At 65.8% G+C, this 57,671-nt stretch carries 53 protein-coding genes, 1 tRNA gene and 1 pseudogene (1 of these 55 running past the window's edge); 19 read left to right on the top strand and 36 right to left on the bottom strand.

The features are described from left to right. Positions 1-29: 29 nt before the first annotated feature. The 14 genes from argH to infC form a co-directional block, all read right to left on the bottom strand. A complete protein-coding gene (gene argH / locus EF294_RS08705) occupies positions 30-1,472 on the bottom strand; it encodes an argininosuccinate lyase (RefSeq protein ID WP_123928257.1) in 1,443 nt (480 codons plus the stop codon). Further along, positions 1,465-2,667, bottom strand: coding sequence for an argininosuccinate synthase (locus EF294_RS08700; RefSeq protein ID WP_123928254.1), 1,203 nt, complete (start codon positions 2,665-2,667; stop codon positions 1,465-1,467). Before EF294_RS08700 ends, argH begins: the two co-directional genes overlap by 8 nt. A 134-nt stretch (positions 2,668-2,801) precedes the next feature. Further along, entirely contained in the window at positions 2,802-3,314 is a 513-nt protein-coding gene (locus EF294_RS08695; RefSeq protein WP_123928251.1) for an arginine repressor, read from the bottom strand. Further along, positions 3,311-4,234: an ornithine carbamoyltransferase gene (gene argF / locus EF294_RS08690; protein ID WP_123928248.1), complete on the bottom strand. Its 924-nt coding sequence runs from the start codon at positions 4,232-4,234 to the stop codon at positions 3,311-3,313. Before argF ends, EF294_RS08695 begins: the two co-directional genes overlap by 4 nt. Continuing rightward, positions 4,231-5,466 carry an acetylornithine transaminase gene (locus EF294_RS08685; RefSeq protein ID WP_123928245.1) on the bottom strand — a complete coding sequence of 412 codons (1,236 nt, stop codon included), beginning with the start codon at positions 5,464-5,466 and terminating at the stop codon, positions 4,231-4,233. The genes argF and EF294_RS08685 overlap by 4 nt, the downstream gene beginning before the upstream one ends. Next, positions 5,463-6,464, bottom strand: coding sequence for an acetylglutamate kinase (argB, locus tag EF294_RS08680; protein WP_123928242.1), 1,002 nt, complete (start codon positions 6,462-6,464; stop codon positions 5,463-5,465). Before argB ends, EF294_RS08685 begins: the two co-directional genes overlap by 4 nt. After that, on the bottom strand, positions 6,461-7,720 hold the full coding sequence (argJ, locus tag EF294_RS08675; protein WP_123928239.1) for a bifunctional glutamate N-acetyltransferase/amino-acid acetyltransferase ArgJ: 1,260 nt from the start codon (positions 7,718-7,720) through the stop codon (positions 6,461-6,463). Before argJ ends, argB begins: the two co-directional genes overlap by 4 nt. After that, on the bottom strand, positions 7,717-8,754 hold the full coding sequence (gene argC / locus EF294_RS08670) for an N-acetyl-gamma-glutamyl-phosphate reductase (RefSeq protein ID WP_123928236.1): 1,038 nt from the start codon (positions 8,752-8,754) through the stop codon (positions 7,717-7,719). Before argC ends, argJ begins: the two co-directional genes overlap by 4 nt. Positions 8,755-8,841: 87 nt before the next feature. After that, positions 8,842-11,313: a phenylalanine--tRNA ligase subunit beta gene (gene pheT / locus EF294_RS08665; protein ID WP_123928233.1), complete on the bottom strand. Its 2,472-nt coding sequence runs from the start codon at positions 11,311-11,313 to the stop codon at positions 8,842-8,844. A 44-nt stretch (positions 11,314-11,357) separates the two neighbouring features. Continuing rightward, positions 11,358-12,434 carry a phenylalanine--tRNA ligase subunit alpha gene (gene pheS, locus EF294_RS08660; RefSeq protein ID WP_123928230.1) on the bottom strand — a complete coding sequence of 359 codons (1,077 nt, stop codon included), beginning with the start codon at positions 12,432-12,434 and terminating at the stop codon, positions 11,358-11,360. A gap of 203 nt (positions 12,435-12,637) precedes the next feature. Continuing rightward, positions 12,638-13,453, bottom strand: coding sequence for a TrmH family RNA methyltransferase (locus tag EF294_RS08655; RefSeq protein WP_123928228.1), 816 nt, complete (start codon positions 13,451-13,453; stop codon positions 12,638-12,640). Positions 13,454-13,497: 44 nt separating this feature from the next. Then, positions 13,498-13,878 carry a 50S ribosomal protein L20 gene (gene rplT / locus EF294_RS08650; protein WP_006371198.1) on the bottom strand — a complete coding sequence of 127 codons (381 nt, stop codon included), beginning with the start codon at positions 13,876-13,878 and terminating at the stop codon, positions 13,498-13,500. Between the two features lie 33 nt (positions 13,879-13,911). Further along, positions 13,912-14,106: a 50S ribosomal protein L35 gene (gene rpmI / locus EF294_RS08645; protein WP_006371199.1), complete on the bottom strand. Its 195-nt coding sequence runs from the start codon at positions 14,104-14,106 to the stop codon at positions 13,912-13,914. Positions 14,107-14,216: 110 nt separating this feature from the next. Then, positions 14,217-14,864 carry a translation initiation factor IF-3 gene (gene infC, locus EF294_RS08640; protein WP_123928225.1) on the bottom strand — a complete coding sequence of 216 codons (648 nt, stop codon included), beginning with the start codon at positions 14,862-14,864 and terminating at the stop codon, positions 14,217-14,219. A gap of 243 nt (positions 14,865-15,107) precedes the next feature. Between infC and EF294_RS08635 the strand changes: the two genes are divergently transcribed. After that, positions 15,108-15,545 (top strand): DUF1844 domain-containing protein, encoded by a 438-nt coding sequence (locus EF294_RS08635; protein WP_123928222.1) that lies wholly within the window; start codon positions 15,108-15,110, stop codon positions 15,543-15,545. 55 nt (positions 15,546-15,600) lie between these two features. On the opposite strand, the gene EF294_RS08630 is transcribed toward EF294_RS08635, so the two are convergent. Beyond that, the gene (locus EF294_RS08630) at positions 15,601-15,840 is read right to left on the bottom strand and encodes an Lrp/AsnC family transcriptional regulator (RefSeq protein ID WP_246007759.1); all 240 of its coding nucleotides are present in this window, start codon (positions 15,838-15,840) and stop codon (positions 15,601-15,603) included. A 68-nt stretch (positions 15,841-15,908) separates the two neighbouring features. On the opposite strand from EF294_RS08630, the gene EF294_RS08625 reads away from it, so the two are divergent. After that, positions 15,909-16,532: a LysE family transporter gene (locus EF294_RS08625; RefSeq protein ID WP_123928219.1), complete on the top strand. Its 624-nt coding sequence runs from the start codon at positions 15,909-15,911 to the stop codon at positions 16,530-16,532. Here the strand turns inward: EF294_RS08625 and EF294_RS08620 are convergent. Further along, on the bottom strand, positions 16,465-17,265 hold the full coding sequence (locus EF294_RS08620) for a carbon-nitrogen hydrolase family protein (RefSeq protein ID WP_123928215.1): 801 nt from the start codon (positions 17,263-17,265) through the stop codon (positions 16,465-16,467). The two genes, EF294_RS08625 and EF294_RS08620, sit on opposite strands and share 68 nt — an antisense overlap. Before the next feature lie 115 nt (positions 17,266-17,380). Between EF294_RS08620 and EF294_RS08615 the strand changes: the two genes are divergently transcribed. Next, entirely contained in the window at positions 17,381-17,710 is a 330-nt protein-coding gene (locus EF294_RS08615; protein ID WP_123928213.1) for a PspA/IM30 family protein, read from the top strand. Between the two features lie 37 nt (positions 17,711-17,747). Then, entirely contained in the window at positions 17,748-18,104 is a 357-nt protein-coding gene (locus EF294_RS08610; protein WP_246007758.1) for a nuclear transport factor 2 family protein, read from the top strand. A 138-nt stretch (positions 18,105-18,242) separates the two neighbouring features. On the opposite strand, the gene uvrA is transcribed toward EF294_RS08610, so the two are convergent. Next, complete coding sequence (uvrA, locus tag EF294_RS08605; RefSeq protein ID WP_123928210.1) at positions 18,243-21,122, bottom strand: excinuclease ABC subunit UvrA; 2,880 nt, start codon at positions 21,120-21,122, stop codon at positions 18,243-18,245. 173 nt (positions 21,123-21,295) lie between these two features. Between uvrA and EF294_RS08600 the strand changes: the two genes are divergently transcribed. From EF294_RS08600 to EF294_RS08585, 4 genes are all read left to right on the top strand, one after another. Then, positions 21,296-21,982, top strand: coding sequence for an MBL fold metallo-hydrolase (locus tag EF294_RS08600; protein ID WP_123928207.1), 687 nt, complete (start codon positions 21,296-21,298; stop codon positions 21,980-21,982). Positions 21,983-22,128: 146 nt separating this feature from the next. After that, a complete protein-coding gene (locus EF294_RS08595; protein WP_123928204.1) occupies positions 22,129-22,917 on the top strand; it encodes a DoxX family protein in 789 nt (262 codons plus the stop codon). 131 nt (positions 22,918-23,048) lie between these two features. Continuing rightward, complete coding sequence (locus EF294_RS08590; RefSeq protein WP_123928201.1) at positions 23,049-23,456, top strand: hypothetical protein; 408 nt, start codon at positions 23,049-23,051, stop codon at positions 23,454-23,456. Further along, the gene (locus tag EF294_RS08585; RefSeq protein WP_123928198.1) at positions 23,453-25,804 is read left to right on the top strand and encodes a HelD family protein; all 2,352 of its coding nucleotides are present in this window, start codon (positions 23,453-23,455) and stop codon (positions 25,802-25,804) included. The genes EF294_RS08590 and EF294_RS08585 overlap by 4 nt, the downstream gene beginning before the upstream one ends. A gap of 89 nt (positions 25,805-25,893) precedes the next feature. Here the strand turns inward: EF294_RS08585 and EF294_RS08580 are convergent, their stop codons facing one another. Together EF294_RS08580 and uvrB are read right to left on the bottom strand one after the other, a co-directional pair. After that, positions 25,894-26,337, bottom strand: a complete 444-nt coding sequence (locus EF294_RS08580; RefSeq protein WP_123928195.1) for a universal stress protein — start codon at positions 26,335-26,337, stop codon at positions 25,894-25,896. Positions 26,338-26,473: 136 nt separating this feature from the next. Beyond that, positions 26,474-28,636 carry an excinuclease ABC subunit UvrB gene (uvrB, locus tag EF294_RS08575; RefSeq protein ID WP_123928192.1) on the bottom strand — a complete coding sequence of 721 codons (2,163 nt, stop codon included), beginning with the start codon at positions 28,634-28,636 and terminating at the stop codon, positions 26,474-26,476. 76 nt (positions 28,637-28,712) lie between these two features. Between uvrB and EF294_RS08570 the strand changes: the two genes are divergently transcribed. Next, positions 28,713-29,264 carry a ribonuclease FAU-1 family protein gene (locus EF294_RS08570; RefSeq protein ID WP_123928189.1) on the top strand — a complete coding sequence of 184 codons (552 nt, stop codon included), beginning with the start codon at positions 28,713-28,715 and terminating at the stop codon, positions 29,262-29,264. A gap of 7 nt (positions 29,265-29,271) precedes the next feature. Here EF294_RS08570 and EF294_RS22000 read toward each other — a convergent pair whose 3' ends face one another. The 3 genes from EF294_RS22000 to rpsA form a co-directional block, all read right to left on the bottom strand. Continuing rightward, positions 29,272-29,508 carry a hypothetical protein gene (locus tag EF294_RS22000; protein WP_246007757.1) on the bottom strand — a complete coding sequence of 79 codons (237 nt, stop codon included), beginning with the start codon at positions 29,506-29,508 and terminating at the stop codon, positions 29,272-29,274. Positions 29,509-29,860: 352 nt separating this feature from the next. After that, positions 29,861-30,766 (bottom strand): dephospho-CoA kinase, encoded by a 906-nt coding sequence (coaE, locus tag EF294_RS08560; protein WP_185090995.1) that lies wholly within the window; start codon positions 30,764-30,766, stop codon positions 29,861-29,863. Between the two features lie 400 nt (positions 30,767-31,166). Continuing rightward, positions 31,167-32,642, bottom strand: a complete 1,476-nt coding sequence (gene rpsA, locus EF294_RS08550; RefSeq protein WP_123928186.1) for a 30S ribosomal protein S1 — start codon at positions 32,640-32,642, stop codon at positions 31,167-31,169. A 271-nt stretch (positions 32,643-32,913) separates the two neighbouring features. On the opposite strand from rpsA, the gene EF294_RS08545 reads away from it, so the two are divergent. Together EF294_RS08545 and EF294_RS08540 are read left to right on the top strand one after the other, a co-directional pair. Then, entirely contained in the window at positions 32,914-33,468 is a 555-nt protein-coding gene (locus EF294_RS08545; protein ID WP_123928183.1) for a 2'-5' RNA ligase family protein, read from the top strand. Positions 33,469-33,515: 47 nt separating this feature from the next. Next, the gene (locus EF294_RS08540; RefSeq protein WP_123928180.1) at positions 33,516-34,364 is read left to right on the top strand and encodes a class I SAM-dependent methyltransferase; all 849 of its coding nucleotides are present in this window, start codon (positions 33,516-33,518) and stop codon (positions 34,362-34,364) included. A 214-nt stretch (positions 34,365-34,578) separates the two neighbouring features. Here EF294_RS08540 and EF294_RS08535 read toward each other — a convergent pair whose 3' ends face one another. The 4 genes and pseudogenes from EF294_RS08535 to EF294_RS22845 all read right to left on the bottom strand — a co-directional run bounded on the left by EF294_RS08535 (position 34,579) and on the right by EF294_RS22845 (position 38,474). Continuing rightward, the gene (locus EF294_RS08535) at positions 34,579-35,361 is read right to left on the bottom strand and encodes an amino acid ABC transporter ATP-binding protein (protein WP_281275991.1); all 783 of its coding nucleotides are present in this window, start codon (positions 35,359-35,361) and stop codon (positions 34,579-34,581) included. Further along, positions 35,348-36,316: an amino acid ABC transporter permease gene (locus EF294_RS08530; protein WP_185090994.1), complete on the bottom strand. Its 969-nt coding sequence runs from the start codon at positions 36,314-36,316 to the stop codon at positions 35,348-35,350. Before EF294_RS08530 ends, EF294_RS08535 begins: the two co-directional genes overlap by 14 nt. Before the next feature lie 2 nt (positions 36,317-36,318). Continuing rightward, positions 36,319-37,251, bottom strand: a complete 933-nt coding sequence (locus tag EF294_RS08525; RefSeq protein ID WP_185090993.1) for an ABC transporter substrate-binding protein — start codon at positions 37,249-37,251, stop codon at positions 36,319-36,321. Positions 37,252-37,376: 125 nt separating this feature from the next. After that, positions 37,377-38,474 (bottom strand): annotated as a pseudogene (locus EF294_RS22845) (isocitrate/isopropylmalate dehydrogenase family protein). 155 nt (positions 38,475-38,629) lie between these two features. Between EF294_RS22845 and EF294_RS08515 the strand changes: the two are divergent. Genes EF294_RS08515 through EF294_RS08505 form a run of 3 tightly spaced genes read left to right on the top strand, consistent with a single transcriptional unit; the run spans position 38,630 to position 42,420 of the window. After that, positions 38,630-40,147 carry an APC family permease gene (locus tag EF294_RS08515; protein WP_123928170.1) on the top strand — a complete coding sequence of 506 codons (1,518 nt, stop codon included), beginning with the start codon at positions 38,630-38,632 and terminating at the stop codon, positions 40,145-40,147. 21 nt (positions 40,148-40,168) lie between these two features. Then, complete coding sequence (locus EF294_RS08510) at positions 40,169-41,764, top strand: amidohydrolase (RefSeq protein ID WP_123928166.1); 1,596 nt, start codon at positions 40,169-40,171, stop codon at positions 41,762-41,764. Between the two features lie 35 nt (positions 41,765-41,799). Continuing rightward, positions 41,800-42,420, top strand: coding sequence for a TetR/AcrR family transcriptional regulator C-terminal domain-containing protein (locus tag EF294_RS08505; protein ID WP_123928163.1), 621 nt, complete (start codon positions 41,800-41,802; stop codon positions 42,418-42,420). Between the two features lie 10 nt (positions 42,421-42,430). On the opposite strand, the gene EF294_RS08500 is transcribed toward EF294_RS08505, so the two are convergent. From EF294_RS08500 to EF294_RS08460, 8 genes are all read right to left on the bottom strand, one after another. Beyond that, positions 42,431-42,925 (bottom strand): SPOR domain-containing protein, encoded by a 495-nt coding sequence (locus tag EF294_RS08500; protein WP_246007756.1) that lies wholly within the window; start codon positions 42,923-42,925, stop codon positions 42,431-42,433. Between the two features lie 65 nt (positions 42,926-42,990). Next, positions 42,991-45,732, bottom strand: a complete 2,742-nt coding sequence (gene polA, locus EF294_RS08495) for a DNA polymerase I (RefSeq protein ID WP_123928330.1) — start codon at positions 45,730-45,732, stop codon at positions 42,991-42,993. Positions 45,733-46,022: 290 nt separating this feature from the next. Then, positions 46,023-46,766 (bottom strand): ABC transporter ATP-binding protein, encoded by a 744-nt coding sequence (locus EF294_RS08485; protein WP_123928158.1) that lies wholly within the window; start codon positions 46,764-46,766, stop codon positions 46,023-46,025. A gap of 49 nt (positions 46,767-46,815) precedes the next feature. Continuing rightward, positions 46,816-47,793, bottom strand: coding sequence for an ABC transporter ATP-binding protein (locus EF294_RS08480; RefSeq protein ID WP_123928155.1), 978 nt, complete (start codon positions 47,791-47,793; stop codon positions 46,816-46,818). Further along, positions 47,790-48,995, bottom strand: coding sequence for a branched-chain amino acid ABC transporter permease (locus EF294_RS08475; RefSeq protein WP_123928152.1), 1,206 nt, complete (start codon positions 48,993-48,995; stop codon positions 47,790-47,792). The genes EF294_RS08480 and EF294_RS08475 overlap by 4 nt, the downstream gene beginning before the upstream one ends. Continuing rightward, the gene (locus tag EF294_RS08470; RefSeq protein WP_123928150.1) at positions 48,992-50,038 is read right to left on the bottom strand and encodes a branched-chain amino acid ABC transporter permease; all 1,047 of its coding nucleotides are present in this window, start codon (positions 50,036-50,038) and stop codon (positions 48,992-48,994) included. The genes EF294_RS08475 and EF294_RS08470 overlap by 4 nt, the downstream gene beginning before the upstream one ends. An 88-nt stretch (positions 50,039-50,126) precedes the next feature. Further along, complete coding sequence (locus EF294_RS08465) at positions 50,127-51,353, bottom strand: branched-chain amino acid ABC transporter substrate-binding protein (RefSeq protein WP_123928147.1); 1,227 nt, start codon at positions 51,351-51,353, stop codon at positions 50,127-50,129. 163 nt (positions 51,354-51,516) lie between these two features. Beyond that, a complete protein-coding gene (locus EF294_RS08460; protein ID WP_123928144.1) occupies positions 51,517-52,143 on the bottom strand; it encodes an ANTAR domain-containing response regulator in 627 nt (208 codons plus the stop codon). Between the two features lie 144 nt (positions 52,144-52,287). Here EF294_RS08460 and EF294_RS08455 point away from each other — a divergent pair. Further along, positions 52,288-52,364, top strand: a tRNA-Leu gene (locus EF294_RS08455). A gap of 418 nt (positions 52,365-52,782) precedes the next feature. On the opposite strand, the gene EF294_RS08450 is transcribed toward EF294_RS08455, so the two are convergent. Next, on the bottom strand, positions 52,783-53,421 hold the full coding sequence (locus EF294_RS08450; RefSeq protein WP_123928141.1) for a TetR/AcrR family transcriptional regulator: 639 nt from the start codon (positions 53,419-53,421) through the stop codon (positions 52,783-52,785). 216 nt (positions 53,422-53,637) lie between these two features. Between EF294_RS08450 and EF294_RS08445 the strand changes: the two genes are divergently transcribed. Both EF294_RS08445 and EF294_RS08440 read left to right on the top strand, forming a co-directional pair. Continuing rightward, positions 53,638-54,669, top strand: a complete 1,032-nt coding sequence (locus EF294_RS08445; protein ID WP_123928137.1) for an agmatine deiminase family protein — start codon at positions 53,638-53,640, stop codon at positions 54,667-54,669. Beyond that, the gene (locus tag EF294_RS08440) at positions 54,669-56,705 is read left to right on the top strand and encodes an amidase (RefSeq protein ID WP_185090992.1); all 2,037 of its coding nucleotides are present in this window, start codon (positions 54,669-54,671) and stop codon (positions 56,703-56,705) included. The genes EF294_RS08445 and EF294_RS08440 overlap by 1 nt, the downstream gene beginning before the upstream one ends. Here the strand turns inward: EF294_RS08440 and EF294_RS21995 are convergent. Then, positions 56,675-56,998 carry a hypothetical protein gene (locus tag EF294_RS21995; RefSeq protein ID WP_246007755.1) on the bottom strand — a complete coding sequence of 108 codons (324 nt, stop codon included), beginning with the start codon at positions 56,996-56,998 and terminating at the stop codon, positions 56,675-56,677. The genes EF294_RS08440 and EF294_RS21995 overlap by 31 nt on opposite strands. Before the next feature lie 57 nt (positions 56,999-57,055). Between EF294_RS21995 and EF294_RS21990 the strand changes: the two genes are divergently transcribed. Beyond that, a complete protein-coding gene (locus EF294_RS21990; protein WP_246007754.1) occupies positions 57,056-57,304 on the top strand; it encodes a hypothetical protein in 249 nt (82 codons plus the stop codon). 341 nt (positions 57,305-57,645) lie between these two features. Beyond that, on the top strand, positions 57,646-57,671 hold the start of the coding sequence (locus tag EF294_RS08430) for a DUF2461 domain-containing protein (RefSeq protein WP_123928132.1). 607 nt of this gene lie beyond the right edge of the window; 26 of the gene's 633 nt are visible here — the first part of the coding sequence; it begins with the start codon at positions 57,646-57,648; its stop codon lies off the right edge, out of view.

Raw genomic sequence — 57,671 nt, 5'->3', positions numbered from 1 at the left:
CCCGACGCGCCGACAACGGCGTCCGCACACTATCGGACCGGCACCCTGTCCAGCCAGAAAGTGCGCAATCGGGTGGTGTCCTCGGCCAACGCATCGAGCTGACGCCGCACCTGCCGCGGTGCGGTACCGCCGTGAGCATCTCGCGACTCGATCGAACCGCGGACGGTGAGAACCTCACGAACCTGCGGGGTGAGAGCCGGATCGATCGCCGCGAAGGCCGCGTCGTCGAGTTTGTCGAGCCCGACCCCCCGCTTCTCCGCCTCCCGAACACAGGCACCGGCGAGTTCGTGCGCAACCCGGAATGGAACACCTTGACGCACAAGCCATTCGGCAATATCGGTGGCGAGGGTGAATCCGGCGGGCGCAAGCTCGGCCATCCGCTCCTCGTGGAACTCCAAGGTACCCACGAGCCCGGCGATCGCCGGAAGCAACAACTCGAGCTGGGCGACCGCGTCGAACAGTGGCTCCTTGTCCTCCTGGAGATCTCGGTTATATGCCAGCGGTTGGGCCTTGAGGGTGGCCATGAGTCCGGTCAGGTCACCGATGATTCGCCCAGCCTTGCCGCGTGCGAGTTCGGCGACATCGGGGTTCTTCTTCTGCGGCATGATCGAACTACCGGTCGACCACGCATCCGACAACGTCACATAGCCAAATTCCGGTGTGCTCCAAATGATGATCTCTTCGGACAGGCGCGAGAGGTCGACGGCGATCATCGCGAAGACGAACGCGGCCTCGGCGGCGAAATCCCTCGCCGACGTCGCGTCGATCGAATTCTCGGCCGGCGCGTCAAAACCCAGTTCGGTGGCGATCGCGCCCGGATCGAGTCCGAGCGACGAACCGGCGAGGGCGCCGGAACCGTACGGCGACACTGCGGTCCGCCGATCGGCATCACGAAGGCGATCGATGTCACGGATCAGCGGCTGGGCGTGGGCGAGCAGATGGTGCGCCAGCAGGACCGGCTGCGCCGCCTGCAGGTGGGTCTTGCCGGGCATCACCGCTTCAGGATGCGCGGCAGCCTGCGTGGTGAGCGCGTCGACCACATCGAGAACCCCCAATGCAACCCGACTGATGGCCTCACGCAACCACATCCGAAACAGGGTGGCCACCTGGTCGTTGCGCGACCGGCCCGCTCGCAGCCGTCCGCCCAACTCCGCGCCCACCCGCTCGATCAATCCCCGCTCGAGGGCGCCGTGGACGTCCTCGTCCGACGGCGCCGGGCCGAAGGTGCCGTCGGAGACATCGGCGGCCAGACGATCCAGTCCGTCGAGCATCGCGGTGAGGTCGTCGTCGCCGAGCAGTCCGGCCGCGTTGAGGACTCGCGCATGCGCCTTGGATGCGCGAATGTCGAAGGGCGCCAACACCCAGTCGAACTGCGTGGACTTGCTCAGCGCCGCCATTGCCGCGGCCGGGCCGTCGACGAATCGGCCACCCCAGAGCGAACCCTCGTTGGTGCCTCCGGTCTTCTCACTCACCGATCAGATCCCGGCGCGCCGCGATCTTCGACGACAGACCGTGCAACTCGACGAATCCGCGTGCCGCGGACTGATCGAAGCTGTCGCCCTCGTCGTAGGTCGCGAGGTTGAAGTCGTACAGCGACTCAGGGCTGCGCCGACCGTTGACCGAGATGTGTCCGCCGTGCAAAGTCAGGCGAATGTCACCGCAGACGTGCTCCTGCGTCGACTCGACGAAGGAGTCCAGCGAACGCTTGAGCGGCGAAAACCACAGACCGTCGTAGACCAATTCGGCCCACTTCTGGTCGGTGCGACGCTTGAATCGTCCCAGTTCACGCTCCAGGGTGACGTGCTCGAGCTCCTCGTGCGCGGTGATGAGCACCATCGCACCCGGGGCCTCATAGATCTCGCGGCTCTTGATGCCCACGAGCCGGTCCTCGACGACGTCGAGACGTCCAACGCCCTGTGCCCCGGCACGGCGGTTGAGTTCCTCGACGGCTTCGAGCACGGTCACCGGCCTACCGTCGATGGCGATCGGGCGGCCCTTGTCGAAGGTGATGATGACCTCATCGGGCGAGGACCAGTTGAGCGTCGGGTCCTCGGTATAGGAGTACACGTCCTTGGTGGGCGCGTTCCAGAGATCCTCGAGGAACCCGGTCTCCACCGCACGGCCCCACACGTTCTGGTCGATCGAGAACGGGGACTTCTTGGTGACGTTGATCGGGATCGCATTCTCCTCCGCGAAGGCGATCGCCTTCTCCCGGGTCCAGGCGTAGTCGCGGACCGGGGCGATGACCTCAAGATCGGGTGCGAGCGAAGCGAATCCGACCTCGAAACGCACCTGATCGTTGCCCTTGCCGGTGCAGCCATGAGCGACGACGGTGCCGCCGTGGTCACGCGCCGCGGTCACCAGGTGCTTGGCGATCAGCGGCCGCGACAGCGCCGAGACCAGCGGATAGCGGTCCATGTACAAGGCATTGGAGGTGATCGCCGGCAGACAGTAGTCGTCGGCGAACTCGTTGCGTGCGTCGACGAGCACCGCCTCGACGGCACCGCAGTCGAGTGCTCGCTGACGCACGACCTCCATGTCCTCGCCGCCCTGACCGAGGTCGAGCGCGACCGCGACGACCTCCTTGCCGGTCTCCCGGCCGATCCAGCTGATGGCGACCGAGGTGTCCAGTCCGCCCGAGTATGCAAGTACGACGCGTTCGGCCATGTCTTCAGTGAACTCCTGTTTCGAATGTGCACATCCATTCTGGGATGCGCGGTTGGCTGACAGTGATCGGGGTCCGCCGAAGCGGACTCGCGGTGATCAGGGCTGGTTGTCGGGTCCCCTGCGACGTGCAGTTGTCACACGAGACCCTCGATTCGTCGGGCCATTTCCGCGCCGTCGACCGGATCACGGGCGCAGACGAAGATGGTGTCGTCGCCGGCGATGGTGCCGACCACGTCGGGCAGGCTCGCCCGATCGATCGCGCTCGCGAGATAGTGAGCCGCTCCCGGCGGTGTCCGCAACACCGCGAGGTTGCCGCTGGCGTCGGTGGAGACGAGCAGTTCCGACAGCAACCGGGAGAGCCGATCGGTCCCGCCGAACACCCCGCGTACCGGCGACCCGTCCTCGGGCACCACATAGACGCCGACGCCGCCGTCGGCGGCACGCAGTTTCACCGCGCCGAGTTCGTCGAGATCGCGGGAGATGGTGGCCTGGGTGGCGTCGATGCCGCGGGCGGAGAGCAGATGCTGCAACTCCGACTGGCTGCGTACCTGGTTCTTGGCGAGGATGTCGACGATCAGTGCGTGGCGGCCGGCCCTGGTGGAGGCCAGCCGCGTCTCGGGATGTTCGGGTCTGCTCGACGCCGTCATCGGTGCTCCAGCAACCAGATCAGCAGCGCCTTCTGTGCGTGGAGCCGGTTCTCGGCCTCATCGAACACCACACTCGCCGGACCGTCGATCACCTCGTCGGTGATCTCGTCGCCGCGATGAGCGGGCAGGCAGTGCAGCACAACGGCATCCGATGCCGCCTGGGCCAGCAGGTCGGCGTTGATCTGGTACGGCCGGAACGGGGCCTTGCGGTCTCTTCCGTCGTCCTCCTGCCCCATCGAGACCCAGGTGTCGGTGACCAGCACGTCGGCGCCGGCGACCGCGTGCACCGGATCCTCGATCACCTGGACCGACCCGCCGGTCAGCTGCGCACGTTTCTCGGTGTCAGCGATCACCGTGGGGTCCGGCGAAAAGCCCTCCGGCGCACTGATCGTCACATGCATCCCGGCGGTCACGCCGCCGAGCGCGAGCGAATGCGCCATGTTGTTCGCACCATCGCCGAGATAGGTCATCCGCAGTCCCGCGGCGGCTCCCTTGTGTTCGATGATCGTCTGCAGGTCGGCGAGGACCTGGCACGGATGGAAGCTGTCGGACAACGCGTTGATCACGGGAATTGTTGCGGTCGAGGCCATCTCGTCGAGACGATCCTGACCGAAGGTCCGCCAGACGATCGCGTCGACGAAGCGCGACAGCACCCGGCCGGTGTCGGCGAGCGATTCGTCACGACCGAGTTGGGTGGTCCGACCGTCGACGACGACGGCGTGTCCGCCGAGTTGGGCGATGCCCATCTCGAACGAGAACCTGGTGCGCGTCGAGTTCTTGTCGAAGATCACACCGACCCCGCGCGGGCCCTCCAACGGCCGACGTGCGTACGGGTCGCGCTTGACCTCCGCGGCGAGCGCGAGGACCTCGGCCTGCTCGTCGGGTGTCAGGTCGTCGTCCCGGAGGAAGTGGCGGGTCATGCCTTCTCCTTCGCATCGTGAGCTGCGGCATCGTGCGCTGCGGCATCGTGAGCTGCGGCATCGTGAGCTGCGGCATCGAGGAAACCCGGTAAGGCCGAGACGAACTCGCGACCCTGCTCCTCAGTGAGAATCAGCGGCGGCGCGAGGCGCACGACGTCGACCGCCGGTGCATTGATGAGAAAGCCGCCGCCACGCGCGGCGCTCTCAACCCGCGCGGCGATCGGCGCGGTGAGTGCGATCCCGAGTAGCAGACCGGACCCACGGACGTGGTCGATCAACGGATGCCCGAGATCCTCGACGCCGGTGGCGATCGCCTTACCGACCGCGGCGACATGGTCGAGCAACCCCTCGTCGTCGATCACCCGCAGCACCGCGAGTGCCGCCGCGGCGCTGACTGGATTCCCCCCGAAGGTGGTGCCGTGCTGACCGGGCGTGAACAGGTCGGCGGCGTCGCCGGTGGCGAGACACGCACCGATCGGCAGACCACCCCCGAGCCCCTTGGCCAGGGTCATCACATCCGGGACGACGCCCACCGCTTGGTGGGCGAAAAACGTTCCGGTGCGTGCGATTCCCGTCTGCACCTCGTCGAGGATCAGCAACGCGCCATGCTCGGACGTGATCCGCCGGGCATGCGCGAGGTAGTCCGCCGGCGGCACCACCACACCGGACTCGCCCAGGATCGGTTCGAGAATGACCGCAGCCGTTCGTTCCGACACCGCCGACTCGAGCGCCGCCACATCGCCATAGGGCACGAAGTCGACACCGCCAGGCATGGGCTCGAAGGGCGCGCGCTTGGCGGGCTGTCCGGTCATGGCCAGCGCACCCATCGTTCGACCGTGAAATGCTTTGTCGGCAGCGATGATCTGCGGTCGACCGGTACGCCGGGCGAGTTTGAACGCCGCCTCGTTGGCCTCGGTTCCGGAATTGCAGAAGAACACCCGACCGGGCTGCCCGAACTTGTCGAGCAGCCGTTCGGCCAGTTCGACGACGCGCTCGTTGATGTAGAGGTTCGATACGTGCCCGAGGGTTCCGAGCTGGTTCGCGACCGCGTCGATGATCGCGGGATGGGCGTGTCCGAGCGCGTTCACGGCGATTCCGCCGAGGAGGTCGAGGTAGCGGTTGCCGTCGGCATCCCACACGTGCGCGCCGGCGCCACGCTCGAGGGTGAGGGCGGGGGTGCCGTAGTTGTTCATCAGCGCGGTCGTCCACCGCTGCTGCCAGGGAGTGGTCATGAGGTCGTGGCCTTCGGATCAGGAGTGTCGGGGTGAGCTCGGGATGCCGGTTCGGTGACCGAACCGGCGCCGGTTCGGTACGGCACGACGGTGGTGCCCGCCGAACTCGATGTCAGCAGCTCGGCGAGCACCGCGTGCGGCACACGGCCGTCGATCACGTGCGCCGCGTCGACTCCGCCGGTCACCGCCCGCAGGCACGCCTCCATCTTGGGCACCATGCCGGAATCGAGGCGCGGCAACAGCGTCGCGACCTGCTCGACGTCGATCCGCGACACCAACGACCCCCGATCGGGCCAGTCGGTGTACAGCCCCTCGACGTCGGTCAGCATCACCAGCCGCGACGCACCGAGCGCTTCGGCGAGCGCGCCGGCGGCGGTATCGGCATTGATGTTGTGCACGACGCCGTCACGGTCCGGGGCGATCGTCGAGACCACCGGGATACGTCCGGCCGCAACGAGATCGAGCACCGCAGAGGTGTTCACCGACGTGATGTCACCCACCAGTCCGATGTCGGTGGCCACGCCGTCGACCATCACGGTCCGGCGTGTTGCGGTAAACAGGTGCGCATCCTCACCGGTCAGGCCGACGGCGTACGGACCGTGGGAGTTGATGAGTCCCACCAGTTCTCGCCCGACCTGACCGAACAACACCATCCGGGCGACGTCCATTACCTCGGGGGTGGTGACGCGGAACCCGCCGCGAAACTCCCCCGACAACCCCAGCCGCTGCAGCATCGCCGAGATCTGCGGACCGCCGCCGTGCACGACGATCGGGTGCATTCCGCAGGCACGCAGGAAGACCATGTCCGCGGCGAACGCACGCTTGAGCTCGTCGTCGACCATGGCGTTGCCGCCGTACTTGACCACCACGGTCGCACCGGCGAGTGCCTGCATCGCCGGTAGCGCCTCGGCGAGTACCTGCGCCTTGTCGAGGCCGACGTCCCTGCGATCGGTGCCCCGGGCATTCTCGGCCCCGGGATTCACTGCGTCGGGGCTCATGACGAGTAGGCCGAGTTCTCTTCGACGTAGGCATGCGACAGGTCGGTGGTGCGGATGGAACCGGACGACTCTCCGAGTCCCAGCTCGATGCGCACCGCGATGTCGGTGCCGGACAGGTCCACCTCACGAGCGCCGGGTGCGCCGGCACCGTCGATGCAGACGGCGTTGCCGTTGAACGACACCGAGATCCGGTCGGGATCGATGGTCACCGGCGCGATCCCCACTGCGGCGAGCACGCGACCCCAGTTGGGATCGGAGCCGAACAGGGCGGTCTTCACCAGCGAGTCACGCGCCACGGTCCGTGCGATGGTGATCGCGTCGTCCTCGGTACGCGCACCGGCGACGGTGATGGTGACGCGTTTGGTGACGCCCTCGGCGTCGGCCATCAGCTGTGCGGCCAGGTCGTCGCACACCGCCAGCACGGCGGCGTCGAGGTCTGCTTGATCGACCGGGATCTGGCTGGCCCCGGAACTGAGTAACAGCACGGTGTCGTTGGTCGAGGTGGCACCGTCAACGTCGAGTCGATCGAAGGTCAGCGCCGTGGCCCGCCGCAGGGCGGTGTCGAGTTGCTCGGCGGACGCGCGAGCGTCGGTGGTCAGCACGCACAGCATGGTGGCCAGTGACGGGGCGAGCATTCCCGCGCCCTTGCCCATGCCGCCGACGTTCCATCCCTGGGGGTGGTGCAGCGCAACCTGTTTGGGCACGGTGTCGGTGGTCATGATGGCGTAGGCCGCGTCGGTTCCCCCGGACAGGCCTCCCCCCATCTCGTGGACGATCTCGGTGACGCCGGCGAACACCTTGTCCATCGGCAGGCGGTCGCCGATCAACCCGGTGGAGCAGACGGCGACCTCGACCGCACCGGTCTCGGTGCCCCAGTTGCTCAGTGCCTCCGCAACAGCCTCCGCGGTGGCGTGGGTATCCTGGAATCCGCCCGGCCCGGTGCACGCATTGGCACCTCCGGAGTTGAGTATCACCGCACGCAGTCGGCCCGTGGTGAGTACCTGCTGCGACCACAGCACCGGCGCTGCCTTGACCTGGTTGCGGGTGAACACACCGGCTGCGGCGTAGTCGGGGCCCTCGTTGAAGACCAGTGCAAGATCCTCCTTGCCGGATGCCTTGATACCGGCCGCGATACCGGCAGCCCGGAAACCGAGCGGGGCGCTGACGCCCTGCTCCCGCACCAACCGCGGTGCGTCCAGCGGCGCACCGCCGGCGATGCGATCGTCGGCGTCGATCCGATCATCCGATGTGGTCACGGTGCCACCCCCACGGTACTCAAACCCTCGGTCTCGTCCCAGCCCAGCGCGAGATTCATCGACTGCACCGCAGCACCACCGGTGCCCTTGGTGAGGTTGTCGATCGCGCCGACCGCGACGAGAGTACCTGCGCGCTCGTCGACGGTCACCGCCAGCTGCACCGCATTGGATCCGATCACCGAACCGGTCGTCGGCAGGGCACCGGCCGGCAGCAGGTGCACGAAAGGTTCCTCCGCATAAGCCTTTTCATACACCGCGCGCACATCGTCAGAAGTCGCCGAGGTACGGGCGGTGCAGGTGGCCAGGATGCCCCGCGACATCGGGACCAGAACAGGGGTGAAGGACACGGTCACCGGCATGTCGGCGGCAGCCGAGAGTGCCTGCGCGATCTCCGGTGTGTGCCGGTGCACACCGCCGACGCCGTAGGCCCGTGCCGACCCGATCACCTCGGCGGCCAGCAGGTCGACCTTGGGCGTGCGCCCCGCACCGGAGGTCCCGCTGACGGCGACCACGGTGACCGCCGGCTCGATCAGCCCCGCGGCGACCGCCGGCAGCAGCGACAGGATCGAGACCGTCGGGTAGCAGCCCGGAACCGCGATACGACTGGCACCGGAGAGGACTTCGCGGTTACCCGGCAGCTCGGGCATGCCGTACGGCCAGGTGCCCGCGTGTTGTCCCCCGTAATACGCAGTCCAGTCGGCACTGTCGCGCAACCGGAAGTCGGCACCGCAGTCGATGATGAGCGTCGTGGGCGGAAGGGCATCCGCGATGGCTGCCGACGTCCCGTGCGGCAGGCCGAGGAAGACCACGTCGTGGCCTGCGAGGATCTCCGGCGTCGACTCCTGCAGCACGCGGTCGCCCAGCGGGAGCAGATGGGGATGAAGGGTGCCGAGCGTGCTGCCGGCGTTGCCACCCGCGGTCAGCGCGCCGATCTCCAGCTCACCCGAACGCAGTCGGGGGTGACCGCACAGAAGTCGCAGGATCTCACCGCCCGCGTAGCCGCTCGCACCGGCGACCGCCACCTTGATCGTCATGCAATCATTATGCATGGCGGTGCAAATCAATTCACACCGCCCCTGGTGGCCTCACCGCGACCGCGCGCAGACGTGGCCCTCACGCGATCAGCGCAAGCGCGCCCCGAGTCGTTCGCTCGCGGTTTCCACCGCCGCAAGTTTGGCGTTGCTCGCCTCGTCCTCGGTGAGCGTACGGTCCGCCGCGCGGAAGCGCAGCGCAAAGGTCAGCGACTTGTGTCCGTCGCCGACCTGGGCGCCGGTGAAGACGTCGAACAGCTCGATCGCCTCGAGGAGATCCCCGGCACCGTCGCGCAACGCCTTCTCGACCTCGGCTGCGGGCACCGCCTCGCCGACCACCACCGCGACATCCTGCAATACGGCCGGGAACACACTGATACTCGGCGCCGGCAGGTTCGCTGTCAGCGGCAGCGCATCGATGTCGATCTCCACCGCACACAGCCGTTTGGGGAGCCCGGCGCGTTCGAGGACCGCGGGATGTAGTTCACCTGCGTATCCGACGGTCGTCCCGTTCACGGTCACTCGAGCGCAGCGGCCGGGATGCCAGGGTCGATGATCGTCGGCCGACAACTCCACCGTCACGCCGGCGGCGCGGCCGATCGTGCGAGCCGCCTCGAAGGCGTCGAGATGATCCGCCGCGCGGCCCTGGCCCCACGGGCCCGCCGGGTCACGCAGCCCCGTCAGGACCGCGGCCACGTGCAGCGGCTGGTGCGGCAGCGAGGCATCGAGTGCGGCGATCTGCTTGTCGGTCGGGCGCCGGGTCACATCGACTGCCCCGACCGGAACGACGTTGTCTCCGGCGATCACGACCTGCCCCACGGTGAACAACGAGAGGTCACGCTGACCACGAGAGATGTTGCGCGCAGCCATTTCCAGCAGACCGGGCAACAGGGTCGTGTTGAGTTCCGGCCGATCGGACTCCAACGGATTGAGCACCTTCACCGTGCGTCGTCGCTCGTCGTCGGCCGGGAGATCCCACTGGTCGAAGATGCCGGCCGGCATGAACGGGTACGGCAGCACCTCGACGAAACCGTCGAGCGCGAGTGTCCGCCCGATGCCGCGGCGCCGGCGCTGGGCGGGGGTCAGACCGGTCCCCGCGGGCGCGGTGGGCGGGACTGCCGGGATGTCCTCGAGACCCTCGAGCCGCAACACCTCCTCGACGAGGTCGGCGCGCTGACGCAGATCGGGCCGCCACGACGGGGGGATCACCTCGAGCGGGTCGGTGCCGGTGACTGTGCAGCCAACCTCGGCGAGTCGGGCCGCGGTGGTTCCGGGTGCATAGGTCACCCCGGCGGTGCGGTCGGGTTCGTCGGCGGCGATCGACATCGGCTGCGGTGCATCGACATGTACGCGAAGGTCCGACAGCGGGGAGGCGATCGCACCGCCGGCGAGTTGCACGATGAGCGTCGAACCACGATCCGAGGCGACCGCGGTGATCTCGGGGTCGACGGTACGCTCGAACCGTTTGGTGGCCTCCGAGGTCAGCTTGTGGCGCTTACCGGTCCGGAACACCCGAACCGGATCGAAGGTGGCCGACTCCAGCAGAACCCGGGTGGTCCCCGACCCGACCTCGGTGTCGGCGCCGCCCATCAACCCGGCCAGGGCGATCGGACCACTGTCGTCGGCGATCACGACGTCCTCTGGATCGAGTGTGCGCACCACGCCGTCGAGGGTGGTGAGCTTCTCCCCCGCCGCCGCGGTGCGCACGGTGACAGTTCCGGTGAGCTTGTCGGCGTCGAACGCGTGCAACGGCTGACCAAGTTCGAGCATCACGTAATTGGTGACATCGACGATCGCCGAGATCGGCCGCACCCCGGCCACCATCAGGCGCTTCTGCATCCACCACGGCGAGACGGCGGCCGCATCGACCCCGGTGATCAGGCGCGCGGTGTAGCGGGTGGCGGCGGACCCCGGTTCGATGGCCACCGGCCACGGATCACCGCCGGCGACGAGCGCCTCACCGGGCAGGCCCGGATCGATGAAGGGCACCGAAAAACTGCTTGCGAGTTCACGTCCGAGCCCGCGGACGGAGAAGGCGTAGCCACGGTCGGGGGTGACGTTGACGTCGATGGCGGTGTCGTCGAGTCCGAGGACTGCACGCGCATCAGCACCCGGCTCGGCGGTATCCGGTGCGAGTACGAGGATGCCGCTGTGGTCGGTGCCGATCCCCAATTCGGAGACCGAGCAGATCATTCCGTCGGAGATGCGCCCATAGGTCTTGCGCGAGGCGATCTCGAACGGACCCGGCAACACGGCACCGGGCAATGCCGCCACGATGAGGTCACCCTCGGCGAAGTTGCGTGCACCGCACACGATTCCACGAGGCTCGGCTTCACCGACCGCGACGGTGCAGAAGCGGATGGGCTTTTTGAATTCGGTCAGTTCCTCGATCGTCTCCACCCGGCCGATGACCAGGGGGCCGGTGATCGTCGGGAAGACGTCGATGTCCTCGATCTCGAAACCGACACGCACGAATGCCGCGTCGATCTCCTCAGCGGTCGCCGACCAGGTCGGGTCGCCGGCTCGCAACACCTCGGTGTACCAGGACTGTGGGGCACGCACGTCAATCAGCTACTTTCGATCGTTTGCGGTGTCGGGCGGCGAGCTCAGATCGCAGGGCCGAACGGCAGGGAGAAGCGGACGTCACCTTCGACCATGTCGCGCATATCGGAGATGTCATTGCGGAACTGCAAGGTACGTTCCAGGCCCATCCCGAACGCGAATCCTGAGTAGACATCGGGATCGATTCCGCTGGCGCGCAACACATTCGGGTTCACCATCCCGCACCCTCCCCACTCCACCCATCCCGGGCCGCCCTTCTTGGCGGGGAACCATACGTCGACCTCGGCGGACGGTTCGGTGAACGGGAAGTAGCTCGCTCTCATACGCGTCGTTGTCTCCGGGCCGAACAGTGCCCGAGCAAAGACCTCGAGGGTGCCACGCAGATTGGCCAGCGTCAGACCCTTGTCGACGGCGAGACCCTCGATCTGGTGGAACACCGGCGTGTGGGTGGCGTCGAGCTCGTCGGTCCGGAAGGTGCGCCCCGGACATGCGACGTAGATCGGGACGTCGCGGGTGAGCATCGACCGCACCTGGACCGGCGAGGTGTGAGTGCGCAGCACCTGTCGCGACCCCTCGGGTGCGATGTAGAACGTGTCCTGCATCGAGCGCGCGGGGTGGTCGGGCAGGAAGTTCAGGGCGTCGAAGTTATGGTGCTCGGTCTCGACCTCCGGCCCTTCGGCGATCTCCCAGCCCATCGCGACGAAGACATCGGCGACCTGCTCGGAGATGACCGTGATCGGGTGACGCGCTCCGAGGGGTCGTCGTCGACTGGGCAGGGTCACGTCAACCGACTCGGCGACCAGGACGGCCGCGTCTCGCTGGGCCTCGAGCTGGGCGGTCCGCGCGTCCAAAGCGGCCGCCACCCGACCGCGAACCTCGTTGACGGACTTGCCCGCAGCTGACCGCTCATCCTTCGGCAGGCTGCCGAGCGCGCGCCGGGCCAGTGCGATCGGTGACCGGTCACCGAGGTGCGCGGTCTTCGCGAGCGCAAGCGCATCAAGATCGTCCGCCGCCTCGAACGCCGACACCGCGGCGGACGCGGCGGCGTCGAGTTCCGATGGTTCCGGGAACCGCAGGTCCTCGGAACCCTTGTCGGCGGGGCGGTCGGCTGAGCTGGCCACGGGTGGTGATCTCCTCGGTGTTGTCACGTCCGGATTGTCACGTCTGGCGAATCACACATGCGCGACGGCGGACATCGAGATCCCAGACTAGTCGACCCGCTGTGGACGCACCGGCACAGGTCGCCGCGTCCACCGTGCGCCCGACCCCCTGCTCGGGAATATCGGAAACACGGTCGGACTCGACCGGGCGCCGAAGCGCGGTCTCAGTCCGACGACGCCGACCGACGACGCTGGATGCGAGCCGCCGCATAAAGGCAGATCGCGCTGGCCGCAGCAAGATTGAGGCTTTCGGCTTCACCGTGAATCGGAATGGCGATGCGGTGGTCGGCGTCGGCGAGCAGGGTGTCGGGCAATCCGTGGGCCTCGTTGCCGAACAGCCACGCAACCTGGCCGGTGAACACGTCGTCGGCGTCGTCGAGACTCAGTTCACCGTCGGCCGCGGTGGCCAGGGTGAGGATGCCGCCGGCGCGTAGTGCGCTCAGCGCGGCTGTCGTGTCCGATTCGCGCACCACCGGGATGTGAAACACACTTCCCGCGCTCGCGCGGACCGCCTTCCCGTTGTGCGGGTCGACGGCGTCACCGAGCAGGACGACCGCATCGGCGCCCATCGCGTCGGCACATCGGATCAGGGTGCCGACGTTGCCGGGCTCACGAGGCTCGACCGCGACGGCGAGCAGCCGGGGTGATCCGGCGAGGACCTCGTCCAGATCGACGGTGAGGAGATCACATTCGGCGAACACCCCCGGCGCCGTGGTGGTCTCGGCCAGTTTGGCCGCGGCACGGTCGGACAGTCGGTGCACCGGCACCCGATGTGCTCGCGCCCGATCAAGAAGCTCACCGAAGCGTTGTTCGGCGTCGTCTCGGACCAGCACCGAACGGGCGCGGTCGGTCGCCAGCGCGGCGTAGACGGCGTTGGCGCCCTCGACGAGAAACCGCTTCTCGGTGCGGCGTGCGGCAGTGCGATGCAGCTTCGCCAACGACACGACCCGCGACGAGCGTTCAGAGAGAACGTCCGTCACGGGTCGTGTGTTGTCGGTCTGAACCAACTCGAACTACGTGGCGATCAGGCAGCCGGCGCGTTGACGTCGGCGGGCAGCGCCTTACGCGCGACCTCGACGAGACCGGTGAATGCCTCCGGGTCGGTGACGGCGATGTCGGCGAGCACCTTGCGGTCGACCTCGACACCCGCGGCCTTGAGTCCCTGGATGAAGCGGTTGTAGGTGATGTCGTTGGCGCGAGCCGCGGCGTTGATGCGCGCAATCCACAGCTTGCGGAACTCACCCTTGCGGGCGCGACGGTCCCGGTAGGCGTAGGTCAGCGAGTGGAGCTGCTGCTCCTTGGCCTTGCGGTACAGGCGCGAACGCTGACCGCGGTATCCCTTGGAGGCCTCCAGGGTCGTCCGACGCTTCTTCTGGGCGTTGACAGCCCTTTTCACGCGTGCCATTTGTCAATCCTCTTCTCGGTGGTGGTCAGGGCGTCAGCGGTTGAGCAGGCGCTTGATGCGCGGTGCGTCGTTCTCGCTCACAACGGTCGTGCCGTCGAGACGACGGGTACGACGGGAGGGCTTGTGCTCCAGCAGGTGGCGACGGTTGGCCTTCTGGCGCACGATCTTGCCGCTGCCGGTCACCTTGAAGCGCTTCGCGGTGCCCTTGTGGGTCTTGCTCTTCGGCATGTGTCTTCCTTCGTTACGGCGAACTCCAGCAGCGCCCGCTCCGGCGGGCGCGCTGGGTTCGCGATGGTCTGTCCGTACGCCGACGCCGGGGCAGTCGACGCCGGTGTCGACTAGCTCGTGGCGTCGGCGCTGTCGTCGTCGGCCTGCCGTGGCGGGCGTTGCGACTGCTGTTGCGCCTTGACGCGGGTCTTCGCTCCCTTGTGCGGGGCGAGGACCATCGTCATGTTCCGTCCGTCCTGCTTGGCCGAGGTCTCGATGAACCCGTACTCGGCAACGTCGTTGCCCAGACGCTGCAGGAGCCGGAATCCGAGCTCGGGTCGCGACTGCTCGCGTCCACGGAACATGATGGTGACCTTCACCTTGGACCCGTCCTTCAAGAACCGGATGACGTGACCCTTCTTGGTCTCGTAATCGTGGTCGTCGATCTTCGGGCGGAGCTTCTGCTCCTTGATGACGGTCATCTGCTGGTTACGACGCGCCTCGCGCTGCTTCTGGGCGGCTTCGTATTTGAACTTGCCGTAGTCCATGATCTTGCACACCGGCGGGCGGGCGTCGGGTGCGACCTCGACCAGATCCAGATCGGCCTCGTAGGCCAGGCGGAGCGCATCTTCAACACGCACGATGCCCACCTGCTCCGAATTCGGTCCGACGAGTCGGACCTCCGGTACGCGGATGCGCTCGTTGATGCGGGTCTCAGTGCTGATGGGGCCTCCTTGATAATTCCGAACAGGTCGGCCGCCGCGATGAGTCGGGCGCAGGAGGAGAAGGCCTCAGCAAAAAAGCCCCGGCGATGATCTTCGAGAGATCATCGGCAGGGCTCCAACGCCGACCGGTCCACGCGAATACGCTCGGCGTATCCCACCCACGCAGCCATGCGGCTGACCTGGGCCTTGGGGACCGGACCGTACAACTGCGCTAATGGCGCGTCGTAGCGGTGGGAGCCTGACTCCACTTGCAACCCCGGCGAACCGGGGCGGTCGTGCTATGGAAGTCTAGCAGTCATGACCGGAAACACCTATTCGCCCTCCGCCGATGCCGCAGGTGACGGGGCTGCCGACGGGACGAGAGGTAACGGACCGACCGAGTCGAACGCTTCCATTGCCGCCGCTGACAACATCCGCGACCTGGCTGACATTCCGGCGATCGAAGTCATCACCAAGGCCATCGTGATGCTCATGAGCGCGTCGGCGGAGAAACTGGGACTCGCCGAGGGCGCTGCGGAGTCCGACGTGGACCTCGACGAGGCCCGGCGGCTCATCCACGCACTCGCCGGACTGGTCGACGCTTCACGCGCCGACCTCGGCATCCACGCCGCACCCATCCGCGACGGACTCAAGCAGCTGCAGCTCGCATTCCGCGAGGCGAGCGCATACCCGGACGAGCCCGGCGAAGGACCGGGCGAGAAGTACACCGGACCGGTGCGCGACCGCCGGCGCTGAGACCGCGTCGCGTTCGGCTCATCGTGCGCCACCGACCCCAACCGGTTACGCCGACTCACACCGCACTCGTCAGTCGGATGTCGATGAAGGCCTCGATCGAGGTGACCGGGACGTCGACATCGGCGGCATCGGCGAGCACCGCTCGATACCCGAGGATCACGCCGTCACCTTCGAGTCGCCTGACGCGGGAAGCCGCAGCGTTGGTACTCAGGCCCACGACTCGACCGATGTGACTGAACGATGCTCGGCCATCGGTGGCAAGAATGCCGAGAATCTGTCTGTCGATGTCGTCCATACAGAAAATTGTGCACTCCGCTGCTCAATCTCTCCTCTGCGTCCGTCCGGCGCCTCAGGGTCAACGGCATGAGCGAGGTGGCGAGTGCGATGGGTATGGGTCTTCTGGCCGGGCTCGGCGTGGCGATGCCGCTCGGGGCGATCGGGATTCTGTTGATCCACGAAGGTGTCAGCGCGGGCATTCGCCACGGACTGCCTGCGGCTGTCGGGGTCGCCTCGGTGGACGGTCTCTACGCGCTCGCGTCGGTCGTCGTCGGAAACATCGTGGCACCGGAGGTCCGCCGACTCGGTGCGCTCCCCGAGGTGCTCGGCGGAGTGGTTCTCATCGTCATCGCGGTGGTGGGCATCCGACGTCGATCCCCGACAGCGACGACGGCGTTGCCGAATCGGCGGATCCGAACCGGCCGCCGATTCCTGGTGTTCTTCGGCTTGACCGCGATCAACCCGGCGACCTTCGTCTACTTCTCTGCAGTGGCGGTCTCCATCGGTCCGCTGCCTCACGTGGCGCGGATCGCATTTGTCGTCGGGGTCATCGCGGCCTCGCTGAGTTGGCAGTCCGGACTGGTGACCGTAGGTGCGCTACTCGGATCCAGAGTGGGTTCTCGACTCCGGCGTGGCCTGACGATCATGGGGTATGTCGTCGTCGGTGTCCTGGGCGCTGTGTTGGCCGTGGCGGGTATGGCTCACCCATGATCGCGGGGCCAAGAGCCCGGCGCAGCCGGAGGTCGCATGCCACCACCGCATCCACGGCGGTGCCGGCATCGGCCGCGACCTTCCCTGCGGAAGTGACAATCGCCGAATGTGCGGCCGGCAGGTCGTAGCCGCCGCCCGTTCTGCCGGCAGCACTCGCCATCGCCACCGGCGACCGACACGCCTCGGCAATCCGAGCCGCGCGGCGCCGTTGTTCGTCCAACTCCCACCGATGGTGGACGACGCCACACGCGTACAGATCGATGCCGATCGCGGCCGTGTCGGCGACGTGCGCTGCCACCCCGGTGTCGCGGCAGATACCGAGCCCGACCTGCCATCCCTGCACCGCGATGGCACAAGGCCCCGGCCCGGCCGCGAAGTGCGGACGCTCGTCCGCTCCGAGGAAGCACTTCCGATACACCACCGATGTCGTCGTCGCATCGATGCGAAGGAAAGCAATATATCGCTGCCCGTTCTCGCTGATCGGCGCGCCGATCAGCGCCGTGCACCCACTTTCGTGGCACGCGGCGGCGATCACCCCGAGTTCGGTCGCGTCGACGGCAACATCGCGTGCGTCGAGGTGATACCCGGTCAGAGACAGTTCGGGAAAAACGATCAGGTCGGCGCCTGTACGCCGGATCAAGCCGGCGTGACGACGCGCACTGTCCCTCAGTGACGACGAACCGTCTCCCGGCTGCGCCACCGCGACGCGCAGAACCGAGCCGTCAACCGCCATCTTCTCAGTGTGAGGCGTTCGGCGCCTGTCCGCACACCGTCGCCGGTGCCGGTTCGTTCGTCACCGCTCGGCAAGCGCATACAGGCGTCCCCCGGGCACGCATAGGGTGGAAGTCATGACGGAATCTGGCGAGTCGGCATCCTCCCCCAACGGGCACGGTGGACCCGACGACGAGATCATCGACGCCGAGGTGGTCGTACCTCCCACGACGCCCGGACAGTTCGGCGGCACGCCGTCGATCCCAGACCCCGACTACACCGAATCCGGCGTTCCCGCATTCGATTTCGTGCGCGACAAGATCGAGAATCGGATCGCGACGGCGATCGGGTCACAAGAGCTGGCCGAAGGGACCCCCGAAGGTCAGCAGGTGGACGAGATGATGCGCAAGCGCGATGAGGCCGCGAAGAGACGACTTGAGGAGATCCGGAAGTCGATGGGTGGGTGACGCGATCACACCTCCGCTCCACGCGGTGATGCGAGAGATGTTCACGCGAATGGTGGAGGCCAAGAACATCTCGATGGTGGACAAGTACTACGACCGAGATTTCATCCTCGTCGCCAATGGCCAGACGCAGGACTACGACGCCTTCCACGCCGGCCATGCCCACGTCTGTTCGACGCCCATCACCTACGCTGGGCGCTACGACGACGAGGATGGGTCGACGACTCCGATCACCTTGCCGGGCGTCTCTGGATCACGACGAAAACGTCCCGACAAAACTGCCGCTGACATCGAAGTGATGTTCGTCGCAACATCCCGAGGTCGACGCATCCACCGCCTGTGGGAGTTGACCTGGCCGGATCGGAGTTCGATGAAGGCCTTCGACAACAACGTCTGACCGCCAGCGCCGTCGGCGGGTCGGTGAGCGCCGTCGGCGGGTCGGCGAGCGCCGTCGGCGGGTCGGCGAGCGCCGTCGGCGAACTGACGGGCGCCGTCGGCGGGTAGGTGAGCGCTGTCGGCTAACTGACGGGCGCCGTCAGCCGGCCGAGGCGACCCGTTCGTCGTGGAGGATCTCAGCGAGGAACTTGCCGGTGTGGCTTTCGGGGATGTCGGCGATCTCCTCCGGAGTGCCCTCCGCGACAACCATTCCGCCCCCGGTTCCACCCTCGGGCCCCATGTCGATCACCCAGTCCGCGGTCTTGATCACGTCGAGGTTGTGCTCGATGACGATCACGGTGTTGCCCTTGTCGACCAATCCGTTGATCACCGCGAGCAATTTCTTGATGTCCTCGAAGTGCAGGCCGGTGGTCGGCTCGTCGAGGATGTAGACGGTGCGTCCCGACGACCGTTTCTGGAGTTCGGCGGCCAGTTTTACACGTTGCGCCTCGCCGCCGGACAGGGTCGGCGCCGGCTGCCCGAGTCGGACGTAACCGAGCCCCACCTCAACCAGCGTCTTGAGGTATCGGTGAATGGAGGTCACCGGCTCGAAGAACTCGGCAGCCTCCTCGATCGGCATGTCGAGGACCTCCGAGATGGTCTTGCCCTTGTAGTGGACCTCAAGTGTTTCGCGGTTGTACCGCGCCCCGTGGCACACCTCGCATGGCACGTAGACATCCGGGAGGAAGTTCATCTCGATCTTGATCGTGCCCTCACCGGTGCACGCCTCGCACCGGCCGCCCTTGACGTTGAACGAAAACCGACCCGGCTGATAACCGCGCACCTTGGCCTCAGTGGTGGCTGCGAACAGGGTTCGGATCTTGTCGAAGACGCCGGTGTAGGTTGCCGGGTTGGATCGCGGGGTGCGTCCGATCGGCGACTGGTCCACCTGAACGAGCTTATCGAGGTTTCCCAACCCGTTGACCCGCGTGTGCCGGCCCGGGACCTGTCGGGCGCCGTTGAGCTTGTTGGCCAGGACCGTGGCGAGGATGTCGTTGACGAGGGTCGACTTCCCCGACCCGGACACTCCCGTCACGGCGCTCAGCACACCGAGCGGGAACGTCACATCGATGCCCCGCAGATTGTGTTCGCGCGCCCCGACCACCGTGATGTGCCGGTTCTTGGTGATCGGCCGTCGGATCGCCGGCACCGGAAGGGTGTCGCGGCCGGCAAGATAGTTGCCCGTCAACGACTTTCGGTTCTTGAGCAGTTCCTTGTAGCTGCCCGAGTGCACGACCTCACCACCGTGTTCGCCAGCCCGGGGGCCGATGTCGACGATCCAGTCGGCCGCGCGGATGGTGTCTTCGTCGTGTTCGACGACGATCAGCGTGTTGCCGAGATCGCGCAACCGGGTCAGTGTATCGATGAGCCGTCGGTTGTCCCGTTGGTGCAGCCCGATCGATGGCTCGTCGAGGACGTAGAGCACGCCCGCGAGCCCTGCACCGATCTGGGTGGCCAGGCGGATGCGTTGTGCTTCGCCGCCGGACAACGACCCGGCCGTGCGTTCGAGCGACAGGTACTCCAGGCCCACGTCGAGCAGGAACCGGATACGAGCCTGCACTTCTTTGAGAACACGGCCGGCGATCGCCTTCTGCCGCGCGTCGAGGGACAGACCGTCGAGGTACGTCGCACATTCGGAGATCGAGAGTTCGCAGACCTGCGCGATCGATCGGGGCCCGTCGGTCGGATGGTCGAGGGTCACCGACAGGATCTCCGGTCGCAGGCGGGCCCCACCACACGCGGGGCACGGCACGTCGCGCATGTACCCCTCGTAACGCTCCTTCATCTGCTCGGACTCGGTCTGATCCATCCGCCGGCTGAGGAAGGCCATCACGCCCTCGAACTCGGTGTAGTACGAGCGGGTGCGGCCGTAACGGTTGCGGAACTTGACGTGAACCTGATGATCACTGCCGTTGAGCAGCGCGTTGCGCGCCTTGGCGGGCAGCTTCTTCCACGGGGTGTCGACGTCGAAACCCATCTGGTCGGCCAGGCCGCCCATCAGTCGCAGGAAGTAGTCTGCATTGTGTCCCGACGACCACGGCGCGATCGCGCCCTCCGACAATGCGAGGTCCGGGTCGGGCACGACGAGATCCTCGTCGATCTCCTTGCGGACACCGAGCCCATCACACTCGGGACATGCTCCGTACGGGGAGTTGAACGAGAACGATCGGGGTTCGAGATCGTCGATCGCGATGGGGTGCCCATTCGGGCAGGCCATCCGCTCGGAGAAGCGTCGCTCGCGGTGCGGATCGTCGGCGTCGAGGTCGACGAAGTCGAGCACCACGATGCCGTCGGCCAGGCGCAGCGCCGTCTCCACGGAGTCGGTCAATCGTTGCTTGGCACTGCTCTTGACCACCAGGCGGTCCACGACGACCTCGATGTCGTGCTTCTCCTGCTTCTTGAGTTTCGGCGGCTCCGCCAACGGATGGACCTTGCCGTCGATCCGCGCACGGGAGAAGCCCTGCGTCTGGAGGTCGGCAAACAGGTCGACGAACTCGCCCTTGCGGGTGCGGACGACCGGCGCCAACACCTGGAACCGGGTGCCCTCCCCCATCTCGAGGACCTGGTCGACGATCTGCTGCGGTGTCTGTTTGGCGATCTCCGCGCCACACACCGGGCAGTGTGCCTTACCGGCGCGCGCGTAGAGCAGTCGCAGGTAGTCGTACACCTCGGTGATCGTGCCGACCGTCGACCGCGGATTGCGGTTGGTCGACTTTTGATCGATGGAGACCGCCGGGGACAAGCCCTCGATGAAGTCGACGTCGGGTTTGTCCATCTGGCCGAGGAACTGACGCGCGTACGCCGAGAGCGACTCGACGTAGCGGCGCTGGCCCTCGGCGAAGATCGTGTCGAAGGCCAGCGAGGACTTCCCCGACCCGGACAGACCGGTGAAGACAATCAGACTGTCACGCGGCAGGTCCACGTCGATTCCGCGCAGGTTGTGTTCACGGGCTCCGCGGACGATCAGGCGATCAACCACTGCATTCCTATCTCAAGAACTCGAATGTCCGGGCGCAGGGCGCCCCGCGCGCATGACCGTAGCGGGAGCCACCGACAAATTCCGGGAGAGTGGGTTGTACGCACCGGACAGGCTTCCCGGCACGCCAGGGATCCACGATACGCGGGGCTCCCGAATGTCTAGGGTTGGGTGTTATGACCTCGAACGATCTGGCGATCTCCGACGACTACACCGGCGACCTGTCCGAGAGTGGCCCTCAGCGCCGCACGCTATCCCACGCGACCATCACCAAGATGTCCGTCGGCCCGATGGACAACAACAGCTACATCATCACCTCGAAATCCTCGGGTGAGCAGCTGATCATCGATGCCGCCAACGACGGCGACGACATCCTCGCCGTCCTGGGCGAACTCGGCGGCTCCCCCACCCAGATCGTCACCACCCACCAACACTTCGACCACTGGCAGGCGCTCGAGCAGGTCGCCGCCGCGACCGGTGCACCAACCGCCGCCGGACGCCTCGACGCCGAGGAACTTCCGGTCCGACCGGACACGCTGGTCGACGATGGTGACCAACTCACCGTCGGTGACCTCACGTTCACGGCGATCCATCTCGTCGGCCACACCCCCGGCTCCATCGCGCTCGCCCTCACCGATCCCGCCGACGGCGTGGTGCATCTGTTCACCGGTGATTGCCTGTTCCCGGGAGGTATCGGGAAGACCTGGCAACCGGGTGATTTCGACACCCTCCTCGACGACGTCTCCACCAAGGTGTTCGATCGCTTCCCCGATTCCACCGTCGTCTATCCCGGACACGGTAAGGACACCACGGTGGGCACCGAGCGGCCTGCGCTGCCCGAGTGGCGCGAGAGGGGCTGGTGACCGTTCCTCCCGCAATCCCCGGTGCCCTGCCCACGACGGGTAGCCTCGATGAGGCGCCATAACGACCGAGCTGATTCGAGAACCCGGGTCGGCCACCGTCGGGCGTCCGGCTCCGCACGCAGACCGAACGAAGGGCAGTGTCACTGATGATTCTTCGCCGTATCGCCCGTCCCATGCTCGCCACCGTGTTCATCGCGTCGGGTGCCGACGCGTTGCGCAAGCCGACCGGCCGCGCCGAGATGGCGGGTGATTTCATCGAGAGTTCCTTGAATGCCCTGCCCGAGAACGTTTCCGCCGCTGTACCCCACGACCCCGAATTGCTGGTGCGGATCAACGGCGCCGTGCAGGTCGGCGGTGGATTGTTGCTCGCGACGGGCAAGTTCCCGCGAATCGCAGCACTCGGTCTGGCCGGGTCGCTAGTGCCGACCACCTTTGCCGGCCATCCCTTTTGGCAGGAGACCGATCCGGCCAAGCGCAACCTGCAGCGCACCCAGTTTCTCAAGAACGTCAGCCTCGCCGGTGGATTGCTGATCGCCGCAGCCGACACCGAGGGCAAGCCCTCGCTCGCGTGGCGCGGAAAGCGCAAGGCCAGTGCCGCGACCGCCGCGGTCACCGCGGCTCTGCCGGTCGGCGCGAAGGCCGGCTCGTCGGCGTGGGATTCGATCGTCGAACGCACTCATGAGGGTGCGTCGGCCCTCGGGGAGAAGTCCGAGGAGGCCGCCGAACTGCTGCGCGACCGCGCCCCCGAACTCGCCGAAGCCGCACGCCAACGCTCCACCGAATGGGCCGAGAAGATCGGCGACCGTTCCGCCGAGGTCGCCGAGCTCATCGGTGACCGCGCACCGAAGGTGGCGGATACAGCCAAGTCTCTCGCCGCGACCGCACAGGACAAGGCGGAGGCCGGCCGTCGCCGCTGGCGAAAGGCCGTGTCCTGACCCTGCCGACCCGGCATCGATCACACCCCGTCACGAGGAGCCTCGATCCTCGTCCCTACCCGTGGTGCGACGAGTTCGCCGTCCCAACGTCGCCGGTATATCCTCCGACGACGTCGGGAGCGGCCACCTTCGTGGAGGCCGTCGGTTCCACCACCACGCCACAAGCGCTGCGCCGCAAATTCGTCGATGCAGGACCCGACACTCCCATCCTCTTCGACAGAGTCGTGCGGGTGTGGATGGCCGACCTCGACGTCACCCATTCTGCGCACGTCACCCGGCACGGGTACGTCCACGCGGCCCCCTATCGCCGACCAGGCGCCCGACTGGCGACCACCGCCGCATGGCTCGAGCAGGCACACCTCGCGGCACTTGACTCCACCGAACCCGACTACCATCGAATGACCGTGAGCTCGACGTCCCTTTCCCTGCGCCTCGATCGGCTGGCGGCCACCGACCGCGCGACCCGGCTCATCGAATCCGTCCGCGCGGCGGGTGTTCTCCAGGACGCCGGTCTCACCGAGGTTGCGGAGGCCCGATGAGTTCGTCACCCGCACGCACCGACGACCCCCGAACCGACGAGGAGCAGACACACCTCGATCTGGTCTACGCACGGCTCGACCGCATGCGCGCCACCACCGGCAAACGCCTCGCAGCAACCCTGCGCGAGTCCGGCGGGACCCCGCAGGCGCAGTCCGAACGCGAGTCCTACGAGCGGATGTACGTCGATGAACTGACCAAATTCGATGCCGCCGAACATAATCTGTATTTCGGCAGACTCGATATGTTAGATGGCGAGACCCGCCGGATCGGCCGGATCGGGATTCTCGACGACGATGACGCCGACACCACGCTGCTCCTCGACTGGCGGGCACCGCTGTCACGGGCGTTCTATCTCGCCACGCCCGCCGCGCCAGAGGAGGTCGCCCGGCGCCGGCACATCCGCACCCGACATCGCTCGGTACAAGTGGTCAACGACGAACTCCTGACGGCCGACGACGCGTCCGCCGAGGACGTCGGTCATGGTGATGTCGTCAACGAGTCGGCACTCGTCGCCGCGCTGAACACCGCACGCACCGGCGAAATGACCGACATCGTCGAGACGATCCAGCGCGAGCAGGATCTCATCATTCGTTCCACGCATCGCGGCGTGACCGTGATCCAGGGTGGCCCGGGTACCGGCAAGACAGCCGTGGCTCTGCACCGCGCGGCGTATCTGCTCTACACCCATCGTGAGATCCTCTCGCGGAGCGGCATTCTCATCATCGGGCCGAACAGCGACTTCTTGGACTACATCGGCCAGGTGCTGCCGTCGCTGGGTGAGTCGGGCGTGTTACTCGCGACCATCGGCGAGTTGTTCCCCGACGTCCATGCCCGCGCCGATGAGCCGCGGGCAACTCGTGAGGTCAAGGGCAGACTCGCGATGCTCGACGTCCTCAAGCGGGCGGTACGTGCCCGGGAATCCTTGCCGCGCACTGCGATTCCGGTCAACTTCGAGGGCTACGCGGTCGAGATCGACAGCGAGCTGATCAAGGCCGCCCGCGGGAAGGCACGGTCCTCCCGACGCGCCCACAACCAGGCGCAATCGGTGTTCTTGCGCTCCGCGCTCCACGCTCTGGCGGCACGCCACGCCGCGGCGATCGGCTCGAGCCTGCTCGACGGCTCCCAGATGCTCAGTTCCTCCGACATCGCAGACATCCACGCCGACATGTCCCGTGACACCGACATCCGGGCGACACTGCTCGACTTCTGGCCGACCCTGACCCCGCAGGACGTTCTGCGAGAACTCCTCGCCGACAAAGCCGCCCTGCGCAAATGCACACCCGGGTGGAGCGATGAAGATCGTGCCGCCCTGCATCGAAGTCCCGCCGAGGACGCGTCCGATCTCACTCCCGCCGACGTCCCGTTGCTCGATGAACTCGCCGAACTCATCGGGTACGGCACGGCCGAGGCCCAGGCACGGGAGAAGGAGCAGTGGCGCCGTCAGCTCGCCGAGGCCCAGGACGCCCTGGATATCCTCACCGGTTCTGCGCCACAGGATCTCGAGGACGAGCTGGACCCCGAGATCCTTATGGCCTATGACCTGATCGATGCCGAACAGCTCGCCGCACGTCAGACCCAGACCAGTCGCGCGACCACCGCGGAACGCGCGTACGGGGACCGGACCTGGACTTTCGGCCATGTGATCGTCGACGAAGCGCAGGAACTCTCCGCGATGGCGTGGCGAATGGTGATGCGTCGCATACCCAATCGGTGGATGACGATCATCGGCGACACCGCTCAGACCGGGGACTTGGCCGGCACCACCTCGTGGAGTGAGGTACTCACGCCGTATGTCGCCAACCGATGGCAGCTGCGGGAACTGACCGTCAATTATCGCACCCCCGCCGAGATCATGACCTATGCGGCACGCGTGCTGAGACGGGTCGATCCGGGGGCCACCGCCCCAACATCGTTGCGCAAGAACGGAATCGAGCCCGTGGCCATCCGCGCCGAGCCGAGTCGCCTGGCCGCCACCATCCTCGAAGCGGCCACCGCGCTTGAGCTGACCGGTCTGACCGGGATCGTCGTGCCCGATGCGATACATCCGATGATCGCCCAGGCGCTGGCGAATATCGGCGAAGCACACGACAAGGTCACCGAGGCACCGGGGACCGACACCGATGCGTCCGGGCAGGTGGCCAATCCGCGGCCACGGCTACATACGGTCACCACGTGCAAGGGACTGGAGTTCGACACCACCATCGTCGTCGAGCCGGCCGAGCTCATCGATCAGTCACCCCGGGGCTTCAGCGACCTGTATGTCGCGCTGACGCGAAGCACGCAGCGGCTGATCGTCATTCACAGCCGGGACCTGCCCGCGGAGCTCGCAGATATGCCGACGGCCTGAGCTCGGATACGAACAACCGCCACACCATCTGAGCCGACAGGGCGCCCCGCTGAGCGGGGCGCCCTGTCGGCTGTGGCGAGATGATCCCTTTAGGTGGTGTGGACGATCAAGACGTCCGAGGTGGACTTGCGTGCGGCGTCGGCGGGCACCGAACCGAGCAGGCGGCCGGCGATCGAGTTGAGACCTCGGTTTCCGACGACCAGGAGATCGGCCTGGACGTCGGTAACGAGCTGCAGCAGCGCGTCGACCGGTGCGCCCTTGACCGCGCGCTGCACGATCTGGGTGGCCCCCGCCTTGGTCGCGCGTTCCTTGGCCCGACGCAGGATCTCCTCGGTCGGCGAGGAGCCGGTGACCTGGTAGGCCTCGTCCTTCAGCACGTCGGCCACCTCACCGGCGGAACGGTCGTTGGGGAAATATGCGCATGCGATCACCAGTTTTGCCGACTCTCCGGCAATCTCACCGGCGCGATCGACCGCCGCCATCGATGACTCCGAGCCATCGGTCCCGACGACCACTGTGGTATATGCGCTCATTCGTACCTCCACTACGTGTTCGGCCCCGCACTTCGCGGGCGCAACCATCCCCCACACTTTAGGGAGCCCTGGGTGTGCAGGCTAGTGCGCCGCGGGGCGATTTGTCCCACGATCGGGCAAGGCACGCCCAGGTACGCTACCTGATACCGGCAGCGTCCATCCCTCGCAACTCCTTCTTCAGGTCGGCGATCTCGTCACGCAGGCGGCCCGCGAGTTCGAACTGCAAGTCGCGTGCGGCAGCCATCATCTGGTCGGTCAGCTGCGAAACCAGATCGGCCAGTTCGGCTCTCGGCATCGCCGAGACATCACGCTTCTCGATCACACCGGCGCTGGCGACCTTGGCACCGGACATCTCGCCCTGCGCACGTCGGCCACGGCTGGCGCTGCGGCCCGATCCGACCACCACCGCCGAGGTGTCCTCGGCTTCCCGGTACACCTGATCGAGGATGTCGGCGATCTTCTTGCGCAGCGGCTGCGGATCGATCCCGCGCTCTTTGTTGTAGGCGATCTGTTTTGCCCGGCGGCGCTCGGTCTCGTCGATGGCGTTGCGCATCGAATCGGTGATCTTGTCCGCGTACATGTGGACCTGCCCCGAGACGTTGCGCGCGGCACGGCCGATGGTCTGGATCAGCGAGGTCGTCGAGCGCAGAAATCCTTCTTTGTCCGCGTCGAGGATCGCCACCAGCGATACCTCGGGCAGGTCGAGTCCCTCGCGCAGGAGGTTGATGCCCACCAGGACGTCGAAGTCACCCGACCGCAGTTGCCGGAGCAACTCGACGCGCCGCAAGGTGTCGACCTCGGAGTGCAGGTACCGCACGCGGATGCCGAGTTCGAGCAGATAGTCGGTGAGGTCCTCGGACATCTTCTTGGTCAGGGTCGTCACCAGTACACGCTCGTCGCGGTCGGTGCGTTCCCGGATCTCGTGCACCAGATCGTCGATCTGGCCCTTGGTCGGTTTCACCACGATCTCCGGGTCTACCAACCCGGTTGGTCGGATCACCTGCTCGACGAACTCACCGTTGGACTGGCCGAGCTCGTAGGGACCCGGAGTCGCCGACAGGTAGACGGTCTGTCCGATGCGGTCGACGAACTCGTCCCAGGTCAGGGGGCGGTTGTCGACTGCCGACGGCAGCCGGAACCCGTATTCGACGAGGTTGCGTTTACGGGACATGTCACCCTCGTACATGCCGCCGATTTGCGGGACCGTGACGTGGGACTCATCGATCACCAGGAGGAAATCCTCGGGGAAATAGTCGATGAGTGTCGCCGGCGCGGTACCCGCGCCGCGGCCGTCGATGTGGCGCGAGTAGTTCTCGATGCCCGAGCAGAACCCGACCTGGCGCATCATCTCCAGGTCGTAGGTGGTGCGCATGCGGAGCCGCTGCGCTTCGAGGAGTTTGCCCTTGCGTTCCAGCTCAGAGAGGCGCTCCTCGAGCTCGTCCTCGATGCTCTTCATCGCCCTCTCCATGCGGTCCGGTCCCGCGACGTAGTGGGTCGCCGGGAAGATTCGCAGTGAATCCACCTGCCGCACAACGTCTCCGGTGAGCGGGTGCAGGTAGTACAGCGACTCGACCTCGTCGCCGAAGAACTCGATCCGTACGGCAAGCTCTTCGTAGGAAGGGATGATCTCCACGGTGTCGCCGCGAACGCGGAAGGTACCACGGGTGAAGGCGGTGTCGTTGCGTGCGTACTGCACGTCGACGAGCAATCTCAGCAATGCGTCCCGATCGATCTCGTCGCCGACGGCGATCTCCACCGACCGATCGAGGTAGGACTGGGGGGTACCGAGACCGTAGATACACGAGACCGACGCGACCACCACCACGTCCCGGCGCGACAGCAGGTTCGAGGTGGCCGAGTGTCGCAGACGTTCGACGTCGTCGTTGATCGACGAGTCCTTCTCGATGTAGGTGTCGGTCTGCGCGATGTACGCCTCGGGTTGGTAGTAGTCGTAGTACGAGACGAAGTACTCAACGGCGTTATTGGGGAGCATCTCGCGCAGCTCGTTGGCCAGCTGCGCGGCGAGTGTCTTGTTGGGCGCCATCACCAGGGTCGGACGCTGGACGCGTTCGATGAGCCAGGCCGTCGTCGCCGATTTACCGGTTCCGGTGGCACCGAGCAGCACGATGTCCTTTTCGCCTGCGGCGATCCGCTTCTCCAGATCATCGATGGCTGCCGGTTGGTCACCGGCGGGCTGGTACTCGCTGACCACCTCGAAGTGGCCCTCGGTGCGCTCCATCTCGCCGATCGGGCGGTACTCGGAATGCGCGATCACCGGTCGCTCTGCTGCAAAGGCCATGACGCCAGGGTAAACGCGCCCTACGACACGTGTGTTCCATGCGATCGCGCGATGCGGGCACGGTTAGGGTCGATGCATGTCCGACTCGGCCGATCTCCCGTCTCACGAGCGCCTCCATCCGCCCAAACGCGAGACCTTCGACGTGCCGGCGATGACCAATACCGACAACAAGGGGTTCGTGCGGCCTGTCGAACGGTACGAGGTCAGCGATTTCGGGTTGTACATGTCACGGACCGCCGACCATCCGCGGTTCCATCACCTCGAGTCGTGGCTCCTCCCGGCGCTCGGGCTCCGTGCGAACATCTTTCATTTCACCGAAGGGCACCGCACGGGTCAGCGACTCTATCTGGACGTGGGTGCATTCGACGGCCCCGACGGCGAGGGCCGCTGGCATGCCGTGGACTGGTATCTCGATCTCGTCGATGTACCCGGAACCCCCTTGGAGCTGATCGACGTCGACGAGCTCTTCTGCGCCCATCGCGCCGGGTTGCTGCCCACCGACAGCTGCGTCGCGGCCGTGGGGATCGCCACGCGAGCCCTCGCCGGGGTCGCCGAACACGCCCATGACGTCGACGCATGGCTTGACGCCGAGGTCGGCGGGCACGTGTTCTGGCTCGATCGCCCCTGAGTCCGCCTCAGACCGCTCGATCACCGTGCAGGAGCAACTGCGCCACCTCGTCGAGTGCCCAGCCGGTCTCGCTCGGTCGGAGCACCCAGACCCTGTCGAACCGGTCGTCGGGCCAGTCGCATGAGCTCGGGGAAACCGGGCTGAATTCCTGGATCAGGCGACGGATTCGGGAATACCCCCAGCTGATCAGCGTCACCCCGGCCTGCCCACGCACGAAGGCTGCCCGCACCGCTGAGACCGTCATGGGTGAATCGGATGACCGGCTCGACGCCCAACCGCGCGGCGAGTGGGGTGATCGTCTGCAGTGGCCGACGGCTCGCGCCGCCTCCACCGACCGCAGCGGGAATCCGATCCAGGTGCGCAGACCTTCGCGACGCGACCGGCCGTCAGCACCGAGAAGGGCAACGAGTCGCCTGCGCGCGTGCATCCGGTGACACCTCGGGTATCGTGGCGCAGCCCGCGATAGCGGCGGCACCTGCGCCGAGGCCGATCGCAGCGAGCATCCCACGTCGCGGAACCGGCATTTTCGGCAACCGAGATCTCTGTTGTCGCGCAACATTGTTGCGCCACCACGCTCCGACCGGCCGAGGACCGGTTCACTCGGCCGTTCGGACGTTCACCGCCGCAGGCCGACCCGGGTCGGCAGATCCGAACCGGCTGTCGCCGATCGATACGAATCCCCCCGGCGCGAGCGCGTCGGCGAGTACATTCGACGCGTCGGCGTCGCGCGCGGTGATCACGAATTCCGGATGGACACTGCCGCGTGCCGCGGCATCGATCGTCGTGGCGTTCGCGCCCGCCAGGGCCCATAACCGGTTGGTGATACGCGTGGGCAGTGTCGAGGAGTTGGGTTCGGCCGCAAGGAGTTCGGCATCCACCACGGCCGGAGTACGGGTACGCACATTGGTCTCGAACGGAACGAGTCGACGCTCCCACACCCACCCCGAGGCGGCCGCGAGCGCCTCCGGGCTGCCCGAGTTGTCGAGCCAGACGTCGGCGACCGCCCGGCGCTGATCGTCGTCGGCTTGGGCGGCGATGCGTGCACGAGCATCGGATTCCGGCATTCCGCGCAGCTCGACGAGCCGGCGCACACGTTCCTCGGGATCGGCGTGCACGATGATGACCAGATGGAAGAACGGGGCCATGTTGCTTTCGACCAGCAATGGGATGTCCTGGATCACGATCGCGTCGTCGGGCGCAGCCTCCAGCAGCTCCTGGGTGCGCGCCCCGACCAGCGGGTGGGTGATCGAGTTCAGGGTGGAGCGACTCTCGTCGTCCACGAACGCCTTCGCCGCGAGCGCGGCGCGGTCCAGCGATCCGTCACCGACAAGGATGTCTTCGCCAAACGCCTCAACGAGCTGCGCGAGACCCGGAGTACCCGGTTCGACGACTTCCCGGGCGATCTTGTCGGCGTCGACATGAAAACCGCCGCGCTCGACGAACGTCTTGGCCACTGTCGATTTTCCGGCCCCGATGCCGCCGGTCAGCCCCACTCGGATCACGGTCCCAGTGTGGCAAACCCAACCGTGGGACCGTAATCCGGACCGTCCGCCGCAGACGCCGGTCAGCTCGATCGTCTGTACCAAAAGCGTCGCCGTGCTCGCGAACGTCGCAGTCGAAAGGTCGACGGCTTACCGCGTATTCGCCGACATCGGCTCGGTCACCATGGATGCACGGATTCGGCATCGGCGACTGCCATTCGTCGGGTTCGGACCAGGCCACGATTCACGGCGTCACTGTCGGTCTTGTGACGAGAGGGATGTTGGCACGCCCCAGCCAGACGCACATGAGGCCCCACTCGGAGGAAGCCCATTCCCGAGAAACCGAAAGTGCGGCCACTCCCCGTTTCCGGGAAGGGCCGCACTCTCGTATCAGCTCAGATCAGGGTTGTCAGATCCGCGATCAGGCGTTGCCCGACAGCTTCTCGCGAAGTGCTGCGAGCTGCTCATCGCTGGCCAGCGATCCGCCGCCCGACGATGAGGTCGACGAGGACGAGGTCGACGAGCTGCTACGGCTCTCCGACGCCGACGAGTAGTCTGTCGGGGCCTTCTCGGCCTCGGCCGCGGCAGCGGCGAACTTCTCGATCTGCGTGGTGTGCATCTTGTGACGACGCTCCGCCTCGGCGTAGCGCGCCTCCCATGCCTCACGCTGCTTCTCGAAACCCTCGAGCCATTCGTTGGTGTCGGGGTCGAAGCCTTCGGGGAAGATGTAGTTGCCCTGCTCGTCGTAGCTGTCGGCCATGCCGTACTTCGACGGGTCGAATTCCTCGGTGTAGTCCTCGTTGGCCTGCTTGAGGCTCAGCGAGATCCGGCGACGCTCCAGGTCGATGTCGATGACCTTGACCATCGCGTCGTCGCCGACGGCGACCACCTGGTCCGGGACCTCGACGTGACGCTCGGCGAGCTCGGAGATGTGCACCAGGCCCTCGATGCCCTCGTCGACGCGGACGAACGCACCGAACGGCACCAGCTTGGTGACCTTGCCCGGGACGATCTGGCCGATCGCATGGGTGCGTGCGAACTGACGCCACGGGTCTTCCTGAGTCGCCTTGAGCGACAGCGACACGCGCTCGCGGTCCAGATCGACGTCGAGAACCTCGACGGTGACCTCGTCGCCCACGGTGACCACCTCTGACGGGTGATCGATGTGCTTCCAGGACAGCTCGGAGACGTGAACCAGACCGTCGACGCCGCCGAGATCAACGAACGCACCGAAGTTGACGATCGAGGACACGACGCCCTTGCGGACCTGCCCCTTCTGTAGCTGGTGCAGGAATTCGCTGCGCACCTCGGACTGGGTCTGCTCCAGCCAGGCGCGGCGCGAGAGCACCACATTGTTGCGGTTCTTGTCGAGCTCAATAATCTTTGCCTCGATCTCCTTGCCGATGTACGGCTGCAGATCGCGGACGCGGCGCATCTCCACCAGCGATGCCGGGAGGAAGCCACGCAGACCGATGTCGAGGATCAGGCCGCCCTTGACGACCTCGATGACGGTGCCCTTGACAGCCTCGTCCTTCTCCTTGAGCTCCTCGATCGTGCCCCACGCGCGCTCGTACTGAGCACGCTTCTTGGACAGGATCAACCGGCCTTCTTTGTCCTCTTTGGTGAGGACGAGTGCTTCAACCTCGTCACCGACGTTGACGACCTCATTGGGGTCCACGTCGTGCTTGATCGAGAGTTCGCGTGAGGGAATCACGCCTTCGGTCTTGTAACCGATGTCGAGCAGAACCTCGTCGCGGTCGACCTTGACGATGGTGCCCTCGACGATGTCACCGTCGTTGAAGTACTTGATCGTGGAGTCGATGGCAGCGAGAAAGTCCTCAGCCGAGCCGATGTCGTTGACGGCTACTTGCGGCGAGGTGATGGTGGAGGACGGCATATTGGTGAGTTGCTCCGGACAGGTAGGTAGTAGGTACAGTTCGTGGTTCAGTTCAGCCGTGTCGGCGCAACCTCAAATCGTGTCGGCCACGGATTCGGTGCGCCCACGCGCCATCGCGTGCGATGGCACCCGGGTGAGGGCATGCTGGACGCGCGAGAGTGCTACACACGCGCGCAGGTCAGCGTACTCCAGGCGCATTGTGCTGGGCAAATGCCGCCCGCGGCCGGTTGGCACGCGGACCCCGCGGGGACAGACGACGGGAGATGACCGGATGGCTCACTCTGTGGAATTCCTCCTCGACGAAGCCTGTGACCAGTACATTCGCCAGCAATGGGCGACGTTGGGCGACGCCGGCCTACCCTCTGCAGCCGACAACGGTTCGGCGACCAATCGCCCCCACATCACCGCGATGGCCGCGGCCCGCATCTCCCCCGACATCGACGCAGCTCTGGGCACAGTCGCGATGCGGTTGCCGATCCGCGTCACGCTGGGCGACGTGGTCGTGTTCGGTCACGGGGCCCGACGAGTCCTCGCACGGCTGATCGTGCCCAGCGCCGAACTGCTGTCGGTACACGCGTCGATCGTGCGCGTAGGCGCTGCGCTCACCGCCGACAACCACGGGCAGGAGTCGCTGTTTGCCCACACCCGACCAGGCTCCTGGACCCCTCACCTCACCGTGGCCCGGCGAATCGGACTCGACAAGATCGGGCGTGCTCTGGAGACACTCGACTCCGTTCACCCCGCCGACACCGCGACGATCACCGGGGTGCGCCGATGGGACGGCGACGCGAAAGTCGAACACGTGATCAGCGGCCGGAGCTGCTGAACGTCGCCAAATGCCATCAGTTCTGCCGCGCTTCGTATCATCGGCACGTGACCGACGATCCCGCCGTGCCCGATGACGGTGCACCCGCACCACGCCAACTCGGACCGATCGACTCGGCGACCAGCGCTCGCGCCAACCGCGCCTGGTGGGACGCCGAAACCACCGACTACCACGCCGAGCACGGCGACTTCCTCGGCGCCGGCACACCCGGGGGCGATTTCGTGTGGTGCCCGGAGAATCTTCGGGAGTCCGACGCACACCTGTTAGGCGCGGTGCAGGGGAAGAGCGTACTCGAAATCGGTTGCGGATCGGCTCCGTGTTCACGATGGCTTGCCGCGCAGGGCGCCGACGTCGTGGCGACCGATCTCTCGCGGCGCATGCTGGGGTACGGGCTGGCGGCGATAGATCGGTTCGACGAGACCCCGGTTCCTCTCGTCCAGGCCACGGCCGAGGCTCTCCCCTTCGCCGATGCCACCTTCGACATCGCCTTCTCGTCATTCGGAGCGGTGCCGTTCGTGGCCGATTCGGGGCGTGTGATGGCCGAGGCCGCACGGGTTCTCGTGCCCGGTGGCCGGTGGGTGTTCTCCGTCAATCACCCGATGCGCTGGATGTTCCCCGACGACCCCGGACCCGACGGACTCACCGTCGCAATCCCCTACTTCAATCGCACCCCGTACTCCGAGGTCGATGCCCACGGCACCATCACCTACGTCGAGCATCATCGGACGATCGGCGATCGGGTTCGCGAGATCCGTTCTGCCGGTCTGATCCTCGACGACATCGTGGAACCGGAATGGCCCGACGACCTCGAACGCGTCTGGGGTCAATGGAGTCCGCTTCGGGGACAATACTTTCCGGGCACCGCAATCTTCTGTTGCCGCAAGCCGGACAGCTGACTTCTTGCAGCACACCGACCGCGTCACAAGAGATCCAACCGGAACACCGCGCACCGGCTCTCGATGACCACGACCCGATCGCGTCATGAACACGACACCGGGGACACCGGTTCGGGACAGCGTATGAGCAATAGACGGGCCGGCGCCGTGGCAGGTTCTACGGTGGCGTCGGGCCCGTATTCGTCATAGCCGCCGACGACAGCCGCCGACCGACTCACAGGAGTTTGGACAGGAAGCTCTTGGTCCTCTCGTGCTGCGGATTTGCGAGAACCTCACGCGGATCACCCTTTTCCACGACGACACCACCGTCCATGAAGACCAGCTGGTCGGCCACCTCACGCGCGAACCCCATCTCGTGGGTGACCACCACCATCGTCATCCCGGACGCCGCGAGCTCGCGCATGACACCGAGCACCTCGCCGACCAATTCGGGGTCGAGCGCCGAGGTCGGCTCGTCGAAGAGCATCAGCTTGGGTTCCATGGCGAGCGCACGAGCGATGGCGACTCGTTGTTGCTGCCCGCCGGAGAGCTGGGCCGGATAGGTATCGGCCTTGTCCGCGAGCCCCACCCTGTCGAGCAGTTCGCGGGCACGCGCAAGTGCCGCGTCCTTCTTCTGCTTCTTGACCTGTGTCGGTGCCTCAATCACGTTCTCCAACACGGTGCGATGCGGGAACAGGTTGAAATGCTGGAATACCATGCCGATGTCGCGCCGCTGCTTGGCCGCATCCTTCGGGCTCATCTCATAGAGCTTGTCGCCGCGTTCGCGGTACCCAATCAGATCACCGTCGACGTAAAGCCGCCCGGCGTTGACCACCTCGAGATGGTTCACACAACGCAAGAACGTCGACTTCCCCGATCCCGATGGGCCGATCAGACAGAGGACCTCACCCTTGGCGACCTCGAGGCTGATTCCCTTGAGTACCTGCAGGGTCCCGAAGCTCTTGCACACCCGATCGGCGCGAACCATCGGTGGCGCAGTGGTTTCAACGGCGCTCATCACTCTCCTCGTCGACGGCGAGTACCGTGTTCTGCGCAGCCGCCATCGCCTTCAATTGCCGACCGGTCAACTGTCGCGACGCTCCTCGCGAGTAGTAGCGCTCAAGGTAGAACTGGCCGACCATGAGCACGCTGGTGACCGCGAGGTACCAGGTCGAGGCGACCAACAGGAGCGGGATCGGCTGGAAGTTGACGCCCGAGATGTCATGCGCGACACCGTAGAGCTCAAGGCTGAACGGAACTGCGGTCACCAGGCTGGTGGTCTTCAGCATGCTGATCACCTCGTTGCCTGTCGGCGGGATGATGACCCGCATCGCCTGCGGCAACACCGTCCGGCGCATCGTCTGGGTCCACGACATCCCCAGCGCCACCGACGCCTCGGTTTGCCCCTCACCCACCGAGGAGATACCGGCGCGCACGATCTCGGCCATGTACGCCGATTCGTTGAGCGCCAGTCCGATCATCGCGAAGGTGAAAGCCGCGTTGAGGGACTGGATGTCGAGGTGGGCGAACTGGACCGTGAACGGGATACCGAGATCGATCTGCTTATACAGCGACGGGAACAGACCCCAGAAGACCAGCTGGACATAGACCGGAGTCCCTCGAAAGATCCACAGGTAAACCCACGACACCGAACGCAGAACCACGTTGGGTGACAGCCGCATGATCGCAAGGAGGACGCCAAGGACGACAGCGATCACCATCGCGAGCACAGTCAGCGCAAGGGTGTACCCGACACCCTCGAGAATGCGGGTGTCGAACAAGTACTTCGCGTAGGTCCCCCAGCCGTACGCGCGGTTGGTCGCCGCTCCCCACACGAACAGGAAGACGAGGATGAGCACGATCGCCGCGGCGATCCACTGCCCGGGGTGTCTGAGGGGTACCGCCTTGATCGGCGCCGGCTCGGACGAGTCGTCCGGGCCGGCACCGATCGGGCCAGTCGTCGGAGCGGTCACCGTCAGCTGGTCGCGCCGTTGACGGTAGCGGTCGGAATGACTCCCGCCTCGACGCCCCAGTGCTCCGCGATCGCCTTGTACTGGCCGTTGTCGATGAGGTACTGGACGGCCTTCTGAACCGCTTGCACGAGTGAGGATCCCTTGGCGATCGGGTAACCGTAGGGCGCCGAATCGAACACCGGTCCGGCGGCCACGATTTTTCCACCGGCCTGCTTGATCGCGTAGGCGGTCACCGGGGAGTCGGCCGACATCGCGTCGACACGTCCGAGGACGAGGGCATTGGTCGCCTCCGACTGATCGGTGTACTTCTGGATCTGGATGGCGGGCTTACCGGCGTCGGTGCACGCCTTGCTCTTCGCCGGGACCTCGTCGGTGTCCTCGACGGTCGTCGACTGCACCGCAACCTTCTTGCCACAGGCGTTGTTCGGGTCGATGTTTCCACCGGCCTGCTGCGCCCACTGGATGCCGGCGCTGAAGTAGTTCACGAAGTCGACCTGTGCTTCGCGCTCCTTGTTGTCGGTAAACGAGGACATACCGATGTTGAAGGTGCCCGCCTGGATCGACGGGATGATCTTGTCGAAATCGGCTTCCTTATACACGGGGGTGAGGCCGAGGGCCTTGCCGATCGCATTCATCAGATCCACATCGAAGCCGATGATCTGACCGCTGCTGTCCTTGAACTCATTGGGCGCATACGGCACATTGACACCGACGATCAACTGTCCGGACTCCCGGATTCCCGCCGGCAACAGTGCCGCGATATCGGATTGCTTGGCAACATCGACGGTTGTCGGCTGGATAGCCGAGTTACCGCCGGCACCGGTCGACGAGTCATCGTTCGAGCAGCCCGCCACCACAAGGGCAATCACGCCCACGAGCACCATGAAGATCCCGGGCAGACGTCGTAGGCTGCCGAACGATCGGAGATCGCGCATCACAACTATCCCTTCGCGCCTCGGAATCACTCTCCGGGGCAGGTCGGCCGATCAGAAGACAGGGCTGTCCCCCGCCGTCTGAACTTACTTGCTCGGAGCTGCTTTCACCGGTTGGTTACGAGAGATTAACCGGTTCGGCCTTGCCGACTCAGATGATCGACCACGGCGCGACCGACATCGGCGGTCGTGGCCGTGCCGCCGAGATCCGGAGTCCGGGCACCGGCGGCGACACTGTCGCCGACAGCGGTGTCGATCGCCGTGGCGGCCGCGAGCATCCGAGCGTCGTCGTGCCGGGTTCCCCACCATCGCAACGACATCGCGGCAGAGTCGATGATCGCGATCGGATCGGCCACTCCGCGTCCGGCGATGTCGGGGGCAGCGCCGTGCGAGGCCTGCGCCATCACGACCGTGTCGGAGCAGTTGACCGAGCCCGCGGTGCCCAACGATCCGGCGAGTTCACCCGCGAAATCGGACAGGATGTCGCCGAACAGGTTCTCGGTCACGACGACGTCGAAATCGCCAGGCCGGCGAACCAGCAGGGCTGCCATGGCGTCGACGTGTTTGTCGTCCACCACGAGTCCCGGATACTGCTCGGCGACCTCCCGACACACGTCCCGGAAGAGCCCGGTGGTTAATCGCAGCACATTCGCCTTGTGCACGATGGTGAGCCGACCCGAGCGTTCACCCGCGAGACGGCACGCCTGATGCGCGATCCGTTCGGTCGCCGCACGCGAGATCACCCCCACGGCGAGCGCGACGTCAGGGGTGGGCATGAAATTCACCCGAGCCGACCGCCATATTTCGGTCGGCGTAGAAGCCTTCGGAGATCTCCCGGACGATGACGACGTCGAGGTCCGGCGCGAGTGCGCCGACACCGGGGATCGCCCGGCACGGGTCGCAGGTTTGCGTAGAGACCGAATCTCTTGCGAATGATGTCACCGGGGGTGAGGTCTGCGGCGAAGTGCGCCGGGTAGCCCGCCGAGTCATGTGGGCCCAGGACCCAGATGTCGAGACCTTCGAGCGCCTCGAGTGTCTCCTCGCCGAACCGGACGCCCGTGTGTCTTGATCGCCGACACCCCGAGTGGCAGTGACACCCAATCGAATTCAATGCCGACGAGCGCGCCCGCCGCGGAGACGACCTCCCTCGCCACGGGCACGATCTCCGGCCCGATTCCGTCGCCGTCCATGACACCGATGCGTCGTCGCGTCCTCGTTGTGTTCATCGGCCCGAGCGTATCGACTGAACCGACCTCGAACATGCCGCGCGAACCCGACCACGCCTGCTGTTGACACCGGGTGTGACGTGCCTCATTCTCATAACCGAATCGGATTCGTTTAAACCTCTGCTGATCTCACAGCTTGCGAAAAGAGCACTCCCATGACCCGACAACCGGCGACCCCATCGAATGCCACTCCGCCCGAGCCAGCGCGCCCCGAGGGCACCGACAGTCCACCACCACCCGGAATCGGCCTGAAACAAAATGCGCTCGGCGCTCCCGCCATCGCCTTCATGGTGATCGCGGCCGCCGCACCACTGACCGTGATGGCAGGCGTCGCCCCCTTGGCATTGTCCATCGGCGGGGCCGGGGCGCCGGTCGCCTACTTGGTTGCCGGTGCCGCATTCGCGATCTTCGCGGTGGCCTTCATGGCGATGACCAGGGCAACCGGCGGAAAGGGAGCGTTCTACTCCTACATCACGCTCGGCCTCGGCCGGTCCGTGGGACTCGGTTGCGGGCTGTTGGCCGTCGTCGCCTACAACGCCCTGCAGATCGGCGTCTACGGCTTGATGGCCATCCAGACCCAGGACGCGATCACCCGCCTGTTCGGCATCACCATAGGGTGGCCCTATCTCGCACTCGCCGCGATCGTGATCGTCTGGTACGTCGGTCGGCGCGGAATAGACGTGGGGGCGAAGTTCCTCGGGGTGCTGCTCTCCCTGGAAACCGGGATCCTGCTGATATTGTCGTTCGCCGTGCTGGCGCAGGGCGGCGCCCACGGGATCGGCCTCGACTCCTTCCATCCGTCCGCGGTGTTCGCTCCCGGCATGGGTGCCGCCCTCGCCTTCGCCTTCGCCGCGTTCATGGGATTCGAGTCCACCGCGCTCTACCGCTCGGAGGCGCGCAACCCCGACCGGACCATTCCCCGGGCGACATACTGGGCGGTCGGCTTCATGGCCATCGCGTATTGCTTCATCGTCTGGTCGATGGTGCAGGCCTTCGGCGCCCGCGAGGTCCAGGCCGCGGCCACCAACGACATTGCGGGACTGTTCTTCTCCGCGATGACCCAGTACGTCGGAACGTGGGCCACCGACGTCATGTCGATACTCATCGTGACCAGTGCTTTGGCCTCACAGATCGCTTTCCACAATGCGATCACCCGCTACACATATTCACTGGCGCGCGATGGCGTGCTGCCCGCCTATCTCGACCGCACACACCCGGTGTTCCGGTCACCGGCGCGCGCCGGTGCACTGCAAACCGTCATCGCCGCGGTCGTCGTGGGCGCCTTCGCCATCGCCGGCGCCGACCCCTACTACCGTCTCCTGCTCCTGGTGAACACCCCCGGAGTACTCGGAATCATTGCGCTACAATTGATCACCGCGATCGCCGCGGTGGCCTATTTCGCGCGCAAGCGCCTCGTGCGAGTCGAAGGGGTCGCCGTCATCGCCGGAATCGTCAGCATCGTGGTACTCGGTGTGGCGCTGGCGGTCCTGATCTCGAAGATCAAGCTGCTCACCAATGCCGACTCCACCACCAATACCTGGCTGGTCGGCCTCGTCGGCGCCGTGTTGCTCGCAGGGATCGCGGTAGCCCAATACTTCCGGCTCCGCCGACCACAAATCTTCGAACGTATCGGCGGGCTGTACGACGACCCGCATGCCGATACCGAACGCTGAACAGAACGAGGAGATCACCGAATGAGCTCGGCAGACACCGTCCTGCTCGCCCGCACCATCCACACCCTGCGCTCCGGCGCACCCGTCGAGGCGATCGCCGTCCGGGACGGCCGAGTCACCGCCATCGGCGATGCGCGCTCGATCAAGACCGAGATCGGTGGCGCCACCGACATCATCGATCTCGGTGACGCAACCCTGACGCCCGGACTCATCGACGGACACATTCATCCGGTACTGGGCTTGAAGATGACTGCCGGACACGACCTTTCGTCGGTGAGGAATCTCGACGAACTCGTCGTCGCGTTACGCGCCGCACCCCGCCGCGACGCGTGGGTGCTCGGCTGGGGGCTCGACCCCAACGTCTTTGGCGGCCGGCCGATCACCCATGCACCGATCGTCGAGGCACTTGGTGACGATGTTCCCGTGTTCATCTATCTCTTCGACGCGCACTCGGCGCTCGCGAGTCCGGCCGCGTTGCACGCGGCTGGGGTGAACGGACCACGCCCCTTCGCGGGCAACGCTGAGATCGTGTGCACTGACGGGATCCCCTCCGGACACCTGCTCGAGCTCGAAGCCATCGAGCTCGTCGAGCGCGCCCTACCGAACGAACCGGCGACTACTCGTCGTCGGCGACTGCACGAGTCGCTGACCGCCATGGCGCGGTCCGGGATCACCTCGGGTAACGCCATGGACTTCGAGGCGGACAGCGGCGATCTCGTCGCCGGCTTGGAGAACTCGGGAGATCTACCGATCCGGTTGCGGTTCGCGCCGTTCTGTATGCCCGGCACCGACCGCGCACAGCTCGACCACATCGTCGAGTTGCAGAGGCGCGGCGGGCGGCGTTGGCGGGTCGACGGGGTGAAGTTCATGATCGACGGCACCATCGACGGCGGGACCGCATGGCTCGAACATGCCGACACACACGGCGAATCGACCGCATCGCTGTGGCCCGATCCGGCTGAGTATCGCGAAGCCGTCCGCTATCTCGCCGCGCGTGGGGTACCGACGGTGACCCATGCGATCGGCGATGCGGGCATCCGATATGCCCTCGACACTCTCGCCGACACCCCGGCGCCACCCACCGGCGTCCGGCATCGGATCGAGCACATCGAAACTCTGCCCGACGATCTCGTGGCGCGGTTCGCCGCGACCGGCGTCGTCGCGAGCATGCAGCCCAACCACTGCACCCTCTATACGCGTGGCGATCAGAGCGACAACTGGTCGGTCCGGCTCGGTACCGAGCGCGCGAATCGCGCGTTCCGCACCCGCGACATCCGCGACTCAGGAGCACTGTTGGCGCTCGGATCGGACTGGCCGGTGGCACCGTTCGACCCACGCAAGATCCTTGCCGACGCGCAGTTACGCCGTCGCGCAGGTCATCTCGACGAGATCCCGGTGTGCCCGGAGCAAGGGCTGACCGCCTCGATGGCCTTGGAGGGGTACACCTCGCACGCTGCCCGCGCCCAAGGATCCGCCGATGCCGGCTGGATCGGAGTCGGTGCCCGCGCCGACTTCACCGTGTTCACCGTCGACCCGTTGACCGCCCCACCCGACGAACTGGCCGACGCTCCTGTCGTTGCGACGATGGTCGACGGCAGTTTCGTGTTCCGAGCGTGATCGGTAAGCGCGGGGTCATGGCCTAGGCTGACGTCGTGCCCCGACCGACCTCGCCGCTCCTCGACCGCGACTCGATCGCTCGTGCCGCGCTCGCCGAGCTCGATGCGAAAGAGACCTTCACCATGCCGGGGCTGGCCAAACGGCTGGGCGTGGCGGTCTCCTCGCTCTACCACCACGTCTCCGGACGCGAAGAGGTACTCGAGCTGGTACGCGCCACCATCGCGGTGGCAATGGCGGACGACGTTGACTGGTCCGGCGGCTGGCGGGCGGCGGTCACGACGTGGTTGCGGAGTTACCGGGACGCATTCGAAGCGCATCCGGCGCTGGTGCGTGCGCTCACCGGGCAGACCGTCGAGGCTCCGGCGATCTTGAACAGCTACGACCACCTCGCGCAGTGCCTCTTCGCGGCCGGATTCGCCGACCCGGAGATCCTGCACCTCATCACGCTCCTCGACACCTTCGCGCTCGGCTCGGCGCTCGACGCCGCAGCACCGGCGACGGTCTGGTCGGTCGCGTCCCTTGCCGACGACAGTTCGCTCGCCCGGGCGGTCGCCGCCGCCCCGAGCGGTCGCGAACGCGCCGATGCGGCCTTCGAATTCGGGCTCGGCCTGCTACTCGACACGCTCGAACGTCGGCTGCTTCTGGAGACGCGTTGACCCACCCCCGTCACTCGACGCGTTGCTTGACCACGCATGTTCCGGAGTCGAAGTGCGCGCAGACGTCTTCGGCGTCAGCGCGCGATTCGGCAGGACGCGCCACCACGTAGCGACTGCCCGATCCGAGCATCTCACCGGGCAGGATCAACGAGCCGTAGTGGTTGTCGCGGGCTTGTTCGGCCCGCCGGTAGCTGCCGAACGCACCGAACTGTGCGTACCAAACGGTGTCGGCGACCGGTGGAACCGGAAGCGATGGGGTCGGCGTGTCGCTCGGGTCGCTGTTCTCCTGTGTGTTGTCGCCGGTGGTGGTCTCGGTGGGCGTGGCCGACTCGGTCGTCGTCTCAGTGACGACGACCGTCGGGGCCGCCGTGGAGTCTGCGGCCGTACTCGAACCCGTATTCCATGGACCCCCAGACAGTGTGAGTCCCACGATGACCGCCGCGACGATGATCAGACCGACGACACAACCCACCACGACCGGGACCACCCACGGCGGTCGGGTCAAGCGTCGGTCGTCATACATGGGCCACTCGGCATCGTCGGTTGCTCAGGATCGTCGGAGGGTGATCCTCAGTGGGCGGCGTCATCCCACGACCGGCCATAGCCGACCGATACCTCCAACGGCACCGACAGCGTGATGGCGTTGCCCATCTCTTCGCGGACAACGGTCTCGACCTGATCGCGCTCGCCGGCGGCGACCTCGATGACGAGTTCGTCGTGCACCTGCAGCAACATCCGCGAGCCCAACTTCTCGGCGGTGAGCCGCTGGTGAACGTTGATCATCGCGACCTTGATGATGTCGGCGGCAGTGCCCTGGATGGGTGCGTTGAGCGCCATGCGTTCGGCTGCCTGGCGGCGCTGCCAGTTGTCGCTGTTCAGATCGGGGAGATAGCGTCGGCGACCGAACAATGTTGCTGTGTATTCGTTTCGGCGCGCCTCGGCGACGACGTTGTGCAGGTAGTCACGCACCCCACCGAACCGGGCGAAGTATGCCTCCATCTGTTCCTTGGCCTCATCGCGACTGATCCGCAACTGCGCTGCGAGCCCGAAAGCACTGAGCCCGTAGGCCAGTCCGTACGACATGGCCTTCACGCGGTGGCGCATTTCGGTGGTCACCTCGTCGATCGGCACACCGAACGCGCGGGACCCGACGAAGTTGTGGAGATCCTCGCCGGTATTGAACGCCTCGATCAGCCCCGCGTCCTCGGACAGGTGCGCCATGATGCGCATCTCGATCTGGCTGTAGTCGGCGGTCATCAGATGGTCGAACGGCGTCCCGTCCTCGGCGCGGCCGACGATGAAGCCATGACGGATCTCGCGGCCGGCCTCGGTGCGCACAGGGATGTTCTGCAGGTTCGGTTCGGTCGACGACAGTCGTCCAGTGGCCGCGACGGTCTGATTGAAGGTCGTGTGGATCCGGCCATCGTCGGCGACGGATTTCAGCAGCCCGTCGACGGTGACCTTCAGCCGGGTGGCATCACGATGCTCGAGTAGATGCGCGAGGAACGGATGCTCGGTCTTCTCGTACAGCATCTGCAAGGCATCGGCGTCGGTGGTGTAGCCGGTTTTGGTCTTCTTGGTCTTGGGCATCTCGAGTTTGTCGAACAGCACCGTCTGTAGCTGTTTGGGCGACCCGAGATTGATCTGTTCTCCAATGACCTCGTAGGCCGCTTCCGCGGCGGCGCGGATGCGTTCGGAGAAACCTTCCTCCAGGGTGGCGAAGTGATCGACGTCGACCGCGATCCCTGCGGCCTCCAGATCCGACAGGACAAACAGCAGCGGCAGTTCCATTTCGGTCAACAGGGGCCGCGAATCGATGCGATCGAGTTCGGTGTCAAGGGTGTCGGCGAGTTCGGCGACTGCACGCGCCTCGAGCATGTGCTGTTCGGCCTGTTGGGCCGACCCACCGTCCTCGTCGAGCAGCGAGAGCTGATCGTTGCCTGCACCGTCGTCGGCGCGAAGCTCTCGACGCAGATAGCGCAAAGCCAAATCGTCGAGGTTGAACGAGCGTTGGCCGGGGCGCACCAGATAGGCGGCCAGCGCGGTGTCGCTGGTGACGCCGCGCAGCCTCCAACCGCGCGAGCGCAGCGCGTGGATCGCCCATTTGGTTTCGTGCAGGGCTTTGGGCGTGTCGGGGTCGGCCAGCCAGCCCCCGAGTGCCTTCTCGTCGGCCGGGTCGAGCTGGGTGATGTCGACATACGCCGACACTCCGTCTGCTGCGGCCAGAGCGATCCCGCTGATGTCGGCACCCACAACCGTGTGTGGCGCGGTCACGGTCAGCCCGGTGCGTCCGGTGCGTGCGTGATCGTCGAGCCAGCCGACGATCTGTCCAGCCGCCAGCACCGAACCGTCGAGATCGAAGCCCGCTTCTGCCTCCGGCTCGACCGAGCTGAGCGTGGAGAACAACCGATCCCGCAGCACTCGGAACTCGAGATCGTCGAACAACTGGTGGATGCGGTCACGATCCCAGCCGACCCGGGCCAGGTCGTCGGGCCCAGCCGGCAGTGCCATGTCTCGGATGAGTTCGGTGAGTTGACGATTGGTCTGCACCGACGCGAGATTGGCCCGCAAGGCGTCGCCGACCTTGCCCTTGATCTGATCCACGTGATCAACGAGGGAGGCCAGTGAACCGTATTCCCGAATCCACTTCGATGCCGTCTTCTCCCCCACACCCGGGATACCCGGGAGATTGTCACTCGGATCCCCGCGTAGCGCAGCGTAATCGGGGTACTGCGATGGCGTCAGCCCGTACTTCTTCTCGACCTCTTCCGGGGTGAAGCGGGTCAGGTCGGAGACACCCTTGCGCGGGTAGAGGACGGTCACCGCGTCGTCGACCAGCTGCAGCGAGTCGCGGTCGCCGGTGACGACGAGGACCTTGAAGCCCTGTGCCTCGGCCTGGGTGGCGAGCGTGGCGATGATGTCATCGGCCTCGTAGCCGTCGATGGCGAACACACCGATCCCTAGCGCATCGAGCACTTCCTTGGTGACATCGACCTGGCCGTTGAACTCGTCGGGCGACTTCGACCGCTGCGCCTTGTACTCCGGGTACATCTCCGAGCGGAAGGTTTTCCGGGAGACGTCGAACGCCGCGGCAATGTGGGTCGGCTCCTCGTCGCGTAACAGGTTGATGAGCATCGAGGTGAAGCCGTACACCGCATTGGTGTGCTGACCGGTCTCGGTCTTGAAGTTCTCGGCCGGCAGCGCGAAGAACGCCCGGTAGGCCAGGGAATGCCCGTCGAGAAGCATCAGCGTCGGCTGGGTGCCGGCCTTGGTCTTGCCTCGGGTGGCGGTCGAACTCTTCGCGGGACTCACCCGGACGAGTCTAGTGGCGACCCCTGACAGACCTTCGCCGCCCGCGACCCCGCCCGGCCCTGCGGCACGTACCGCGAGGTCCGGCTCCCACATCGCTGGGTGGCGTCCACCGGACCAGGGTGCAGAACATCTGCACGTCGCCACGCGGATCCACTCTCTATCCAGCGCGTGACCGGATCGTCGATGAACTCGTGCGCCAGAAGCTCACTGGTCACATCGAGATCGCGGGTGGAAACAACCGTCGTGTCGGTCATGTCCCGACTCTCCGTGCGGGCCGAGGCGAATCGGGCTCAGGCAACGCCGAGGTAGGCCTCGCGCACGGCGTCGTCGACGAGCAGATCCTTGCCTGCCCCCTCCTTGGTGATCAATCCGGTTTCGAGGATGTAGCCGCGGTCGGATCGGCTCAGTGCCTGCTGCGCGTTCTGTTCGACCAGCAGGATCGTCGTGCCCTCACTGTTGATCTGTCCGATGATCCGGAAGATTTGTTGGATCACCATGGGCGCCAGCCCCATCGACGGTTCGTCCAGCAGCAGCAGCTTGGGCCGCGCCATCAGCGCGCGCCCGATGGCCAGCATCTGCTGCTCACCACCGGACATCGTTCCGCCGAATTGCTTTCGGCGTTCACCAAGCCGCGGAAACACCTCGAACACATGCTCCAGGGCCTCGTTGTAGGCCGTCTTGTTCTCGAATTTCCGCCCGTAGCAACCCATGTCGAGGTTCTCGAGGACCGTCATCCCCGGGAAGATACGCCGTCCCTCCGGAACCTGGATGATGCCGCGTTTGACCCGCTCGTGTGGTGCGAGGCGGGTGATCGACTCTCCGTTGAAGCGAATGTCACCCTGTGTCAGCTTGTTCAGTCCGGAGATCCCACGCATCGTCGTCGACTTGCCCGCACCGTTGGCGCCGAGCAGCGTCACGAGTTCACCCGCCTCGACCCGCAACGAGATGCCGTGCAGCGCCTGGACACGTCCATAGTGGATGACGACGTCGGTGAGTTCGAGAACCGGCGGTACCGACACCGATTTCCCGGACACCGACTGCCCCGACTCTCGTGGTGCACCTCTCGCTGCAAATTCGAACGGCTCAGACATGTTCGTCGATTTGGTCATCGGGTACCCCCAGGTAGGCGGCGATCACCGCCGGATTGTCGCGGACGTCTTTGGGTGACCCTTCGGCGATCTTGCGGCCGAACTCGAGCACCACGATCCGGTCGGTGACGCCCATGACCAGTCGCATGTCGTGCTCGATGAGCAGGATCGTGTACCCGTCCTGTCGGATCTTCTGGATCAGGCCCATCAGTGCGGTCTTCTCGCTGGGGTTGAAGCCTGCGGCGGGTTCGTCAAGGCACAAGAGTTTCGGTTCGGTGGCCAGTGCTCGCGCGATCTCGAGTCGACGCTGATCGCCGTAGGGAAGGTTGGATGCCTTTTCCGCCGCGCGTGGACCGATCCCGACGAACTCCAGCAGCGCCATCCCGCGATCCACCGCGTCACGCTCTTCCCGGTAGTGCCGGGGTGTCCGCAGGATGCCGCCGAACACCGAGGTCTTGTGGCGCGCATCGGTGCCCACGCAGACATTCTCCAGCGCGGTCATCTCTCCCCAGAGCCGGACGTTCTGGAAGGTGCGGGCTATCCCTCGACGGGTGATCTTGTGCTGCTTGAGCTTTCCCAACGGCGCATTGTCGAAGGTGACCGTGCCACGGGTGGGTCGATACACCCCGGTGATCGCGTTGAAGCAGGTCGTCTTACCCGCACCGTTCGGTCCGATGAGGCCGAGGATCTCGCCGCGGCGGATCTCGAAACTGACGTCGTCGAGGGCGGCCAAGCCGCCGAATTCGACGGTCAGGCCCTCCACCTTGAGTAGGGTTTCACCCTTGTCGACCGCGATGTCGCGTTGCGGTGCAACGGCTTCGGCTACCGCCACGGGATCAGTCAGATCCGGGTCGATCTGAGTCGGATTGACCAGGGTGGTCGCCTCGGGATCTGCGCGCACCTCGGCGATCTGCTTGGTGAGGTCCGGCGCACCGGATGCCGGGCTCGGCTCGTCGGGCATGCGGTGACTCATGCGGCGGCCTCCTCGGTCGACGGCGCCGGTTTGGGGGTGCGTCGGATCGCGGTGTACACCTGGCGTCCAAACGTGATCAGCCGGGCGCGTGCCGGAAAGAGCCCCTGTGGACGGAAGATCATCAGCACCACGAGGGCAACCCCGAAGAACAGATACTTGTACTCGCTCAATGCTTCTCCACCCACCGAGATGCCCTGCACGCGGGCGGGTAGGTAGATGATGATGAATGCACCGGCGATCACGCCGAGCTTGTTGCCCTGTCCGCCGAGGACCACCGCACACAGGAACAGCATCGAGTTGATGACGGTGAATGCCGTGGGGTCGACGTACTGCACCTGCCCGGCGTAGAACGCCCCGGACAGACCACCGATCCCGGCTCCGATGACGAACGCCCACAGTTTGTATTTGAAGGTCGGCACACCCATGATCTCGGCAGCATCCTCGTCCTCGCGGATGGCCACCCAGGAGCGACCGACCCTGCTGCGTTCGAGGTTACCGATGACGATGAGCACGATGATCACCGCAACGATGCCAAGCCAATACCACCACACGCCGTAGTTCAGGGAAGAGGTGTTGTTGGCAGTGGAGAACACACCACCGGAGCTGTCGGCGGACCGGCCGATCTCCGGGTAGAGCACGCTCTGCAAGCCGGTCGCACCGTTGGTGACGTCGGTGAGGTTGTCGGCGAGCAACCGCACGATCTCACCGAAACCGAGGGTCACGATCGCGAGGTAGTCGCCACGCACGCGCAGCGTCGGCGTGCCCAGGATGACACCGGTGATCCCAGTGATGATGATCGCGAGCGGCACACACGCCAGCCACGCCCACGGACCGGAGAAGAACCCGTGGTCGGTGCTGCCCCACAACGGACTCGACGGGCTGGTCATCAGCGCGACGACGTAAGCGCCGACGGCGTAGAACCCGACGTATCCGAGGTCGAGGAGACCGGTCTGCCCGACCACCACGTTGAGACCGACCGCGATCAGGGCGGTCATCGCGAAGGTCGCCATCACCACCCCGAAGTTGGTGGCAGTCGTGGTGATCAGCGGTGGATTGATGACGGGAAGGAGGGCGATCAGGATGATCAATGGAACCCCGACGAGCCACTGCATGACCCGCGGGAGGCCTTCCCACCAGGTTCGGATGGCGTCACCCAGCCCATGGCGTTCGGGCGACGTGAGCGATGTCGGTGCAGTCGTCATACCCTGGCCTTTCCGAGCTTCTCTCCCAGGATGCCCGTCGGACGGAACATGAGCACCAGGATCAGCAAGGCGAAGGCCACCACGTCTTTCCACTGGTTGCCGAGGACCACCGATCCGTAGTTCTCCATCACCCCGAGCAGCAGCCCGCCGAGAAGCGCGCCGCGCACGTTGCCGATGCCACCGAGCACCGCCGCGCAGAACGCTTTGATGCCCAAGATGAATCCGCCGTTGAAGATGATTCCGTTCGGCACACGCAGGGTGTAGAGCAGTGCCGCGGCGCCGGCGAGCAGGCCGCCGATCAAGAAGGTGACCAGAATGATTCGCTCCCGCGAGACCCCCATGAGCAGGGCCGCGTCCGGGTCCTGGGCCACCGACCGGATACCGCGTCCCAACCGCGTCTTGTTGATCATGAAATCAGTGCCGAGCGCCAACGCGATCGCCGACAGGATGATCACCATCGTGAGGTTGGTGACCGGCGCACCGAAGATGGTGAACTCCTCGACGGCCTGGACCAGCTGGATCGTCGGCTGCGCGCTGGAGCCCCCGAGCGGCGGGTCCACCGGCACCTTGGGTAGCACGTAGTGCACGAACTCCTGGAGCACGAACGACATGCCGATGGCGGTGATGAGGAACGCCAGTGGTTTGGCGTTGCGGCGTCGAAGTGGTCGATAGGCGACGAACTCCAATCCGACGGCGGCACCGCCGGCCACGACCATGCCGCACAGTCCCGCTAGCGCGAGATACACCACGGTCATCAGCGTGCCCTCGGCGTAGACGTTGCCCGACGGACTAAAACGCATGATGAGCAGGCCGATATAGGTGCCGAACATGCCAAGCATGAACACCTCGGAATGCGCGAAGTTGATCAATCTCAACACGCCGTAGACCAGTGTGTAACCCACTGCGACAAGCGCATACACCGATCCATAGGTCAATCCCTCGATGGTCAGACCCCAGAAACCGTCGACGAGCGAGTGGACGTCGAAGCCGATGGTCGACGCCACGTCGGTGGTCGTCTGGGCCGCCGCGAAGAGTGTGCTCACGTTTCCTCCCCTTCAGCCGGATGAGAGCAGCAACACGCGGTGCGCCCGGACCACCGGACGGTGGCCGGGCGCACCGGATGTGTAGGACTTACTTGACCTGGTAGACCCAGATCAGGGACGAGGAGAGCTCGCCGTCCGGTGTCCACGAGTACGGGCCGGCCAGACCCTGACCCTTGTAGGTCCGGATGAACTCCAGCAACTTCGATCGGGTGGTGTTGCCCTTTTCGATGCCCTTCATCATGATCGAGGCGATGTCGTAGGCCTGCACCGAGTAGACGCCGGAGGCCTGGTTGAACGCCGCCTGGTACTCCTTGGCCAGCGTTGCCGGCGCCGGACCACACGGGCACGACAGGTAGGCACCCTTGGCCGAATCTCCGGCCTGGGCAACAAATTGCGGATCGTTCGTGCCATCACCGGACGCGAAGGTCACATTGGGTGCGGCCGACTTCAGCTGCTGAGCCAACGGCGCTGCCTCGGCGTAGTACCCGGCGTAGAACACGGCGTCGGGACTGGCGTTGGTCACCTTTGAGATGATCGCGGAGAAGTCGCGCTCACCGGTCTTGACCTTGCCCGAGCAGTTCGAATCGGCAGCCGAGCCGAGTGACTTGGTCACCACCGCGGCCAGGCCGACACCGTAGGCGCTGTCGTCCTCGATGACACAGACCTTCTTCTTGCCCAGCGAGTTGGTCAGATACTTGCCGACCGCCGCACCCTGAGAGTCGTCATTGGCCAGCCCGCGGAAGAAGGTCTTCCAGCCGTTCCGTGTCAGCGCGGCATTGGTGGCCGAGGCGGTGACCGACACCAGACCGGCCTGATTGAAGATGCTGCCGGTGGCCTTGGTCTCACCCGAGAACGCCGGACCGATCAAACCGATGATCGAGTTGTCGTTGGTGATCTGCGGGGCGACCTGGGTGGCCTTCTGCGGGTCTCCCTCGGTGTCGAAGCGCTTCAAGGTGATCTTGCAGTCGGGATTCGCCTTGTTGTGCTGATCGACGGCGAGCTGCGCACCGTTGACGATGTTGATACCGAGTGCCGCGTTGGAGCCGGTGAGGGCTCCGGCCATGGCGATGGTCGACGGATCGCACTTGGCGCCGCCGGGCTGGGCCGGGTTCAGGGCCGCCGACTCCGCGGCCGGCGGAACCTCTTTACCCTGGGTATTGATCTGGTTGAGAGCCGAAATCGTCAAACCCGAATTACTTGCCGACGAGCCACTCGCACCGGACCCAGAATCAGTGGACTTGTTACTACACGCTGAGACTGCGAGGATTCCAGTCAGTGTCACCGCGATCGCTGCGGTCGCCATTCGACGTCGCATACTTGTTGCCTCTCATCCGCCCACCCGGCGTCGCCGGGAGATCTACCCCGTAGACCCTGAGAGGAACATAGACCCGACGACCGACCTGCGCGGGCTAACCGAGCGAAACCGCGCAGATGCGCATCAAGCTTGTTTCAGAGATTTAACGAACGACCCGTCGAGGTCACTCCTGCGGACCGAGTGTCTCCACCACGACCTGCGCGACGGCCTTCATCGTGGTACGGCGATCCATCGCGGCGCGCTGGATCCACTTGAACGCCTCAGGTTCGGACAACGTCTGCTTCTCCATCAGCAAGCCTTTGGCCCGCTCGACGAGTTTTCGGGTCTCGAGACGATCGGCCATCGACGCTACCTCGTTCTCGAGTTCGCGAAGTTCCTGATACCGGCTGACCGCCACCTCGATGGCGGGCACGAGATCCGCCTTGGTGAAGGGCTTCACCAGATAGGCCATCGCTCCGGCCTCGCGGGCCTTCTCGATGAAGTCGCGCTGACTGAACGCGGTGAGCATGACCACCGGGGCCAGACGCTTGCTCGCGATCTCGCCGGCCGCATCGATTCCGTCCCGGACGGGCATCTTGATGTCCATGATCACCAGATCGGGGGCGAGCTGTTCGGTCAACTCGACGGCCGCCTGACCATTGGGTGCCTCACCGACGACGTCGTAGCCCTCTTCGCGCAACATCTCGATGAGGTCCATCCGGATCAGCGAGTCGTCCTCGGCCACGAGAACCTTGTGGCCCACCTGCGTTCCGTCCGGCGTTACCGACGCACTGTCCGCCACCGTCACCATCCCCTCCTCCACCTCGCGCGCTCGACCTGCGTGAACACCCAGGCCACGCCCATCGCGCACGACGGACGATGAGGGGAAGCGTACCGGTTGAATCGCTACTCGGCCGATCTACTAGACTGGTCCCGCAGCTCAACGCAGTTGCATGCCCTCGTAGCCCAATTGGCAGAGGCAACGGATTCAAAACCCGTGTGTTGGGGGTTCGACTCCCCCCGAGGGCACCAGGAAAACGCTGTTGATCACCGATCTTCGCGGCGAGAACAACGCTCACGCGCCAGACCTTTCCGCAGTGGGTGAATAGAGTGGGCCTTGCGGCCAGTCAATAGTGAGCTCACTACTCTCTCGAAGGAATCGCTGGTTGGTAGGCATCGACTCGCACCACACAGCCGATCAGCGGAATGGTCGAACGCGAAGCTCACACGACATCCGTGGATCGGTCTTCTCGTCTCCACCGTGCTGACGGTGGCCACAACATCCGCCCTCAGTTGACGACGTCGATACAGCCGCAGCGGAATCCCGACGATGTTGCCCAAGTCCAGTTGGCGACCTCGGCGTCCCTCGTTACTTGCCCTGGCCACTTGTCGAACACCATCCACGCCCGGCAGCACACGAGCGCACCTATTCGATTGTCCCCGAAGGCATTCAGCTCGAGGTTCGCAGAGTGCCGTGAGCAAGACCGAGCTCGTTCTCCAGGGCGCGACATACCAGGCGCCCGCGGTCGGGTGTGCCGGCGTAGTGCACCAGGGCGTGCGCGTTGACACCGTCGACCATGCCGAGGAATTGCCACGCCACATCCGCCGGCTCATCGGTGGTGAACTCCCCCGACGCGACGCCCTCCTCGATCACCCCGACAACGAGCGACCGCCAGGTGTCCATCACCGCGCGCACCGCAGCGGCGAGTGAGTCGTTGGTGCGGCCCAGACTGAAGGCATCGGCCCACACCGTGGTCACGTCGTCCCGAGAGGGTTCCAACAGTGTCGCGACGAGTCGACGTAGTTTGTCGGTGGCCGACGGCGCTTCGGCAAGTAGTTCGGCGATCTCCTCGACCTCCGCGGTGGTCACGGTGGTGAAGGTGGCGGCGACGAGCTCGTCCATACTCGGCTCGTAATGGGCCACGAGCGCCGGGGCGACGCCGATCCGGGCGGCCACCGACCGCAGGGTCAGCGCTGGGAGGCCGTCACTGCGGGCGAGTTCACATGCAGCCGAACGGATCTCCTGCGCGCGCTCCTCGGGCGACTTGCGCGCGGCGCGCGGTCGGACCGCACTCGACGACCTACTCATACGGACTCCGGTCCGGCCGGAGTCGCCAAGGCGGGGCGTCGAGAACCTCCATACGCTGTCGCAAGATCACCACCAGTACACGGTAGATGATCACGAACCCGGATATTGATCCGTCTATCAATAATGGACGAAACCCTTGACATACAGCGCAACAGGCCCGTACTCTCGCCAGTTATTGACCATCAGATCAATATCTGACAGCAAGGGGAACATCAGGTGTCGTGGACCATGCCAGCCGAGACCGCACGGCACGACCGCGTGTGGATGGCCTTCCCGAGGGCCAACACCACCCTCGCCGAGAGCCCCGCCGACGCCGAAACCGCCTATACCGCTTGGAGTACGGTGGCCAACACGGTCTCCGAGTTCGAACCGGTGACGGTGGTCGTCGACCCGACCGAAACCACCCGCGCCCACACGATGCTCACTGCCGGCATCGACATCATCGAGGCTGAACTCGACGACGCCTGGATGCGCGACATCGGCCCGACCTTCGTCACCGACGGTGCGGGCCACCTGGCCGCGGTGGACTGGACCTTCAACGGCTGGGGCGCCCAGGAGTGGGCCGAATGGGACAACGACCGCCGCATCGGACGCGTCGTCGCCGAGGCCGCGGGAGTGCCGGTCATCAGCTCCATGCTCGTCCAGGAAGGCGGCGCGATCCACGTCGACGGCGAGGGCACCGTCCTGATCACCGAGACCGTCCAGCTCGATCCCGGCCGAAACCCTTACGCGACCAAGGAAACCGTCGAAGCCGAACTTGCCCGCACACTGGGCGCGCAGAAGGTCATCTGGCTGCCGCGCGGACTGACCCGCGACTACGAGCGCTTCGGCACCCGCGGGCATATCGACATGGTCGCGACCATACCCTCCCCCGGAACGCTGCTCCTGCACCAGCAGCCCAACCCCGAACACCCCGACCACGCCGTGATGCGCGAGCTCCGTGACTTCCTCGCCGGGACCACCGATGCCGCGGGGCGCCGATGGAACATCGTCGACCTGCCCGCCCCCGAGACGATTCGCGACGAGACCGGCTTCGTCGACTACAGCTACATCAACCATCTCGTCGTCAATGACGGCGTGATCGCCTGCGGCTACGGCGAGCCCGCCGCCGACGAGCGCGCCGCCGAGATCCTCGCCGCCGTGTACCCCGGACGGCGCGTGGTGACCATCGACGCGCGGGAGATCCTGGCGCGTGGCGGCGGGATCCACTGCATCACCCAGCAACAGCCCGCCGTCGTGGAGCTGTGATGACCAGCCGCCGCCCGGAGAACGCTCCCCCTGCACAGACTCCGCCGGTGGTGGAGACGTCGATCGCCGAGCTGAGCCAGGCACTCGCGCAGGGCCAGGTGACCGCCGTCGAGCTGGTCGCCGCCTACCTCAACCGCATCGCGCATTACGACCGCCACGGCACCACACTCAACGCGATCCCGGTGCTCAATCCGAGGATGTTCGACGAGGCCCGCGCCTCCGACGAACGGCGTTCTCGCGGGGAGATACTCGGTCCGTTCGATGGGATTCCCTACACCGCCAAGGACAGCTACCGAGTTGCGGGACTATCGGTGGCGGCAGGATCTCCTGCCTTCGAGAATCTGATCGCGGGCAACGACGCCTTCACCATCGAGCGGCTTCGCGCTGCCGGAGCGATCTGCATGGGCCTGACCAACATGCCACCGATGGCCAACGGAGGAATGCAACGCGGCGTGTACGGCCGTGCCGAAAGTCCCTACAACGGCAACTATCTCGCGGCGGCATATCTCTCCGGGTCCTCGAACGGATCGGGCGTGTCGACGGCGGCGAGCATGGCGGCCTTCGGCCTCGGCGAGGAAACCTGGTCGAGCGGGCGGTCCCCGGCGTCCAACAACGCGCTGGCCGCCTATACCCCCTCCCGGGGTGTCATCTCGGTGCGCGGTAACTGGCCGCTGACACCGACCATGGACGTGGTGGTGCCGCATACCCGCACGATGGATGACATGCTGGCGCTACTCGATGTGCTCGTCGCTGACGATCCTCAGACCCGCGGCGACTTCTGGCGCACCCAGCCGTGGGTGAGCCTACCCGCCGCATCACAAATTCGACCCGCCTCCTACCTCGACCTGCGCGATAGGGATGCGTTGCACGGCAAACGTTTCGGCGCACCTCGCATCATTCTCGGCCAGGACGATCAGGCCGGTTGGCCGATCACCCCGCGGCCGTCGGTGATGCAGTTATGGGAGCGTGCTCGCGCCGACCTCGAGGCCGCGGGCGCCACAGTGGTCGACGTCGACTTCCCGGCGCTGACCAATTACGAACTCGACCGTCCCGGCGCCCAGGACGGCTACGCTCGGGGCATCCTGCCAACCGGCTTCTTTGACGCCGAGATGTGGGATCTCACCATCTGGGCGTGGGATGACTTCTTGCAGGCAACCGGCGATCCGACGCTGCACCGCCTCGAAAACGTCAAGGGCGAGCTGATCTTCCCGCTACCCGACGGTGCGATCCCCGACCCGCTCGACGGCTACTACGCGCGCTACAACCTCGACATCAGCGAGTACCCCCACCGCGCAGCGCAGGGCATCGCCCCGCTCACCGAGATCCCCAACCTCGCCGAGGGCGTTCGGGGCCTGGAAAGACTGCGCCGCAACGACTTCGAGGACTGGCTCGACGAGCTGGGCCTTGATGCACTGGTGTTCCCGTCGGCTCTCGACGTCGGGGCCGCCGATGCCGACACCGACCCACAGGCTCACAATCGCGCCATGGCCAACGGGGTGTGGGTGTCGACGGGCAACACCATGATCAGGCATTACGGCATTCCGACGGTCAACCTCACCATGGGGACGATGAGCGACATTGGCATGCCAGTGAACCTGACATTCGCCGGGCGGGCCTACACCGACAACGCACTGCTCGCCTACGGGTGGGCATTCGAGCACCGGACCCATCGGCGCACGGCGCCACCGCGAACCCCCGAACTGCCCACACTCACCCGGCCGGGAACCCTCGCCGCTGGTGCTGCCCCCGAACTCGCGATGACCGCAACGGCTCGCGGCGATGGCGACGTCACCATCATCGAGATCACCGGATGCACCGATGCCCCGATGGTGCAAATTTTCGTCGACGGCTCGGCGGTGGAGGTCGGCCGCGACGACCACTCGTTCACGGCGACAACACAAGTGCCGACCGCCGAACTTCGCCGGACCCACTCGTCGTGGCGTGACCCCTATGGCACGCTGGTCTTGGTGGTCGTGACGGCCGAGCACGGCGCAACCACCGCTGACTACCGGATCGTCACCGAACCGGCCGGCTGACGAGAGATCGGGCCGCAGGGGAACAACCCAGATGCTCCGTCGTAGGAGTCGATGGGACCGAACATGTATTTGACCTCGTCGGTGGCGACAAGTAACTCTTCGGTGGTGCGCATGACTGTGACCGGTATGCCCTCGGGACACGGCGTGGCGGGAAACTCGGTGCGGCCGAGTCCCTGCTTCTCCACCTCGGACGCAATGCGAAGCAGCCCTGCGCTTTTCGTCGCGAGGGACAACAGATAGGCGGGGATGACGCCAAGTGCGACGACGGTCAGCGAACCAACGTCCTCTACCACAACGAGATCGACGGGTAGCCAACGGTGTTAGGATGTTCGGCCAGGAACACCCCGGCCATGAGCACCTACTGCAATCCGATGCCACCGTGGACCGACGACGTCATCGATCGTGAACCTCTCCGGCAGTTTCCCGACGGACACGATCAACACTTCTGCACCCAGGAACGAGGTCACGATGGCGGCGAAGGTGCGCAGCTTTTCCATGGCGGTGCCACTACGTTCTTCGAGCACGAGTCGTCCACCTCGGCATGCACACTGCTCTTCGCACTGAACAAGCCATACCGACGACGGTGTAACCAGGGGTGAGATCGGGCGGGTGATGTGTCGACGATGTCGCCAGAGGTAGGCGGATCGCAAAGTACGGTTCCCGACATCGAAGTCAGGACCGTGGCCGGGATCGCTCGTGCACAGCCGATATCGAGTAGCCGCCAGAGCGCCATGGGGTGCACTGGAACCGACCCTGCGCGACGACGCAGCGGACGAGTCCGACGGTCTGTCCACTGTCCACCGCGAACCACCCCACCCGCCCTCTCGGCGACGCGAGCGAACAGTCGCCTCCGACGTGGTTGCGGGATTGTCTCGACAACACAGACCACCTCGCTCGGCGGTAACGATCGCTACCCGGATCGGCCGCCTAGACTGACTTGATGGGTTTCACCGGTTTTCCCGAGGC

It is taken from the genome of Gordonia oryzae (assembly GCF_003797185.1).
Taxonomy (GTDB): domain Bacteria; phylum Actinomycetota; class Actinomycetes; order Mycobacteriales; family Mycobacteriaceae; genus Gordonia; species Gordonia oryzae.
The sequence above is the reverse complement of the archived record's forward strand: the minus strand, read 5'-3'. Positions and strand labels throughout refer to the sequence as shown.

Bases quoted from the DNA above. Each gene is read 5' to 3' on its own strand.
- EF294_RS08625 (WP_123928219.1), top strand. From the start codon at position 15,909: ATGAGCGAGGTGGCGAGTGCGATGGGTATGGGTCTTCTGGCCGGGCTC.
- EF294_RS08480 (WP_123928155.1), bottom strand. From the start codon at position 47,793: ATGAGTCACCGCATGCCCGACGAGCCGAGCCCGGCATCCGGTGCGCCG.
- EF294_RS08545 (WP_123928183.1), top strand. From the start codon at position 32,914: ATGGCTCACTCTGTGGAATTCCTCCTCGACGAAGCCTGTGACCAGTAC.
- EF294_RS08450 (WP_123928141.1), bottom strand. From the start codon at position 53,421: ATGAGTAGGTCGTCGAGTGCGGTCCGACCGCGCGCCGCGCGCAAGTCG.
- EF294_RS08635 (WP_123928222.1), top strand. From the start codon at position 15,108: ATGACCGGAAACACCTATTCGCCCTCCGCCGATGCCGCAGGTGACGGG.
- argC (WP_123928236.1), bottom strand. From the start codon at position 8,754: ATGACGATCAAGGTGGCGGTCGCCGGTGCGAGCGGCTACGCGGGCGGT.
- EF294_RS08475 (WP_123928152.1), bottom strand. From the start codon at position 48,995: ATGACGACTGCACCGACATCGCTCACGTCGCCCGAACGCCATGGGCTG.
- EF294_RS08685 (WP_123928245.1), bottom strand. From the start codon at position 5,466: ATGACCACTCCCTGGCAGCAGCGGTGGACGACCGCGCTGATGAACAAC.
- argB (WP_123928242.1), bottom strand. From the start codon at position 6,464: ATGAGCCCCGACGCAGTGAATCCCGGGGCCGAGAATGCCCGGGGCACC.
- EF294_RS08610 (WP_246007758.1), top strand. From the start codon at position 17,748: ATGTTCACGCGAATGGTGGAGGCCAAGAACATCTCGATGGTGGACAAG.
- EF294_RS08695 (WP_123928251.1), bottom strand. From the start codon at position 3,314: ATGACGGCGTCGAGCAGACCCGAACATCCCGAGACGCGGCTGGCCTCC.
- rplT (WP_006371198.1), bottom strand. From the start codon at position 13,878: ATGGCACGCGTGAAAAGGGCTGTCAACGCCCAGAAGAAGCGTCGGACG.
- EF294_RS22000 (WP_246007757.1), bottom strand. From the start codon at position 29,508: ATGACGGTCTCAGCGGTGCGGGCAGCCTTCGTGCGTGGGCAGGCCGGG.
- EF294_RS08510 (WP_123928166.1), top strand. From the start codon at position 40,169: ATGAGCTCGGCAGACACCGTCCTGCTCGCCCGCACCATCCACACCCTG.
- EF294_RS08630 (WP_246007759.1), bottom strand. From the start codon at position 15,840: ATGGACGACATCGACAGACAGATTCTCGGCATTCTTGCCACCGATGGC.
- uvrB (WP_123928192.1), bottom strand. From the start codon at position 28,636: ATGGCCTTTGCAGCAGAGCGACCGGTGATCGCGCATTCCGAGTACCGC.
- EF294_RS08600 (WP_123928207.1), top strand. From the start codon at position 21,296: ATGACCTCGAACGATCTGGCGATCTCCGACGACTACACCGGCGACCTG.
- EF294_RS08570 (WP_123928189.1), top strand. From the start codon at position 28,713: ATGTCCGACTCGGCCGATCTCCCGTCTCACGAGCGCCTCCATCCGCCC.
- EF294_RS08615 (WP_123928213.1), top strand. From the start codon at position 17,381: ATGACGGAATCTGGCGAGTCGGCATCCTCCCCCAACGGGCACGGTGGA.
- EF294_RS08525 (WP_185090993.1), bottom strand. From the start codon at position 37,251: ATGCGCGATCTCCGATCGTTCGGCAGCCTACGACGTCTGCCCGGGATC.
- EF294_RS08580 (WP_123928195.1), bottom strand. From the start codon at position 26,337: ATGAGCGCATATACCACAGTGGTCGTCGGGACCGATGGCTCGGAGTCA.
- EF294_RS08585 (WP_123928198.1), top strand. From the start codon at position 23,453: ATGAGTTCGTCACCCGCACGCACCGACGACCCCCGAACCGACGAGGAG.
- EF294_RS08515 (WP_123928170.1), top strand. From the start codon at position 38,630: ATGACCCGACAACCGGCGACCCCATCGAATGCCACTCCGCCCGAGCCA.
- EF294_RS08440 (WP_185090992.1), top strand. From the start codon at position 54,669: ATGACCAGCCGCCGCCCGGAGAACGCTCCCCCTGCACAGACTCCGCCG.
- EF294_RS08595 (WP_123928204.1), top strand. From the start codon at position 22,129: ATGATTCTTCGCCGTATCGCCCGTCCCATGCTCGCCACCGTGTTCATC.
- rpmI (WP_006371199.1), bottom strand. From the start codon at position 14,106: ATGCCGAAGAGCAAGACCCACAAGGGCACCGCGAAGCGCTTCAAGGTG.
- rpsA (WP_123928186.1), bottom strand. From the start codon at position 32,642: ATGCCGTCCTCCACCATCACCTCGCCGCAAGTAGCCGTCAACGACATC.
- EF294_RS08465 (WP_123928147.1), bottom strand. From the start codon at position 51,353: ATGCGACGTCGAATGGCGACCGCAGCGATCGCGGTGACACTGACTGGA.
- EF294_RS21990 (WP_246007754.1), top strand. From the start codon at position 57,056: ATGAGCACCTACTGCAATCCGATGCCACCGTGGACCGACGACGTCATC.
- EF294_RS08620 (WP_123928215.1), bottom strand. From the start codon at position 17,265: ATGGCGGTTGACGGCTCGGTTCTGCGCGTCGCGGTGGCGCAGCCGGGA.
- EF294_RS08535 (WP_281275991.1), bottom strand. From the start codon at position 35,361: ATGAGCGCCGTTGAAACCACTGCGCCACCGATGGTTCGCGCCGATCGG.
- EF294_RS08460 (WP_123928144.1), bottom strand. From the start codon at position 52,143: ATGGTGACGGTGGCGGACAGTGCGTCGGTAACGCCGGACGGAACGCAG.
- EF294_RS08700 (WP_123928254.1), bottom strand. From the start codon at position 2,667: ATGGCCGAACGCGTCGTACTTGCATACTCGGGCGGACTGGACACCTCG.
- argF (WP_123928248.1), bottom strand. From the start codon at position 4,234: ATGACCCGCCACTTCCTCCGGGACGACGACCTGACACCCGACGAGCAG.